The sequence below is a fragment of the Senegalia massiliensis genome (assembly GCF_009911265.1).
Taxonomy (GTDB): domain Bacteria; phylum Bacillota; class Clostridia; order Tissierellales; family SIT17; genus Anaeromonas; species Anaeromonas massiliensis_A.
Window position 1 is genome coordinate 1 of record NZ_QXXA01000013.1, and the last position, 57,671, is coordinate 57,671.

General features: G+C 25.4%; 70 protein-coding genes. 36 read left to right on the plus strand and 34 right to left on the minus strand.

The window, feature by feature from the left end; translation table 11 throughout:
* The first annotated feature begins 164 nt into the window (after window positions 1–164).
* From D3Z33_RS11895 to D3Z33_RS12025, 27 genes are all read left to right on the plus strand, one after another.
* The gene (locus D3Z33_RS11895; protein WP_160197989.1) at window positions 165–1,100 is read left to right on the plus strand and encodes a DNA-methyltransferase; all 936 of its coding nucleotides are present in this window, start codon (window positions 165–167) and stop codon (window positions 1,098–1,100) included.
* A 69-nt stretch (window positions 1,101–1,169) separates the two neighbouring features.
* Window positions 1,170–2,048 (plus strand): ArdC family protein, encoded by an 879-nt coding sequence (locus tag D3Z33_RS11900; RefSeq protein ID WP_243153504.1) that lies wholly within the window; start codon window positions 1,170–1,172, stop codon window positions 2,046–2,048.
* Window positions 2,049–2,255: 207 nt separating this feature from the next.
* Window positions 2,256–2,810, plus strand: coding sequence for a hypothetical protein (locus D3Z33_RS11905; RefSeq protein WP_160197991.1), 555 nt, complete (start codon window positions 2,256–2,258; stop codon window positions 2,808–2,810).
* Window positions 2,811–3,108: 298 nt separating this feature from the next.
* Entirely contained in the window at window positions 3,109–3,336 is a 228-nt protein-coding gene (locus tag D3Z33_RS11910) for a hypothetical protein (RefSeq protein WP_160197992.1), read from the plus strand.
* Window positions 3,337–3,446: 110 nt separating this feature from the next.
* The gene (locus tag D3Z33_RS11915; RefSeq protein ID WP_160197993.1) at window positions 3,447–3,707 is read left to right on the plus strand and encodes a hypothetical protein; all 261 of its coding nucleotides are present in this window, start codon (window positions 3,447–3,449) and stop codon (window positions 3,705–3,707) included.
* Between the two features lie 90 nt (window positions 3,708–3,797).
* Window positions 3,798–4,907 carry a DNA polymerase III subunit beta gene (gene dnaN, locus D3Z33_RS11920; RefSeq protein ID WP_160197994.1) on the plus strand — a complete coding sequence of 370 codons (1,110 nt, stop codon included), beginning with the start codon at window positions 3,798–3,800 and terminating at the stop codon, window positions 4,905–4,907.
* Between the two features lie 289 nt (window positions 4,908–5,196).
* Entirely contained in the window at window positions 5,197–5,607 is a 411-nt protein-coding gene (locus D3Z33_RS11925; protein WP_160197995.1) for a hypothetical protein, read from the plus strand.
* 68 nt (window positions 5,608–5,675) lie between these two features.
* Window positions 5,676–5,837: a hypothetical protein gene (locus tag D3Z33_RS11930; protein ID WP_160197996.1), complete on the plus strand. Its 162-nt coding sequence runs from the start codon at window positions 5,676–5,678 to the stop codon at window positions 5,835–5,837.
* A 63-nt stretch (window positions 5,838–5,900) separates the two neighbouring features.
* Window positions 5,901–7,052, plus strand: coding sequence for a hypothetical protein (locus D3Z33_RS11935; RefSeq protein WP_160197997.1), 1,152 nt, complete (start codon window positions 5,901–5,903; stop codon window positions 7,050–7,052).
* 124 nt (window positions 7,053–7,176) lie between these two features.
* Window positions 7,177–10,848, plus strand: coding sequence for a helicase-related protein (locus tag D3Z33_RS11940; protein ID WP_160197998.1), 3,672 nt, complete (start codon window positions 7,177–7,179; stop codon window positions 10,846–10,848).
* 455 nt (window positions 10,849–11,303) lie between these two features.
* A complete protein-coding gene (locus D3Z33_RS11945) occupies window positions 11,304–13,067 on the plus strand; it encodes a hypothetical protein (protein WP_160197999.1) in 1,764 nt (587 codons plus the stop codon).
* A gap of 341 nt (window positions 13,068–13,408) precedes the next feature.
* Window positions 13,409–13,987, plus strand: a complete 579-nt coding sequence (locus D3Z33_RS11950; protein ID WP_160198000.1) for a hypothetical protein — start codon at window positions 13,409–13,411, stop codon at window positions 13,985–13,987.
* A gap of 49 nt (window positions 13,988–14,036) precedes the next feature.
* A complete protein-coding gene (locus tag D3Z33_RS11955) occupies window positions 14,037–14,315 on the plus strand; it encodes a hypothetical protein (RefSeq protein ID WP_160198001.1) in 279 nt (92 codons plus the stop codon).
* Window positions 14,316–14,545: 230 nt separating this feature from the next.
* Window positions 14,546–15,010 carry a hypothetical protein gene (locus D3Z33_RS11960; RefSeq protein WP_160198002.1) on the plus strand — a complete coding sequence of 155 codons (465 nt, stop codon included), beginning with the start codon at window positions 14,546–14,548 and terminating at the stop codon, window positions 15,008–15,010.
* Window positions 15,011–15,121: 111 nt separating this feature from the next.
* On the plus strand, window positions 15,122–15,709 hold the full coding sequence (locus D3Z33_RS11965; protein WP_160198003.1) for a hypothetical protein: 588 nt from the start codon (window positions 15,122–15,124) through the stop codon (window positions 15,707–15,709).
* A gap of 607 nt (window positions 15,710–16,316) precedes the next feature.
* Window positions 16,317–17,357, plus strand: a complete 1,041-nt coding sequence (locus D3Z33_RS11970) for an SMODS domain-containing nucleotidyltransferase (RefSeq protein WP_160198004.1) — start codon at window positions 16,317–16,319, stop codon at window positions 17,355–17,357.
* Window positions 17,341–17,787, plus strand: a complete 447-nt coding sequence (locus D3Z33_RS11975; RefSeq protein WP_201750525.1) for a hypothetical protein — start codon at window positions 17,341–17,343, stop codon at window positions 17,785–17,787. Before D3Z33_RS11970 ends, D3Z33_RS11975 begins: the two co-directional genes overlap by 17 nt.
* A 29-nt stretch (window positions 17,788–17,816) precedes the next feature.
* Window positions 17,817–18,809, plus strand: a complete 993-nt coding sequence (locus D3Z33_RS11980; protein ID WP_160198005.1) for a CBASS cGAMP-activated phospholipase — start codon at window positions 17,817–17,819, stop codon at window positions 18,807–18,809.
* Window positions 18,810–19,257: 448 nt separating this feature from the next.
* Window positions 19,258–20,613, plus strand: a complete 1,356-nt coding sequence (locus tag D3Z33_RS11985; RefSeq protein WP_160198006.1) for a toprim domain-containing protein — start codon at window positions 19,258–19,260, stop codon at window positions 20,611–20,613.
* A 70-nt stretch (window positions 20,614–20,683) separates the two neighbouring features.
* Window positions 20,684–21,040 (plus strand): hypothetical protein, encoded by a 357-nt coding sequence (locus D3Z33_RS11990; RefSeq protein WP_160198007.1) that lies wholly within the window; start codon window positions 20,684–20,686, stop codon window positions 21,038–21,040.
* A gap of 21 nt (window positions 21,041–21,061) precedes the next feature.
* Entirely contained in the window at window positions 21,062–21,535 is a 474-nt protein-coding gene (locus D3Z33_RS11995) for a hypothetical protein (protein ID WP_160198008.1), read from the plus strand.
* 105 nt (window positions 21,536–21,640) lie between these two features.
* Entirely contained in the window at window positions 21,641–22,432 is a 792-nt protein-coding gene (locus D3Z33_RS12000) for a hypothetical protein (protein ID WP_160198009.1), read from the plus strand.
* Window positions 22,433–22,568: 136 nt separating this feature from the next.
* On the plus strand, window positions 22,569–23,006 hold the full coding sequence (locus D3Z33_RS12005; protein WP_160198010.1) for a hypothetical protein: 438 nt from the start codon (window positions 22,569–22,571) through the stop codon (window positions 23,004–23,006).
* A 208-nt stretch (window positions 23,007–23,214) separates the two neighbouring features.
* Window positions 23,215–23,451: a hypothetical protein gene (locus D3Z33_RS12010; RefSeq protein WP_160198011.1), complete on the plus strand. Its 237-nt coding sequence runs from the start codon at window positions 23,215–23,217 to the stop codon at window positions 23,449–23,451.
* Window positions 23,452–23,646: 195 nt separating this feature from the next.
* Window positions 23,647–25,548 carry a hypothetical protein gene (locus D3Z33_RS12015; RefSeq protein ID WP_160198012.1) on the plus strand — a complete coding sequence of 634 codons (1,902 nt, stop codon included), beginning with the start codon at window positions 23,647–23,649 and terminating at the stop codon, window positions 25,546–25,548.
* A 51-nt stretch (window positions 25,549–25,599) separates the two neighbouring features.
* Window positions 25,600–26,136 (plus strand): hypothetical protein, encoded by a 537-nt coding sequence (locus tag D3Z33_RS12020; RefSeq protein ID WP_160198013.1) that lies wholly within the window; start codon window positions 25,600–25,602, stop codon window positions 26,134–26,136.
* Entirely contained in the window at window positions 26,137–26,637 is a 501-nt protein-coding gene (locus tag D3Z33_RS12025) for a hypothetical protein (protein ID WP_160198014.1), read from the plus strand.
* Window positions 26,638–26,728: 91 nt separating this feature from the next.
* On the opposite strand, the gene D3Z33_RS12030 is transcribed toward D3Z33_RS12025, so the two are convergent.
* Complete coding sequence (locus D3Z33_RS12030; protein ID WP_160198015.1) at window positions 26,729–27,163, minus strand: hypothetical protein; 435 nt, start codon at window positions 27,161–27,163, stop codon at window positions 26,729–26,731.
* A gap of 1,090 nt (window positions 27,164–28,253) precedes the next feature.
* Window positions 28,254–29,069 carry a hypothetical protein gene (locus D3Z33_RS12035; protein ID WP_160198016.1) on the minus strand — a complete coding sequence of 272 codons (816 nt, stop codon included), beginning with the start codon at window positions 29,067–29,069 and terminating at the stop codon, window positions 28,254–28,256.
* A gap of 202 nt (window positions 29,070–29,271) precedes the next feature.
* Between D3Z33_RS12035 and D3Z33_RS12040 the strand changes: the two genes are divergently transcribed.
* The 5 genes from D3Z33_RS12040 (at window position 29,272) to D3Z33_RS12060 (ending at window position 33,066) form a co-directional block, all read left to right on the plus strand.
* Entirely contained in the window at window positions 29,272–29,637 is a 366-nt protein-coding gene (locus D3Z33_RS12040; protein WP_160198017.1) for a hypothetical protein, read from the plus strand.
* 21 nt (window positions 29,638–29,658) lie between these two features.
* Entirely contained in the window at window positions 29,659–29,925 is a 267-nt protein-coding gene (locus tag D3Z33_RS12045) for a hypothetical protein (RefSeq protein WP_160198018.1), read from the plus strand.
* A gap of 89 nt (window positions 29,926–30,014) precedes the next feature.
* Window positions 30,015–32,435: a type IA DNA topoisomerase gene (locus D3Z33_RS12050; protein WP_160198019.1), complete on the plus strand. Its 2,421-nt coding sequence runs from the start codon at window positions 30,015–30,017 to the stop codon at window positions 32,433–32,435.
* A gap of 21 nt (window positions 32,436–32,456) precedes the next feature.
* Entirely contained in the window at window positions 32,457–32,756 is a 300-nt protein-coding gene (locus D3Z33_RS12055) for a hypothetical protein (RefSeq protein ID WP_160198020.1), read from the plus strand.
* Window positions 32,734–33,066 carry a hypothetical protein gene (locus D3Z33_RS12060; protein WP_160198021.1) on the plus strand — a complete coding sequence of 111 codons (333 nt, stop codon included), beginning with the start codon at window positions 32,734–32,736 and terminating at the stop codon, window positions 33,064–33,066. The genes D3Z33_RS12055 and D3Z33_RS12060 overlap by 23 nt, the downstream gene beginning before the upstream one ends.
* A gap of 22 nt (window positions 33,067–33,088) precedes the next feature.
* Here D3Z33_RS12060 and D3Z33_RS12065 read toward each other — a convergent pair whose 3' ends face one another.
* From D3Z33_RS12065 to D3Z33_RS12155, 20 genes are all read right to left on the minus strand, one after another.
* Window positions 33,089–33,331 carry a hypothetical protein gene (locus D3Z33_RS12065; protein WP_160198022.1) on the minus strand — a complete coding sequence of 81 codons (243 nt, stop codon included), beginning with the start codon at window positions 33,329–33,331 and terminating at the stop codon, window positions 33,089–33,091.
* Window positions 33,332–33,382: 51 nt separating this feature from the next.
* Window positions 33,383–34,462, minus strand: coding sequence for a tyrosine-type recombinase/integrase (locus tag D3Z33_RS12070; RefSeq protein WP_160198023.1), 1,080 nt, complete (start codon window positions 34,460–34,462; stop codon window positions 33,383–33,385).
* 27 nt (window positions 34,463–34,489) lie between these two features.
* The gene (locus D3Z33_RS16570) at window positions 34,490–34,666 is read right to left on the minus strand and encodes a hypothetical protein (RefSeq protein ID WP_207708353.1); all 177 of its coding nucleotides are present in this window, start codon (window positions 34,664–34,666) and stop codon (window positions 34,490–34,492) included.
* Between the two features lie 96 nt (window positions 34,667–34,762).
* Window positions 34,763–34,930: a hypothetical protein gene (locus D3Z33_RS12075; protein ID WP_160198024.1), complete on the minus strand. Its 168-nt coding sequence runs from the start codon at window positions 34,928–34,930 to the stop codon at window positions 34,763–34,765.
* A 356-nt stretch (window positions 34,931–35,286) separates the two neighbouring features.
* Entirely contained in the window at window positions 35,287–35,736 is a 450-nt protein-coding gene (locus D3Z33_RS12080) for a hypothetical protein (RefSeq protein WP_160198025.1), read from the minus strand.
* 309 nt (window positions 35,737–36,045) lie between these two features.
* Window positions 36,046–36,189 carry a hypothetical protein gene (locus D3Z33_RS12085; RefSeq protein WP_160198026.1) on the minus strand — a complete coding sequence of 48 codons (144 nt, stop codon included), beginning with the start codon at window positions 36,187–36,189 and terminating at the stop codon, window positions 36,046–36,048.
* A gap of 240 nt (window positions 36,190–36,429) precedes the next feature.
* Window positions 36,430–36,849, minus strand: coding sequence for a hypothetical protein (locus D3Z33_RS12090; RefSeq protein WP_160198027.1), 420 nt, complete (start codon window positions 36,847–36,849; stop codon window positions 36,430–36,432).
* A 38-nt stretch (window positions 36,850–36,887) separates the two neighbouring features.
* A complete protein-coding gene (locus D3Z33_RS12095; RefSeq protein ID WP_160198028.1) occupies window positions 36,888–37,172 on the minus strand; it encodes a hypothetical protein in 285 nt (94 codons plus the stop codon).
* Window positions 37,173–37,201: 29 nt separating this feature from the next.
* Window positions 37,202–38,026, minus strand: coding sequence for a thermonuclease family protein (locus D3Z33_RS12100; RefSeq protein ID WP_160198029.1), 825 nt, complete (start codon window positions 38,024–38,026; stop codon window positions 37,202–37,204).
* A 48-nt stretch (window positions 38,027–38,074) separates the two neighbouring features.
* Window positions 38,075–38,500 (minus strand): hypothetical protein, encoded by a 426-nt coding sequence (locus tag D3Z33_RS12105; protein WP_160198030.1) that lies wholly within the window; start codon window positions 38,498–38,500, stop codon window positions 38,075–38,077.
* Window positions 38,494–39,156 carry a hypothetical protein gene (locus tag D3Z33_RS12110; RefSeq protein WP_160198031.1) on the minus strand — a complete coding sequence of 221 codons (663 nt, stop codon included), beginning with the start codon at window positions 39,154–39,156 and terminating at the stop codon, window positions 38,494–38,496. The genes D3Z33_RS12105 and D3Z33_RS12110 overlap by 7 nt, the downstream gene beginning before the upstream one ends.
* A 21-nt stretch (window positions 39,157–39,177) precedes the next feature.
* Window positions 39,178–39,405, minus strand: a complete 228-nt coding sequence (locus tag D3Z33_RS12115; RefSeq protein WP_160198032.1) for a hypothetical protein — start codon at window positions 39,403–39,405, stop codon at window positions 39,178–39,180.
* A gap of 642 nt (window positions 39,406–40,047) precedes the next feature.
* Window positions 40,048–40,794, minus strand: coding sequence for a DUF6710 family protein (locus tag D3Z33_RS12120; RefSeq protein ID WP_160198033.1), 747 nt, complete (start codon window positions 40,792–40,794; stop codon window positions 40,048–40,050).
* Between the two features lie 127 nt (window positions 40,795–40,921).
* Window positions 40,922–41,158, minus strand: coding sequence for a hypothetical protein (locus D3Z33_RS12125; RefSeq protein WP_160198034.1), 237 nt, complete (start codon window positions 41,156–41,158; stop codon window positions 40,922–40,924).
* Window positions 41,159–41,185: 27 nt separating this feature from the next.
* Entirely contained in the window at window positions 41,186–41,362 is a 177-nt protein-coding gene (locus tag D3Z33_RS12130) for a hypothetical protein (protein ID WP_160198035.1), read from the minus strand.
* 50 nt (window positions 41,363–41,412) lie between these two features.
* Window positions 41,413–41,778, minus strand: coding sequence for a hypothetical protein (locus D3Z33_RS12135; RefSeq protein ID WP_160198036.1), 366 nt, complete (start codon window positions 41,776–41,778; stop codon window positions 41,413–41,415).
* A 32-nt stretch (window positions 41,779–41,810) separates the two neighbouring features.
* On the minus strand, window positions 41,811–42,467 hold the full coding sequence (locus D3Z33_RS16550; protein WP_201750526.1) for a helix-turn-helix domain-containing protein: 657 nt from the start codon (window positions 42,465–42,467) through the stop codon (window positions 41,811–41,813).
* A 142-nt stretch (window positions 42,468–42,609) separates the two neighbouring features.
* Complete coding sequence (locus D3Z33_RS12145) at window positions 42,610–43,200, minus strand: helix-turn-helix domain-containing protein (protein ID WP_160198037.1); 591 nt, start codon at window positions 43,198–43,200, stop codon at window positions 42,610–42,612.
* Window positions 43,201–43,266: 66 nt separating this feature from the next.
* On the minus strand, window positions 43,267–43,662 hold the full coding sequence (locus D3Z33_RS12150) for a hypothetical protein (protein ID WP_160198038.1): 396 nt from the start codon (window positions 43,660–43,662) through the stop codon (window positions 43,267–43,269).
* Window positions 43,649–44,251, minus strand: a complete 603-nt coding sequence (locus D3Z33_RS12155) for a hypothetical protein (protein WP_160198039.1) — start codon at window positions 44,249–44,251, stop codon at window positions 43,649–43,651. The genes D3Z33_RS12150 and D3Z33_RS12155 overlap by 14 nt, the downstream gene beginning before the upstream one ends.
* 220 nt (window positions 44,252–44,471) lie before the next feature.
* Between D3Z33_RS12155 and D3Z33_RS12160 the strand changes: the two genes are divergently transcribed.
* From D3Z33_RS12160 to D3Z33_RS12175, 4 genes are read left to right on the plus strand one after another with little or no spacing between them, the layout of a single operon-like run.
* Window positions 44,472–44,684, plus strand: a complete 213-nt coding sequence (locus D3Z33_RS12160) for a hypothetical protein (RefSeq protein ID WP_160198040.1) — start codon at window positions 44,472–44,474, stop codon at window positions 44,682–44,684.
* A gap of 18 nt (window positions 44,685–44,702) precedes the next feature.
* Complete coding sequence (locus tag D3Z33_RS12165; protein WP_160198041.1) at window positions 44,703–44,876, plus strand: hypothetical protein; 174 nt, start codon at window positions 44,703–44,705, stop codon at window positions 44,874–44,876.
* Between the two features lie 56 nt (window positions 44,877–44,932).
* Window positions 44,933–45,313: a hypothetical protein gene (locus tag D3Z33_RS12170; protein WP_160198042.1), complete on the plus strand. Its 381-nt coding sequence runs from the start codon at window positions 44,933–44,935 to the stop codon at window positions 45,311–45,313.
* 18 nt (window positions 45,314–45,331) lie between these two features.
* Window positions 45,332–46,267, plus strand: coding sequence for a tyrosine-type recombinase/integrase (locus D3Z33_RS12175; RefSeq protein WP_160198043.1), 936 nt, complete (start codon window positions 45,332–45,334; stop codon window positions 46,265–46,267).
* A 52-nt stretch (window positions 46,268–46,319) separates the two neighbouring features.
* Here the strand turns inward: D3Z33_RS12175 and D3Z33_RS12180 are convergent, their stop codons facing one another.
* The 12 genes from D3Z33_RS12180 to D3Z33_RS12230 all read right to left on the minus strand — a co-directional run bounded on the left by D3Z33_RS12180 (window position 46,320) and on the right by D3Z33_RS12230 (window position 57,665).
* Window positions 46,320–46,583 (minus strand): hypothetical protein, encoded by a 264-nt coding sequence (locus D3Z33_RS12180; protein WP_160198044.1) that lies wholly within the window; start codon window positions 46,581–46,583, stop codon window positions 46,320–46,322.
* A gap of 9 nt (window positions 46,584–46,592) precedes the next feature.
* Window positions 46,593–47,840, minus strand: a complete 1,248-nt coding sequence (locus D3Z33_RS12185) for a DNA polymerase thumb domain-containing protein (protein WP_160198045.1) — start codon at window positions 47,838–47,840, stop codon at window positions 46,593–46,595.
* A gap of 126 nt (window positions 47,841–47,966) precedes the next feature.
* Complete coding sequence (locus tag D3Z33_RS12190) at window positions 47,967–49,556, minus strand: hypothetical protein (RefSeq protein WP_160198046.1); 1,590 nt, start codon at window positions 49,554–49,556, stop codon at window positions 47,967–47,969.
* Between the two features lie 247 nt (window positions 49,557–49,803).
* Window positions 49,804–50,403, minus strand: coding sequence for a prepilin peptidase (locus tag D3Z33_RS12195; protein WP_160198047.1), 600 nt, complete (start codon window positions 50,401–50,403; stop codon window positions 49,804–49,806).
* Between the two features lie 33 nt (window positions 50,404–50,436).
* Window positions 50,437–50,559: a hypothetical protein gene (locus D3Z33_RS16975; protein ID WP_279279086.1), complete on the minus strand. Its 123-nt coding sequence runs from the start codon at window positions 50,557–50,559 to the stop codon at window positions 50,437–50,439.
* A gap of 65 nt (window positions 50,560–50,624) precedes the next feature.
* Window positions 50,625–51,263: a metal-dependent hydrolase gene (locus tag D3Z33_RS12200; protein ID WP_160198048.1), complete on the minus strand. Its 639-nt coding sequence runs from the start codon at window positions 51,261–51,263 to the stop codon at window positions 50,625–50,627.
* A 181-nt stretch (window positions 51,264–51,444) separates the two neighbouring features.
* Window positions 51,445–55,005 (minus strand): hypothetical protein, encoded by a 3,561-nt coding sequence (locus D3Z33_RS12205; protein WP_160198049.1) that lies wholly within the window; start codon window positions 55,003–55,005, stop codon window positions 51,445–51,447.
* A gap of 53 nt (window positions 55,006–55,058) precedes the next feature.
* Window positions 55,059–56,126 carry a G5 domain-containing protein gene (locus D3Z33_RS12210; protein WP_160198050.1) on the minus strand — a complete coding sequence of 356 codons (1,068 nt, stop codon included), beginning with the start codon at window positions 56,124–56,126 and terminating at the stop codon, window positions 55,059–55,061.
* Window positions 56,127–56,266: 140 nt separating this feature from the next.
* A complete protein-coding gene (locus D3Z33_RS12215; RefSeq protein ID WP_160198051.1) occupies window positions 56,267–56,791 on the minus strand; it encodes a hypothetical protein in 525 nt (174 codons plus the stop codon).
* Window positions 56,788–57,240, minus strand: coding sequence for a hypothetical protein (locus D3Z33_RS12220; RefSeq protein WP_160198052.1), 453 nt, complete (start codon window positions 57,238–57,240; stop codon window positions 56,788–56,790). Before D3Z33_RS12220 ends, D3Z33_RS12215 begins: the two co-directional genes overlap by 4 nt.
* Window positions 57,241–57,256: 16 nt before the next feature.
* Entirely contained in the window at window positions 57,257–57,430 is a 174-nt protein-coding gene (locus tag D3Z33_RS12225; RefSeq protein WP_160198053.1) for a hypothetical protein, read from the minus strand.
* A gap of 19 nt (window positions 57,431–57,449) precedes the next feature.
* Window positions 57,450–57,665 (minus strand): hypothetical protein, encoded by a 216-nt coding sequence (locus D3Z33_RS12230; RefSeq protein WP_160198054.1) that lies wholly within the window; start codon window positions 57,663–57,665, stop codon window positions 57,450–57,452.
* Window positions 57,666–57,671 lie beyond the last annotated feature (6 nt).

Sequence of the window (57,671 nt, forward strand, 5' to 3'; positions counted from 1 at the left end):
AAATAGCAATTTTTCAACTCTTTAGAGATATTTTTATATCTTTCAAAGGGTTTTTTTATTGCTAATTTATCAAATGATATAACAATTTAAAAATTGAAAGGGGAACTTTTAAAATGAATCAAATTAAATTTGAAGATATTTTGGTAAACACCAAAGTATGTGAAATGATTAGCAGAAAAAAATCTAGGTCTTTAACTAAGAAGATTTACGAAGTTGCAAATGCGAAAAGTGGTCCATTCAAAATGAGACATTTATACTCTGAACTTGAAGGAGAAAAGAAACACTCAATTAGAGCAAGAGTTTATGAAAAACTTGGTATCTTATTTAAAAAAATCGCTAGAGATACATATGTAACTATTACTGAAAAAGGTAATGCTTGTATGGTTATTGAAGGTGATGGACTAGACTTATCTAATATCAAAGATAGCAGTATAGATACTGTATACTTTGACCCTCCTTGGAATGATAATAAATCTAATAAGGGTGGAAATCGTAATTTTGCAACATATGAAACTGTTGATCTTAACATTTCTTTCTGGAAGGAAGTATCAAGAGTAGTTAAAGATAATCATTTTGTTATTGTAAATATGCCTTTTGAAAATGCGAATAACTATAAAATGATTTATAAATGGAAAATACAAGCGGAGGAATGTGGTTTACAGTATTACGCAAAAGTTCCTTGGGTGAAAGGAAACTTTACTGCGAATACAGGAAGAAATTCTAAAAATAAAGAAGAGCTAGTTTTCTTTACTAAAGGTAAAGCAAGAAAACTAAGGATAGACGCTAAAAAAAGTAAACTTACAGGTAAAGAACATTTTATGCGAGGTGCTGCAGGGATGTTACCAACTTGTTTTAATATTCAACCTCCAACCAGAAAGAATAGGATACATCCTTCTGAAAAGCCTGTATCTTTACATGCAGAAGTTTTGAAGTATGTAATGAAGAAAGGCGAAGTAGTACTAGATATGTTCGCAGGAAGTGGCAATTTAGGCATTACTTGTTTAGAAGAAGGATATAACTGTATTCTGATAGAAAAGGCAAAAAAATATGTAGATTTAATGAAAGAAAATCTGCACTTAGAGTCCTTTGCTACTGTTTAACAAATAGAAACAAAAAAATAGTTTATCAAATGTAAAAAAGTAACTTTAAAAATGGAAGGTGTGTTTAACTTGGCTAAGAAGAATGTATATGATTATGTAACAGAAAGAATAATAAAACAATTAGAAGAAGGTACTATACCTTGGCAAAAACCTTGGAAGGGTGGTCTCCCAATTAATTATATTAGTAGAAAACCATATAGAGGTATTAATTTGACGTTATTGCCATATTCAGGAGAATACTTGACTTTTAAACAAGCTAAAAAGCTTGGTGCAACACTTAAAGAAGGAGAAAGCAAGAATTGGCATATGGTAACTTTCTTTAAATTCAATGACTATAAGAAAGAAGTAGTTAATAAAAAAGGAGAAAAGGAAATCAAAATTAAAACCTACCCTATACTAAGATATTATAAGGTATATCATATTGATAGTTTTGATGGACTTGAAAGTAAATTGGATGTATCAGAACATGATCCGATAGAATCTGCTGAAGAAATATTAAACAGATATTCGGAAGTACCTATTTATCATAAGGATAATAGAGCTTATTATCAACCCAAAAATGATGTTATTAATGTACCTAAAAAAGAATTATTTGAAACAATAGAAGAATACTACAGTACTGCTTTTCATGAAATGGTACATAGTACAGGACATGAAGAAAGATTGGATAGATTTACTAACACAGACCAATTTCAATTTGGCTCCGAATCTTATTCATTTGAGGAACTAGTAGCTGAATTAGGTTCATCTATGCTATGTGGAATAGCAGGAATTGAAGATGTAACTATTGATAACTCTGCATCATACATTAAAGGGTGGTTATCTAAGCTAAAAAATGATAAACATCTAATTGTTAAAGCATCATCACAGGCACAAAAAGCTTGTGATTATATACAGAATTTATCTAGTCAACAAAATATAAAAGAAGTTAATGAAAATGTAGCATAGATACAGTTGGTTACTGTTTTACTAATAATAATATGATATGAACGGATAAATATTAGTATTATTAAAGGATATGCTTAAAACAACTCTTATACCTTTAAAGGTATAAGAGTTGTTTTTTTATGCTCTGTATATATTGTTTGCAATATCTAGATTAATTGTTAGTAATATGAAATATATGATATAATATATATAGAGAGAGGTGATATTATGGATAAAGAAAAAATAGATATAATACAAGAAAAATTACAAATTAGTAATATAGATAATATAAAAAAGACTAAGCAATACAATAAAATGAAGAAAATTATGGTTAATGAATTTATATTATTTATACCTATTATTTTTATTTTACTTTTCTATTTTAAAATAGAACCTTTATTAGTAGGTTGGATATTAATAATTAATATTGCAGTATTTAATTTTATAGAATTAAAAGAGAGATACTACTCAGTGGGAAATATGTTGAATAAGAATTTTAGTTATAATAATATACAAAGCAAATTATTATCTACCAATAAAAAAGATATAAATTTAGAAAAGAAAGTTAAACGACTTAAAATAGAAAAGAGTATATTTATAATATTCTATATTTTATTTTCTCTACTTTCTATATCAATATTTATTGCTGCTATAACAAATGAAGTTAATATATATATGATTAGTTTTAGTATATGGTTAATAGCACTGAATGTTTTCCACTATAAAAATGTGAGAAGAAGATTAAAACACTATGAAGTTTTAACTATTTTAAAAAATAAATAAATTATACTTGCAAGAGTTAATACTAAACTGATATAATTAATATATACAACAAATAAATACAAAAAAACCGAGCATATATTTGTATCGGTGGCATTTATCAAATTTAATAATAGGTTAGATTATCTATTATTACACGTTTTAAAAATGAAATAGCAATTTTTCAACTCTTTAGAGATATTTTTATATCTTTCAAAGGGTTTTTTTATTGCTAATTTATCAAATGAGGGAGGGCAGTATGAAAAAGTTTTAAGGGTTTATTAATTGAACGATTTGTTTTTTAAAAAGGAGGATTTGACAAATGGACAAGAAAAAAAGGGATAGTTTAGATGACACTATTGAAAAATTAGAGAGGATCAAGATTTTATATAGTGTTGTAAGAGTACCAATTTATATACTAGTAGTAGTATTATTACTTTCTAGTATATTCACTAATAACAGGCTACATTTATTTATGTTATTAACTATTGTTGGTTTGGATTTTGTGATTAAAAACAGAATCAAAATATTTAAAACCCTTACATACTAATTTACCCTGCTTGGGAGGAAATATTATAAACTCCCAAGTGATGAGTTTATATATTCCTCTATTAGTAGTGGTTAGATTAGAATACACCACCATTCAAAGGGGGAATTTATATGGCTCAAATTATCCAATTATTTGATATTATTTCAAAATGGTTTGTAAGTCATGGAGCTACTATAACAATATGGGGCAGTATTGGTATTTTATTTTTATCAATGATTGCATATATGGCTTGGCATTTTCTTAGTGAAATTTTCAAAGCTTTAGGAAATGTTTCAAAACATTATGGTAGAAAAAGTAGCAATTTTATTTATCGGGTTTTTAAAGTGGATAATCCAGATTATAATGACGATGAAGATAATGGCCAAACCTAGTTTTTCAAATTTAGAAGGAGAATATTGTTTCTCCTTCTATTAATTTTTCAAATGTAAGAATAAAATTTAAAAATGAAAGGTGTGTTTTACATGAAAATCATAGTAAGTCAAAAGGAATTAGCAAAAGGAATAAAATCAGTAGCAAGAGGGGTAAGTGCTAAAACATCTCTACCAATATTACAAGGGATAAAGATTGTTGCTAAGTCAGATTATTTGTTTTTGACAGGAACAAATTTAGATTTAACAATAGAAACTAAAATTTCTTGTGAAATTATTAAAGAAGGTGGTTGTGTTTTAGATGCAAAAATGCTATCAAGTATTATATCAAAATTACCTTCTGATGATATTACTATTTCAGTAGAAGATGGAAATGCTATAATAACAAACTCAACTTCAAAGTTTGAGTTATTAACAGAAAATGTTATGGAATTTCCAGAGCCTAACATAGCAACTGATGGTAATGAAATAGAGATAGAAACTGACATCTTACTGGAATGCATAAGGAAAGTTTTCTCTGCTATTTCTGATGATAATACTAGACCAATTCTTACAGGGGCAAAAGTAGAAATTGAAAATAATACTTTAACTTTTGTTGCATTAGATGGGTATAGACTTGCATATAAATCTGCTATAGTTAATTATGATGGCACTTTAGATGCAGTAATACCTAAAGCAGTACTAAATGAAATCAATAGAATATTAACTACTTCTAAAGATATAGAAGATACTCATGTTACAATATCTAGTAATCTAGCAACTTTCAGATTAGAGAACACAAGAATATCAACTAGACTTTTAGAAGGACAATTTATTGATTATAAACAGTTATTAAAAGATACTGCAAAGACAGTTGTTACTGTTAATGTTAACGAATTAAAAAATTCTATTGAAAGAGCAACAATATTAGGTAAGAACACTGCAAACAATTTAGTTAAATTAAGTTTCGCAGATGGAAAAGTTACTATTAAATCTAATTCTGAGATTGGAAAATCAGTTGAAGAGTTAGAAACTGAAAAATTTGTAGGTGAAGATACAATTATAGCTTTTAATTCTATGTATTTATTAGATGGAATTAAAGGTATAAATTCCAATGAAGTTAAACTATATATAGATTCAAGCGTTCAACCTATGATAATGAGAGAGAGTGAAGATGAAAAATCTTCTATTTACCTAGTATTACCTGTAAGATTAAATAATTAAAAAAAGACTTACTTCTATCTCAATAGAAGTAAGTCTTTTTAACTAATTAACATTATAAAATTCACCAATTTATTATGTATTAATATTATATCTATTGTGTCATAGCTTATATAATGTTATAATTAATGTATACAACAAATAAATACAAAAAAACCGATCATATATTTGGTCGGTGGCATTTATCAAATTTAATAATAGGTTAGATTATCTATTATTACCGTTTTAAAAATGAAATAGCAATTTTTCAACTCTTTAGAGATATTTTTATATCTTTCAAGGAGTTTTTTTATTGCTAAATTTATCAAATGAAAGGTGTGTTTTAAAAATGACAACTATATTAAAGGGAACTAGTAGAAAGAGAAAGGTAAAAGGCAATTTTAGATTCAGAACTTTTATTACTATAAGTGTTTTATTTATAGGATTATTAATAGTTAATAAAGGTACTTTCACATTATTTCAACAGAAAGATTATGAAGAAACTGCTGAAATAATGGCTAATTTTATGGTTGCTGAATATGAAAGACAATCAGAAAATGGAAAAGTAGACATGAATAAAATTGTTTCAATGGCTGAAAAGCTAGATGATACAAATTCTCTTTCTGTAAACTATTCAGATAGCTCATATATGGATAGAGTTACTATAACTTTTTCTCTTGATGGTGGAAAAACTATCAAGTATAAAGATTTAAAACTAAACTAGTTTCTAATTAATAGAGAGAATAAATATTTATTCTCTCTTAGTTTTTCAAATTTAAGGAGGTTTTAAAAATGGCAAAAATATTTGGATGTATACCTTATTCCAATTTTAAAGAAAAGGTACAAATAACAAAAAATATGAATGAAAAGCATAATAATAAAGTTAAGTTTCAATTTGAAGATAATTTTATTTACTATGAGTTTTTCTTAAAAAGTGCTTTAGAAATAATTTAGACACAAATTTATTAGTTTATTAAATGATTAGAGAATTTTTCAAATGTGAGAGGGGATTTTAAAATGACAATAGGAAATATTACTAACAAATTTCATAGGACAAAGTATAATGATGCAAAGTATGGTTTTTATCCAACACCATCTGAGATAGTTGAAAAGGAAATGCAACTAATTTCATTTATAGGGGTATCCAAAGATACACCGATACCTATGTGCGATTTCTCTGGAGGTATAGGAGAACAATTATATACAATGCATAATTACTTATCAGAAAAAGAAGGTTTAACTCCTGTATCTTATTTTAATGAGTTACATAGTGAAAGATACCAACAAGCTAGAATTAATTATAGTGGAGTTGATAATTTCCATATGTGTAGCTCTGATCTATTTAGGCTTAAATGTAGACATAAGAGTGGTAAAAGATATGACTCTAGCGTTATGAGTATTATTAGAAACAATAGTCCATATGGGGAAACTGTCCAATATGGTCAAAAGGTTAGATTAGAAGAAATCTTCTTTGTAGAGAATGATAGATACTTAGTACCTAATGGAATACACATTATTGAATTCCCAACTACAACACTTATTAATAATATTAATCTTTTAAGAAGAATCACTTATAGATATAAAGATATTAATATCTTTAGACTACCAAGACACATTATGAAGAAAAAACATAATGCACAAGTTCAACAAATAGTCTTATTTGGGGTTAAGAAGAAGAAAAACTCTAATGATAAAGAACTAGCACAACAGTTACATGAACAATTAAAGCTAGGGAAGATCAAAGATATTACAGAGATTAATGAGCCGATATATTTCTTATCTGATGAAATAGTTAAGAAGGCTAAAGAGGTAACTGTATATAGAGATGGGACAGTAAACGATATTACACTCACCAATGGTCTTAATAATGAATTAGATAGTCTTTTAAAGAAAGATAAAGACACAGATTTATTAAATAAGAATATACAAGCTGATAAGGAAAGTATTGGGATAATAGAAAAGAAGATAGGTCATAGAGCATTAGACTTAGCTTCTGGAAAATTTAATGATGTGCAAGGAAATGTACTGATCTATGGTTATTCTGGAAAAAGAATAGATACAAAAGTTGAAATGGATGAAGATACTGAAATTACAACTGAAACTGAGGTTATTGTATCTGGAATAGAAATAACTAATAAGAATGGAACAATCCTTAGAAAAGAAAGTTAATGAACAGTTTTTAATAGCTTATCAAATTAAACAAATAGAAATGAAAAAATTAGCTTATCAAATGTTTTATTAATATTGATTAATCAATTTAGGAAATTTCTCAAATGAAAGGTGTGTTTATTACATGAAAATTAAAAGAGTTATAAAGTGCATTGAAGGGTTAGTGGAGAGTGCTAAAGAAATACTTAGTCTAGAAAGCTATAATAGATACGAGAAATATAATCTAAGTATCATGAAAACTTGGCTAGAAGGACTTAGCAAACAAGGTTTCGAGCCTAAAGAAAGGTTTGAAGAATTACACAACACTATTGATGCATTATACAATAGTTCTAATAGTGCTATTTATGTATATGTCAAAGAGTTATATAATCCTGCAAGAGAGTTATTATCACTTCTTGAAGGGAAGGCAGAGGAATTAGAGCCTTATAAATTTCAAGAAATAAATGTAGATCATAATTACTATAAAGCTAAGACAGTACTATATGATGAAGATTCAGAAACAAATACAAAGACTATTAGATATATAATTGCTACATTCCTATCTGAACAACAAATGAAAGCTATGTTGTCTAATCTTCAAAAAGGCATGAAGAGAATTAAAATTGGAGACAATTGGAATGAAGTAGCACAAGCAGTTTCAAATGGATATCGTTGTCTATATCAACGTACCACTAGTGAGAATGTAGGTGATGGAGTCCATGCAATTATCTATAATGAAGATGAGAGAGTTATAAAAGTACACCAAGAAGATAATCCAGTAGATAGAGTGTATCAATTTATCGCAGCTAATTGTAAAACAGGGATTATTCCAAATTGGAAATCTTATTTTTATAACAAACTTACTGATGAAGGTTTACTAAGAGAGTGTAAGGGGTTTGATTATACAGGAAAAGCACCTAGTATTATTGTTTTATCAGAAGAAATTAATACTGAACTGATAATGCAATATAAAGAAGAAGGTCTTAGAAAAGGTTTAATCAAACTTGATGTAGAAGAAAATGTAGAATTAAGTGAAGATGCTACATTTTTTGAACTTGTTAATGATTATGTAATTCCTTATATTAAAGAGGAAAAAGTACATTATCAAGTAGGTGATCCTATTTCACCAATAATTTCTTCACCGATAGACTTTGGTAAAGGTAAGATAGGTAAACTATATCCTAAACAACAAATAACAGCTCAAGGTGGACTAAAGGCTATGAAAGATGGTAAACCTTTTATAATTCTTAGCGGGTCCATGGGTGTAGGAAAAACGTTGATTTCATCGAAGTTAGCCCTAGCACAGATATATGAAATGTATGGTAAATTTAATGGTAGGATAGCATTATTCTGTCAAGGAATTTTAATAAACAAATGGCAAAGAGAATTTTTACAAGCGTGTAAACCATTAAGAATTAAACCTAGATTCATTAGACTAGATAGCTTAGAAAATGTGAAAAAACTTGATAAAGAGCCTAAAGGTTTAGAAGTTTTATTAATATCAAGAGATAAGTCAAAAAGAAGTTATTTAGAGGAAATGGCAACTAATGAAAGGTTTAATAAAAATAGCCTTATGAAAATTACTAATTTCAAAGAAAAAGTAGTTGCTAAACATGAAGATAATAAAGTAGTATTTGTTAATAGCAATGAATTACCGATACATTTAATGAAAATTGCAGGGAGAAGAATAGAAAAGGAAACACAAAAGCCTACTATCCTTTATAAAAAGCAATTAGACAATGAAGGTAATATTATAAGTTATAAGATAGTTACACCTTCTAAAACCCTTAAAAATACTTTTACAACTAATAACTATAAGTCTTATGATTTCGAATTGAACTCTGTTGAGTTTACTAATTTCAATAATCATATTACTGAGAATTTAGAAGTATTGATTGATGAAAGTGAGTATAAAATTCATAGACAAACTTCATTTGATAATGGTCTTGTATGTCCTAGTTGTGGTGGATATATATATCAGAATCCTCAAAACTTATTCCATGAAGAAAAATATACTAAGCACATAAGAAGAAAGAAAAAGGATAAATCATCATCTTTCCTAAAGTGTAATCACTATGTTAAAGCTGATGGAACAACTCTTATGGACTTTGAGATAAAAGGCATTAGAGAAGGTGAAATATCAGTTGCATTTGTGGATGATACTGAAACTATCACATACTTAGATGCTGAAAATAATCCAATAGAGGGTAGTGAGTTATTGGATGTTAAAGCAAACAAATATACAGGAATATATATAATCAATGTTAAAAAGTGTAATCAAAAATTATGGTCAGCTGTTGATAAAAAAGGTTATAGAACAGTAAATACCTTAGCAATGACTAAAAGAAAATTCAAGTCAAAGTTTATAGATTTTGCAATAGTTGATGAATTTCATCAGTTTTCAGCACAAAGTAATCAAGGTTATACTTATGGCTTATTAGCAAATCAGAGCAAGTATATGATTAATTTATCTGGTACTATTAGTTCTGGTACTGCATCAAGTCTATTTTATCTACTTTATAGATTGTATCCTCAAAAAATGAAGAAACTTGGATATGAATATTCAGAAGTAGGTAAGTTCATTGATCATTATGGGAGACGTGAGAAGAAAACAAAAATTAGAACAGAACACCAATACAATAAAAGTGGAAAAGGTTATAAATCGTCACCTTCGGTTAAAGAGAAGGCAGGTATTTCACCACTTTTATATACTAATTTACTTAGTGATGTAATGATAGCAAGAACAATAGAAGATATGCAATTACCAATGCCAAAACTAAAGTATTACAAACATGAAATTGAAATGAGTAGCGAAATCAAAAATGGTTATGATAATCTAAAGCAACAATTAATTGACTTTATGAAAGAGAATAAGCATTTGCCACTTGGAGGAAGTTACTTACACAGTTTACTAAGCTACCCAGATTTACCTCAACAATCTCCTATATATTGGAACAAAACTGATATGCTAGTAGCAACCCCAGAGCATATTGACTTAAAGGATAAAATTTTACCAAAAGAGCAGAAACTTATTGATACAATAAATCGTGAAATAAGTGAAGGTAGAAAGGTACTAGTATATATGGAATATACAGGAGAGAAGGGAATTAGTAAAAGAGTTATTAATATACTTAGAGACCAAGGGATAAAAGCAATTGAAATGAAGTCTAACGGAAAAGGAAAAGTTAAAACTGAAGAAAGAGAAGAATGGATTGAGCAAAAATCTAGAGAAGGATACCAATGTATTCTAACTAATCCAAAACTAGTTGAAGTAGGATTAAATATAATTGACTACCCAAGTATTTACTATTATGAGTGTCCTCTTGGAAATGTTAAACTGCTGAGACAAAGTGAACGTAGAGCGTGGAGAACCAACCAAAAGCAAGAATGTCGCATTTACTACTCTTACTATTCAGAGACATTACAAGAAGATTTACTTAAATTAATAGGGGGTAAGAAGAAAGCATCACTTGCACTTGAAGGAGTATTCTCAGAAGATTTACTCTCAAATATGGGTGATGTTGATGATGGAGGAAGTGAAGCTTTGTTTAAAGTCCTTAAAGGTAAAATAACAATGAAAGAAGATGATTTAGAAGGCTTTGGTTTTTCTGATGAATCTGACCTTGAAAACATTATTAAATCAACTCAAACTATTAACGATAATGCAAATAACTTTAATACAAATATTCATTCTAATGATAGTCGTACACAAATAGATCTGTTTACAATAACAGAAGAAGAATTAACTACTATCAATAAGAAAGAAAAAAAGAAGAAAAATATTGGAGAAGGTCAATTAAGACTTTTTGCAATGTAATCTTCTCTATTGTAGATAACCTTAAAATCGGTTATCTACAATAGTTTTTACATATTATAAAAAAATATTCATTAATTTTAAGGAAGGTGTAAGATGAAAACAATTGCATTAGGTTTTCTTGCTATTAGTATTTTAGTGTTTTTAAGTATGAATATAGAAGTTAAAAATAAAGAATAAAATAATAACTAATTATGAATAATTAATATTTTCTTTATTTTTGTAGAAATATGCTATATAATTTTATTAAGAAAAGCAAATAAAAAAGGAAAAGTTGTCACCGACCAAAGTTCAACTTCTCCCTCTAGGATAATAGCAAAATACTATTTTCTATTTTATATGATTTTATAATATATATATTACCATATAAATATATATATATTCAACTATTTTTAAATATATAATCATTAATTTAGTTATTATCCTACTTGCTTAACAAATGAGTAAAGGGGATTTTTATGTATAAAGAATTAACAATAGATGATGATAGAATTAATGAATATATAGAACATCAACTAAGATTTCTAAAAAAAGTATATACTTTTTTAGATAATAATAACTTTAATGAGAGTTGTTTAGAACTACGACCTATATCTAGATTAAAAAATAAGTACTTTAGGTCATTAAATCTTTGGAGATTTGACGATAAAGCAATAAATAAGTACAGAGATTATATTAAAACAATAAATGGTACTCCTACATGTATATATTACTCTGGTTATTCACTTAATTATGAAAAAGTAGTATTAAAAGAAAATGGAAAAGCATATGAAAAAGGAAAAATAAATAAAGAGAACAGCATGATAACTCAAATTTTACCAATGGATTTTGATGATTTATCTTTAGAAGAATTCGAAAAAGAAATTAGCAGATTGACTAATCTAGGCATTGAAACAATTAATATTTTTTCTGGTAATGGTTTTCAATCTATAGTATTACTTAATAGACCTTCTAATGATAAAGATTTATATAGAAAGTTTACTCACTTATTATTAGATAAAGGCTTTAATGTAGATCCTAAAATTACAGATTGCTCAAGAATTTTGCGTATGCCCTATACCTTCAACTGTAAAGAATATGATTATAAAAAATACAGCATAGAAAATCCAACAGGAAAAGCTACTACAATTTATCAAGATACTGATAAAAGATATAACGTAAAAGATATATTTGAAAAAATAGCTTCATTGCCGAATAGTAATACATATAAAGATGCTTTAGGAACAAATAACAGTCACAATAAGCCAATAGAAATGATAAATAAATCTAATACACCTAGTACAAGTTCTAAGCCTATTAAAACTAAAAATAATGATTTTATAGAATTTAAAAATATAAATGAGATGTACCCTATAATAGATTATTATAGTTTACCAAATGCTATCCAAAATGTATTAATTGAGACACCTAAGAATTACAGAAACTCTGTTTTGTTATTTATAGTACCATTTTTTAGAAATAAAATTGGTTTAGATTTAGATTCTATAGTAGAGATAATGAAAGTTTGGAATTTAAATTGTAAACCTAGTCAAGATGAAAATTTTGTCATAAGTGAAGTAAAAAGAGTATTTAGCTATGGATATAAAGGTGTAGGAAAATGGAGTACTGAATTAGCAACTAAATTTGGTTATATCGAATTTGAAGAATATAAACTTGCTGATCATATTATAATACCAAATGTATTATTCGAAAACTATAATAATTTACATCAAACTGCAATTAAAATATTCTTTATGATGAAATTATTTGAGGACAGGGAAGATATTAAAGAGTGGGATATAGAATTAATAGCTAAAGTATCAAAAGTTAGTGAGTGGACAGTTAGAAGATATATTAAACAATTAATTGATTTTAAATTAGTAGATAAAAAAAGAGGTAATAAAAAGCTTAAGTTGAAAAATAAATATTATATATCAATATTTTGGGACAAAAAGCTAGGTTTTACTACTATCAATCCTTATACAATTCAATCAATGATATACAGTGAATTAGATAAATTAAATGATAATGAAATAAAAGTGTATACATATATTTATTATAAATTAAGAGGTAATAATAATAATAAATATTTTGCAAGTCAGAAAGTAATAGGCGATATGATAAATATGGATAGGTCAACAGTTTCAGACATAACAAAAAGACTCCACAAAAAAAGAAGGATAATAAAAAAAACATATAAAAATAATAATATTCCACACACAAATTACTTTTTAAGAGGATAGCAATATAACTTTGCTATCTTTTTTGTAGTTTTATTATTGGCAATCCTCAAATACCCAACAAACGTTCTCTAATTACATATTTTGTTAAATTGGCAATTCTCAAATACCCTTTTTCTATTATTGGCAATCCTCAAATACCCCCTGAATGGTATTTATTTCAAATTGGCAATCCTCAACACTATATATATAACAGAGTGAGAGAGAGGGGAGGGATATATTTGTATAATATTTATGAAGATTATCGACACAACATTTATATTGTGTTATAATTTGTTTGAGATATAATATTACACAAGTAAAAAAAGTAATTATAAAGTAAGTATAGGGGGATAAATATTGAGGTGCCTTGGAAAAAGAAAGAAATATTTTTAGAGTATAACAAAACAATAGATGAATTAAATAATATGAGTAATGAACAATTATATAAAAGAATGAGAAACATAAAAAAATATAATTCAGATTATAGTTTTATGAATACAATTATAATAGGGATAATCTTAGCTGCTTATCCTATATGGTTGGAAATAATTGATGAAGTATTAAGGTCTGAGAGTGATGGAAAAATACATATTAATTTATTTAACATAGTGTGTTTTATTATAATGATAGTTATTTTTGCAATTTTTACTTATGCAATAAAATCCTTAATACTTGATTTCGTTAGAAATAGAAACTTGGAAAATAATATAAAAAGAGAGATCGAATACGAAATAATTAAAGAAAAATTAAAAACTGATAGCAAGGATATGATGAACAATAAAAATGATAAAGTAGATAATAATTATAAACGATTTTATAAAAAAAATAAAATTGTATATGTCAAGAGAAAAAAGTCACCTAAAAAAAGAAGGTCAAAAAAATATCATAGAGAAAATTATATGACTAGAACTAAAAGAAGAGAAAACAGTCATCCAAACTAAATCAAAATAAACCATATATTAAAATAAAAGAAAAGAGGTTAATTAGAAAATGAAAATATCATTAAGAGGTTTAATTGTTAACATAATTCTATTTGGAATTTTAATTTTTTCAGCGTATTATTTATTGAATGATTACTCAACTAAAAATAAAGAAATAGTAGAAAATGCACATAATGAAATTCTTAATACAATATATGAATCTGATGATATAAAAATTATTAATTATAAATTATATATTGAGAAAAAAGATGAAATAATTAAAAAAGGACAAAGTAATACTAATGATTTTATAGATTTATTGATTCCGATGAAGGTGAAAGTAGAATAATATATGAAATAGTTGATATGGGGATATTTTCAAAAAAGGAGAAATTAATATTGAGAGAAATATTAATCAGAAGAGATTATTTTGGAATTAAATAAAGCAATATATAAAGGATTTACTTTATGTAATTTTACATAAAGTAAATCCTTTATATATAAATTAAATGATAATACTCCAAATTCAAAGTGTTTTTGTAATATCATTTAAATTTATTTAAAGTGGAGGATAAAATTTTGAAAAGAACTGTAGTTTACATAGTAATATTTTTTATAATTTGCATATTTATATTAAACATTTCAGAAATGACAGATATAGTAATAATTAAGTGGTATATTGAAGATTTGAAAGTTGAATTAAATAATAAGCTGAATAATAATAAAAAAATTAAATTAAAAGGTACAACCCTTTCCATATATTTATATGAAACAAAAATAGCTTTTGAATATGATGAAATATATTTTAATGAAATTTTAGAGAAATCTCAATCTAATTTATTTAAAAATAATAATTATATAATAAAAAAAGTAAATAATACATTAAAAATAGAAAAAAACAATCAAAATAATAAATTAACTACTATAGATACAATTAATAAAATAGAACAAATTTTATTAAAAAGAAAGATAATAACAAATATAATTACTATAATAATAGCTACTTTATTGTATATAGCATATAAAAAACAGTATAAAATATAAAACTTAAAGCAAGAACTATCAACAGATATTAACACAACATATATTATGTGCTATAATATAAATAGAATTTAAATATTAAATAAAGGAGGAAGGCCGAATAAGCCATATAAAATGACTACTATTAGAGCAGTAAATAAAAAAAATAAAAGTGATAATACTAATATTGAAGAATCTAAATACCAACAAAAGAAAAATGAAATCAATATAAGTGAACTTAAAAATAAAGTTAAAACTATTAATGACTATGTAGATAAAATAGATGAAATTATTAAACCAATTTATGATAAGGAAATATATAAATTAGATAAAATTATTAATGAAGTAAAAACAATGAAGGAATCAGCTAGAAAGAATAATATTAGAATGGATCAGAATAAACTAGAAATAATATTATTAGACTTAATATATGAGATAGGTGAGGTAAATGAAAGAATAGAAAGAAGAGCTTTAGATGTTGATATTGCAAATTCTTTTTATAATAGTAATCTTGATAGGGCGTTATTATATACAAATGAAAATAAAGAAAAAGAGAATTTAACAAATGCTAGTTTACAAAAAGCTTTTGCTAATAGAATTGTAGAAATAGACGAATATACTAAAATAGTAAAAAATAGAATATATAAAAAAATAGAAAGTAAACTCAGCTCTTCAGAAAAAATTTTTTATGGTATTAAGGCCATTTTAGGAAATAGGTATTAAATAGTAAAAAATGATTCAAAGTTTATCTTATATTGAAAAATAAAAAACAAGCATAAAATTCATTGGAGAAATAGAGTCAATGAATTTTATGAAAATACGTAGAAAATCATAACCCATGGTTAAAAAATATTTTTTAACCATGGGTTATATTATATATTAAATTAATTTGGAGTTATTTTATGGAAACTAAAGATAATTTAGCTAAATAGACTGTTAGCCTTATAAATCAAAAAAAATAAAGGATTATGAGCGTTGATGCTCTATCCTTTTTCATGATATAATATAATTTGGTAGAATGTCTATATTTGCCGAGAGGTATCTTTACAATATCATAACTGTTACCGCAGTCATAGTATTGTTCTCGACTATTACAATTCTTATAATTGTCATCTTTACTACATTTTATGCACGAAATTATAAAATAGTACCCAAAGAACGACTTATTTGCACTAGTAATATTGTATCACCAAAAGAAAGGCTTGTCCATACTTTAAGTGATATAATATTACTTTAAAAGTATAATTGAGTCTTAAGTCTTATTTTGAGTTAGTAATAGCTAGAACAATGTTAAAGATACCTTCCAAAAATTTAAGGAGGTATATGCAAAATGAAATTAAATGATTATTTTAAAGCATTTCATGGAAAAATTTCACTAAACTCTGGGAGAACACAGAGAATTAAAAATGCACACAAGATTTGGAAAGATTTACTAAAAAATGATGAAGAACTTAAGGATTATTATGAAAAGTTTTATTTACAAGGTTCATATGCAACTTCAACTGCAATAAAACCTATTAATGGTGGAGAATTTGATGTAGATACAATTCTAGTTCTTGATATTGATGAAAAAGAAGTGGGGATGAAACCTAAAGATGCACTTAAGTTTTTAGCAGACAGAATGAAAACTAATAAAAAATATAAGGATAAGATTAAAGTCAAAGACAGATGTGTTACAGTTGATTATAAAGATGATTTTCATATTGACATTGTACTTTCTAAGCCAACAGATAGTGAAGTTATTCTAATTCCTTGTAAGTCAGATAATGATTGGAAAGAAACAAATCCATATGGATTTAAAGAATGGTGTAAAACTATTAATTATAATACTAATGGTGAATTTTGTAGAATAGCTAAAATGATAAAATATTGGAGAGATACCAAGGTTGGTAAAGATACTGCGCCTAAATCAATTTTATTAACTACTATAATAGGGGAAAATATGGTAGGGAAGAACTCAGACGCAGAAAGTCTCGTAGAAACACTTGAGAATATAGTTGAAAATATTGATAATATTATCAATGAAGAAACAGATCAACCATACGTAGAAAATCCATCATTAGAGGGAGAAAATCTCGCTAGAGATTGGAATAGAGAAAAATTTGATATATTTAAGATAAAATTAGAAAAGTTTACAAAAGATTCTAGAGATGCTTTAGAAGAAAATGATGAAGATAAATCCATAGAAAAATGGCAAGACATCTTTGGTACTACATTTCCTTCTCAATTATCTGAAGGAGCTAGTATGGCAAAATCAATATCCGAAGGTACAGCCTACATTGATCATAGCGGTCACATTAATAGAAATATAGGTACAAAAATCCCTGAGCATAGGTTTTATGGAGAAGTTATTCATGAGACAAAAAGATAAGGAAAGGATATTTAAGAAACTAGACAAGTTATCAAAAAAAGTGCCATGGAGTAAACAGTTATTTTCCATGAAAAATAGGTTTCCTAATTTCGAGTTCCATAGTGTTAATACAACAAATAAACATTTCATAGGGGAGTTACAACCTACTAAGGACTCCCCTAAATATAGAGTTAAAATATTGTATCGAACTAATAAAAAACCTAAAGTATACGTTCTAGAGCCTGAAATATTAGATTCAGCTCCCCATAGATATTCGGATAATTCATTATGTCTTTATTATCCAGACGATTTATCCTTTGATCAATATAGTGTTATAGCTGATACTATTATCCCTTGGACTATAGAATGGTTATATTTCTATGAGATATGGTTAGAGGATAATGTTTGGTGGGGTAAAGAAGCTCCTCATTATATATATGAAGATAAGTAGAAAAGTAAATGAGTATAGGAGGAATTTATATGGCTTTAGTTTGGAAGGATATTAACAGTGCAGATGATATACTTACATGGAAACCAGAGAATAAAAAAAAATTTAAAGTATTAGCTATAGATGGCGGGGGAATTAAAGGTGTTTTTCCAGCCAAGTATTTACAAATGATAGAAAATAAAATAGGTGGGAATATATATGAACACTTTGATTTAATAGTAGGGACATCAACAGGTGGAATAATTGCATTAGCTCTGTCTATAGGAGTTTCTACATCGGAGATAGTTAAGTTATATAAGGACTTAGGTAAGAATATTTTTAAGTCAAGATTGGTAAATAGAGTAGCTCATCCAATAACTCATGCATTGTTAAAGAGTAAGTATGACAATAAAAATTTAACTGTAGCACTTAAAGATGTGTTTGGAGATAAAAAAATTAAGGATGCTAAGACCTTATTATGTATACCATCTATTGATTTTTATAGGGCTAAGCCAAAGGTATATAAAACACCTCATAGCCATTATCACTTAGATAGGAATTTAAAGATGTGGCAAGTTGCTCTAGCAACTTCTGCTGCTCCTACTTATTTTCCAGCTGCTATTGTCGATAAAGCAGCTGGTACTCCTGACTATATGATAGATGGTGGATTATGGGCGAATAATCCTAGTGTTATAGGTATTTGTGAAGCACTACACTTTGGTTGTAATCTAAAAGATATACAACTTTTGTCCATAGGTACAGGACACTGTGTTTATAAAGGAAAGAAAGAAAAAGCACTAAAAAGTGGATTTTTAAGTTGGGGTACAGGACTTGTAGATTTTACTATGAATGCTCAAAACTATGGAAACAATGCTATGGCAATGTATCTATTACCAGAAGAAAACTTCGACCGAATAGATTTTGAAACAGGTGATAAAATAAATTTAGATTCTGTAGATGATAAATCTATTGAAATTCTTATGAAAGAAGCAGAGAGAGCATATGGAAAAACTTGTCCCGACATAGAAAATAAATTTTTCATCTAATTTAAATATAGTAATATACCTCTCTTATATAAGAGAGGTATATTACTATATTTTTATATATGATATATTACTACTTTTAGTTATTGATAAAAGAACATAATAAATATTAAGAATAGTTCAAATAAAAGTAGTATATGTATTGTTTTTGAATTACTGAAATGATATAATTAACATATACAAAACAAATAAATACAAAAAACCGAGCATGTATTTGTATCGGTGGCATTTATCAAATTTAATAATAGATTAAATTATCTATTATAATAGCTTTTAAAAATGAAATAGCAATTTTTCAACTCTTTAGAGATATTTTTATATCTTTCAAAGAGTTTTTTTATTGCTAAATTTATCAAATGGTATAACAATTTTAAAAATAATAGGAGTTTAAGAACAGAGGAAAATATATTTTACAAATATATTCTTAAATTCTAATAGGAGGTTATCAAATATGGGAGTAACAAAATGTGCAGATGGAAGTGTATTCATACCAATTCGTTCTGGTGAATCTTGTCCTATATGTGGAAGTAGAAAAGGTAGATGTTCTAAATTTTATAATGATGAGGGAATATTAGTGTTTTATCGTTGCAAAAATCAACCAAGTGATAAACCTAATAATGGTTGGTACATACACACTATAAAAGACTTAGAAGGTATTAATCCTAATGACAGGAAAATAAACTCTATACCAAATATTACAGTAGGAGAAGAAATGTCTGAAGAACGATTAAATATAACTGATAGTGCATATCGTTACTTTAGAAGTTTATTAAAAAAATATGAAGGAAAATACCTAAATCAAAGAGATTTATCTGACCTTCATAAAAGAGGAGTTTCTGATGAGATAGTTGAAAGAATGAAACTATTTTCAATGCCTACATTAGTAATTAATTCTCAAAAAGAATTAGATAATTTTAAGTTAATGAAATCAAAAAAACTGTATACAAAACAAAAAAGATATACAGGAAAACCAATTAGGGTATTTGTAAGAAATTACTCTGATGGTGAAAATACTTATGATTGTCAGTATCAAACTGCAATAGCAAAAGACATGGAAAGGAAATTTGGAAATGAACTTTTGAAAGTTGCAGGATTCGCTAAAAGAAGTGGTGCAAATGGTGATTATATTACGTTTCAAAGTGCTAGATATAATGGCTTATTTAATCTAATAACTAAAATATTAACTGTTGCACTACTAACAAAGGATAGTAACTTGTTAAGACTTGCTTATTCAAACTTCTGGAGAGTAGAACAATTTAAACCTATAAAGGGGTATTTCATACCTTATATTAATCAAGAGGGGAAAATACAAGCAGTACAATATAGACTAACTATACCTATTCTTGATGATAAGTATAAACCAATGAGATACTTCTGGTATTCTTCTAAAAATGCAAGAAGTGGTAGTCCAATAGACTATTACATACCTTCAAAAATATTTACTAGATCTGATGGTAAAAAAAGAGAAGATATATTACTTGTTACAGAAGGTGCTTTAAAAGGGAAAATTGCTGCTGAAAGGCTAGGGTTTAAGACAGTTACAGAGGCAGGAGTTAGTAACTATCGAAATCTAATTGAAGATATTATTGAAATATCTAAATATGAAAAAATAAGGCATAAGATAATCTTAGCTTTAGATATGGATAAGTTTGAGAATGAAGAGGTAATGAAAGCAGAACAAAAAACTATGACATTACTTCATCAAGCAGGATATGAGGTTGCTATTGCTTTTTGGGATGGTAGAGTAGCAAAAGGCATTGATGATGCTCTTAAATTAAAGTTAAAAATTCAATTTAAGGCAGTTTAATTTGACAAATAGAAATAAAAAAATTTTTAAATGAATCAATAAAATTTAATAAATGAAAGGTGTGTTAATTATGTTGGAAATGGTAAAAAGTCAGTACCTAGAAGGTAGTTCAGTTACAGAAGATATTGATGTTGAATCTATTAATTTACAAAACAGTAAAAGAGACATTACAATAGATTTGCTAAAAGAAAAATTACTAAATAAAATTGCTGATGTAATTATCAATAGTGATATTGAAATAATAAGTAGTTTAGGTAATACAAAAATAGCAATTTTAGAATTATTAGATCTATATTCACTGGAAGAATTATTCTATTTTAAAAGAGGACTAGAGGAATATGAAACATTAGGTGAGTATATATCTGAAGATAATCTATTTTCTGTTAATGAAGTAAGTGGACAATTATCATTATTAATTAATTTATAAAATGAAAGGGGAATTTGAAAAATGAAAAATACACCTGCTAGATTTATTATGTTAGCTATTGAACAGTATATAAGAGCTTCTGATTATACATTAAAAGAAGTCTTATCATCAGAATTATTAAGAAAAGAAAGAGCATTAGCTAGTGCATTTGCTCTTAAAGAGTATTCAGTGATAGCTTTAAAAGAAAGTAATCTTTCTTATGAATATAAGGATGGAGATTTATCATTTTATCTACATGGAATGAAAGTATGCGATATAGATAGTGATAGCTTTAAGGCTATTGAAGTAAACTTCTCCAATGGCAAAAATAATGTTTATCAAGATAAAGAATTATCTATGAGAATTGAAAAATATTCAAATGATGACTTCATAAGTGAACAAAGAATTTATGCTTTTAATCTATTATGTGAATTACATAAAATAGAGAAAGGTATAGATAATTTAGGATTATCTGATAAGGATAGAACTGAAATAGAACAAATAAAAATAGCTTAATTTATATAATAAAAAGGAATTTTAAAAATGTATCATTATTTTTAAAATAAGGAGAATATAATATATTCTCCTTATTACTTTAACAAATTCAAGGAGTGGATATATATGATAGGGTGTTGTAATTCTTTTAAGGATTGCTCTGATGCAGGAGAATGTATTAAATTAAATAATCCATTATATGAAGAAGTTTATAAAGGTTGTCTTTATAAAAGTAATTTAGATATGGGTAAAAACTTTTATACAGACTATAATGAAAACAATAGAATTAAAGCAGAAGAATATCAAAAAAAACAATGCAGCAGAAAGGTTAAAAAGCCTTCTGAAACTCTACCAAAGATTAAAAAAGAGGTAGAGATAGTAGAAGATATTAAAAAGGAAGAAAATGCATTGGAGAAGTCTTTTAGAGATAAGTATAAGAGAGCATACTTAGTTATAAATGAAAGACAATTTTATATAGGAACAAGAGGTAGCTACAATGGTGCAACTTATGCTTTAGGTACTGAAGGTATAGAGAGGTTAATTCAAAACATTGGAGATCTACCAATTCATATAGATACAGAATATTTAGATGAAATGTATCAAGATGAAAATGGAACATTTGATGATAGAGCAGATTGGACACCTTATTTTAAAATAGGTCAACAACAATATAATCTCATGAATTCCAACTTATTAGGATTAAAAGAGTCTACTTGTAATATGATAGCTAATTATTTTGCAGATTTAGGTATAGAAGTTAATTCTGAATGTCCTAAAAATGGTAGGAATAATAGAGTTTTCAAACCTTCAAAACCAAAAAAGAGTAAGGATAAACAAAAACCTATTGTTGATACTATTAAACTTAGTGAAGATAAAAAGACTAAGAAAGCAAAAGTAGAACAACTATCATTATTTTAGTACCTACAACTTAACAAATAGAAACAAAAAAATATCAAATGAAAAATGTACTTTATAGCTTATAAAATTATAAATAGGTAATATTATATCTACAACCTGTTTAAGTGCTTTTAAAATTGAAAGGAGAGTTTTTAAAATGAAAAAATATGCTAATGATATTCAAGATATGTTAGAGGATACTATAACTAATTATGATGGAGAGGCAGAAGTATTGATAAGTGGTATATATGAAATACTTAGAAATGATAATAAACTAGCTGAAAAATTAGGTGATAATGAGGATTTATTAATCACAACGTTAAATATCATTAATGCTGAGTTGTATTTCAATTATTATACCGACATAAGAACATACTTAGATTTATCTGGCGAAATAGGTTATGATGATTGTCTTTGGGAGATTGATGAAGAAGAAGGCAATGAAATAGCACTTGAAAAAAGAGATTGGTTGCAAAATGTGCAATCAGAAGAAAAGGCTAAAGAAGTATTAAATAACGATGGTTGGTATTTATCTACTAATGGACTTGCAATAGGAATGATGGATAAAGAAGATTATGACCAATTAATAGCCTAATAAATATGAATTAAATATAATTACCCAAATAGAAACAAAAAATATAAATTTTATAAGTTGAGCCGATCTAATTAATTTTAGGTCGGCTTTTCCATTAGAAAAAAGAATAATAAATAGAATATTATCTAGTATTTATAGATAATATTCTATTTATACTAGATAATTTGTGATATAATTGATATAAAACTTATAGAAAGGAATATGAAAAATGAACGTTGCTAAAAAAGTACAAATAATACTAAAAGAACAGGGAAGAACTCAAAAATGGTTATATGAACAAATTATTAGTTTAGTAAAAATAGAAGAAGGAGAAAATCTACAGGTAACAGGTTATAAGAATTTTAATCGTAAAATGATAAAAGATAAATTAACTGCCCAAGAAATTATTTATATTATGAAAGTATTAGAGATAAATGTTATGTCATTTTTTAATTTAGAAGAATAGCAATATACATAAAAACAAGTATTAAAACTCTAAAAATCCATATATAATAGATAAAAATCTAGTATTACTAGATTTTCTGTGATATAATATACTTAAGTTAAAAAATGATTTTATGGAGGGTATATAATGAAGGATTAGTTATAACAGGTGCAATTATATATTCTTTACATAATTATAGATGAGAGGTGGATTAAAATGAATACTATAGATATATTGAACAAATGGGCTAAGTTTAGCAAATATGAGCCTAATAAGAATACTTGGAAAGCAGGAAGTAAACAATATGAGTTAGACAAAGATAATGAAGTTATTGCTACTATTATGAAATATGATAGTTCTAGTGTTTCAACTTGTTTATATGCCAAACATATTTTTAAAAAACATGTAAGTGATAAGAAATTTTCTATACTTGATATATTGAATAATAATTATAATATATCTGAAAACGTTAAAGAAATGTGGGAACTATTTAATTCAATAGAGATAATAGACTTTGAGAAAAATCTCTTAGAAGATATAAATACAAACATAGATAATATATCTAAGAATAGGGAAATAGGGGATATTAAATCTGAGATTGATATTGAAGATATAATGGATATATATGGTACTGTTATTGAAGATATAGATAGTTGTAACTATGAAGTCTATAATAAAGGTAAAAATGGAGAAGGCAATTTCGTTACCAATGATTTAATTTATATATTTAATAGTTTAAAGGAGTGTATCTTAACAATAGAAAATTCTAAGGATGGAATATATCTATGTTTTATTAATAATCATGAAACATTTAATTACTTTGCTTTAGTGGTTAAGGATGGAGAAAATATATACTCATTTAATGATAGACTAGATGAAAAATATCCTAATCAATATATGAAAAAGAGACTTCCAGGAAGAGATGCAAGTAGGGGCAAGATATTTTCATTATTCCCTTATGATAATGAAGAACTTTTCGAACTTGGTGGTGTTGATTATAAAGGATATTCTACTAACTATAAAATAAATAACAAGAATACAATGTCAATATTTCAATTAGGAAGAAATTATTATCTACCTATAGTAATATCTATGAGTATTATTAAGAATGCTTTTGTTGGTAAAGAGATAGAGGGGAATATAACGTATTTATTCAACTTAGCTATAAAAAGTTCTAATAATATGCTGATGGAAGCAACTAAAAACCAAATGGCAAAGAGCAGCGTATTAAATAATTATAAAGATGAGATATTTGAGGATTTTAATACAAAGGGCTTTTTAAAGGGTAATTATGGTTATATACTTAAAGATTATGGAAGAGAATCACAAAATACAAATCAGATATTAATTGACTTATATAGTGGAAATTATCAAGAAGATAAGATTAATTTTCATAACAAATTATCTAAAAATGAAATATTAAAAGTTACAGAAGGGGAATTGGTTGGAGATCAAGGAAAAATTAAGAGTATTCAATATTGGTTGGCTAGAAGAAATCTAGCTGAACATATAGAAAAGGAAATGGAGAATGAACTGAAAAAGTTCGGAGGAACAGAAGGATTAAATAGATGGTATCGTAAAAAAATAAAAGATAATATAGATAATTTATATAAAGCTATTGCTGAAGGAAAATGGATTGGTGAAGTATCAAAGATGCATGATATATGGGATATGAAATGGGAAAAATCAAATATTATGCAATTGATAGACCTATCTGCAGATAGTATTGATTTGCATGAAATGTGGCATTTAAGAACAGTAATAGGAGATAGTGATGAAAGAAATAATAGATATTGTCCAATAACAGGTTCAAAAGCAAGTATAGTTGCCATTCTCAGACCTCAGACTTGGGAAGATGTTGCTAAACTTATTGGAGTAGATAAAGATGAATTACCTAAACTTGTTAAGGGATGGAAGTATCATCAAGAATATATAGGTAATTCTATATTAGATATGATAGACCCAGTAGAAGAAATAAAGCATATACTAATGCCTAGATGTGAAAATAGTTTTAGCTTTAAAATAGCTATTTACTTATCTAAGAGAGGTTATGCTCAGATATGTAAGAAATATAATGAAGATGGTAATGTAAATAAATTTTGGATTAATGAGAATTAGAAGATAAGTTTAAAGGATATAAGTATAAATACACTTAAAGGAGTGATTAGTGTGAAAGATACGTTTAGAAAAGGTAGTTTAATTATTTGTTTTATTTTATTCATATTAATGTTGAATGGTTGTAGTCTAGAAAGAGATGTTACATCGAATGCTGTAGAAGGTATGTTAAGAAGTAATGCAAATACATTAGATTTTATAAGTACCAATGGTTATAATGGAGAGGATATTAGTAATGTTGAATATACTAAAGATGAAAATATCTATAAGGTAAGTTTCAATTTAAAGGATAATATTATGACTTCTAATTATGTTGATTTAAGTGAAACAAATAAAGAAGTAGGAGCAAGTGTTATTGCTCAACCAGATGCTGACATTAAAGATGTTATTAACTGTGCGGTATATAGTCACATGACAAGTTCACGAAAAGCAGAAGATCTACATAGTATTTTTGAAAGTTCAATTAAACAAGCTTTCAAAAATAAAGGACAAAAAATAGAAGTGCCTATAGAAATAGATTCAGAGCAAACAGAAATTTTCGTACAAGTTCTAGATGATAAAATTTATATAAAATCAAAGGTTGTAATATAGATGGAAAAAAGTAAAGTATTTAATAATTATAAAAATAATCAATTTGAGGATTTAAATGCAAAAGATTTTCCAAATTATAGCTATGGATATATATTTAAAGATTATGGAATAGAATTACAAAATAACAATCCGATATTATTTACATTATATAGTAGAGATTATGAAGAAAAAAAGATTAATCTTAACAAGCAATTGTCTAAAAACAAAAAAGATAGTAGGGGAGGTAAAGTTATGAAAAAAATAAAAAGTATTTTAAATTATACTTTTTATGAAAATGAAAAAATCTTTCCAGTTACTATAGGTAATATTTTAGGTTTAGGTATATTCTATATTATATTTGCTTTCTTCTGTGCTTATATTTTAAAGACAGGCGAATATCTTAAAGTATTTTCAATTGAAAATACTAAGTTAGTCGCTTTTATATTGATATTTTTAACTTTAACTATTTTAACTATTTTAAAAACTATACTTGTTGTTATTGAAGATGATCCAGATAAATAGTATTAATAGAATAAGAATAATAATGAATTATAATATATAGTGTTACAATAAGTAAAGAATAAAGTATTTAAATACTTTATTCTTTACTTATTTAAATAATATTTACTCCGAAGATTAATAATGATATAGATATTATTAGTATAAGACCATCAATATAATTAATTTTGATAAAGCTAAAGGGGAATAGAGGACATAATAATATATTGATTTTTTGTTGTTCCTGTATTTTATAACCTATTTTAGTACAAAAATTACCTATTAATTCACATTTACATAAACTATCTATCTCTAAATTTTCAATTTTATTAATTTCTTGTCTGGAAATATCACTTCTATATTCATTAGATAATAATAGTAATTCCTCTTTTATTTCTGAGCAAATATTTATCAGTTCCTCTTTTTCATTTTTTGAAGAATTTATATTCTTTCTATTGTTTATGAAGTTACCTACATCAATAATTGTACTTATACGAAATGCTCTATCTCTTTCACTAAGATATCTGTTAATTAAAGCTTTAAATTTCATTAAAATACTCCTTTATGCTATTTTAAATATATTTATATACTCTAAAAAGTAAAAGTCCAAATAGGCTAGAATTCAATTATATTATAAGACCATTTAAAGTTCTATTAAGTAATAAAAATTAGTAATACAATCCTATAATAATAAAAGATAATAGAAAGTGATCACTTTCTATTATCTTTTATTATTAATTGCTCTTATTTTTAAAAGTATGTAAATTATCTACTCGAATGTGCCACATTTTTTTGTTCTTTTGTATAGTTTGGAATGTTATTTTTAAGAGTTTTAATAAGTAGTTTAATATTCTATTCAATATTCCTATAACATTACCCTCACTTTTAGCAATTATTTTACTCAAGTCATTATCCATATTTTCAATAAAAATAGTATATTAATATTATATATCATAAATATAAAAAAGATATGCGATATATTATTATATAAAAATCAGTTAACTTATTTCACCATATTTTTTCAGATTATAATTTTAATTTTTTTGAAACTATGTAAAAAAACTTTGTTCATCATTTTTTTGAAATTCCAAAAGTTATTTGTTCTCGAAAAGAAAGTATAAAAAATATTTTTTTCTTTTTTTCTTCTTTTTATTTATTTTTTTATTTTCTTTTTTCTTTTTTTTGATTAATATTAATTTTAATTTATTTTGAAAAAAAGATGGAAGGGGAGAAGAAAATAAATATGATTTTTAATTATATTATACATCGCATATCTTTTTTATATTTATGATATTACTTATACATGTTTTTTTGTTTTTATCTGTGATTAAAATTCTTAACTTATTGATATATCATACTTTAATTAAATAAAAGACTGGCTTTTAAAGGGGTGGGGATAGCTGTGTTATTTACCTTTATTATAGTTCATAACTATTTAATAGTATCATAGCTCTAATTCTATTTATTATTGCTTTATATGTTAATTTAATCGTTTTTAAGCATAAAAAAATAGAGTAATCCCTTTATTTTAAAAATTGATTTAAGAATACTCTATTTATAAAATTATATACTTTTTGCATTTGATAAATTAAATTAATTTTTGAAACTTAATATATTTATTATAACATACATTAAAATTATTATATATATTCTACTTTATCATAAGTACTTACTAATGTGCTATCATAAAATATACTTGCTAATTCTTCAGCTTTATTACTATCATTTATATATTCTTTTGATTCTAACTTTTCATATAGTTTTATATCATTTTTTTCTATATATGAAAATATTTTAGAAAAGTTTTCTCTATAGCAATGTCTTACATGATCTTCTGAGTTATCATAAGGTACCTTATGATCTGTTACTTCTAATATCTTATTTCTTATCTCTACTAATTGTTTTTTTCTTTCTTTTATATCATCAGTATTTTCTAGCATTAGTCCATACATCTCATAATGTTTGTTATTATTATCTATAATAGGTTGCTTATATTTAACTTTAAATATATTAATTCTTTTATTATAATTTATAGCCTTTGAACACTTAGAATAAATATATAATGGACTTATTATATATTTATTATCTTCATTTATTAACCTATCTGATAATTCAAATTCAATAGTTTCTCCTTCAGATGTTTTTAATATTATTTTTTTCTTATCTCTATCTATAGTAAAACTATTTAATTCTTTATAGTTCTCTACAAATTGAACAGGTGTCTTTATTATTGTTCTATTATCTATATTTTTATCTAAGTTAATGCTGTGTTCTAATCCTAAGCTATTAAGTTTACATATTAAGTCTTTTATTTTCTTATCAGCTTGTTCATAACTTAGCTTCATATTACTTTCTATATCAATTTGATAAGTTGTTTTAATATTTTTATTATAGTTATGTAAGTATCTTTTTAGTTGTTCTATATATATTAATTGCTTTCTCTTAGCTTTCTTCATTAAATTACTCCTTCCTGATGTTTTAATATTATCCTTAAAGTTTATTCTATCATTATTTTATCACAATATATATATTGTGTCTACATTGTTAGGATATGATAAATCAAATTAACCCGCAATAGGTTTGACCACACAATATAAGTGTTGTATAATATATAATATAAGATTGTAAAATAACTTTAAAATAACAGGAGGGAAAATCATGAATAGAAACTATAAAACTAGAGAAGATAATAGAGTTTTCATCACAACTCAAAATGTTATACATACTAAACATAGTTTGAAAAGGTGGAATGAATCAGGAAGATTAGACAATTATCCTAATTTTAATAGTATCACTGATGCAAATAATTATATAAAAAATATTTTTAGGAGTAAGAAAATAAGACATCTATATAAAAATTTTTACTTATTAGATAATGATATAGTAGCAGTTTTAGATGTAAAAAAAGACAAAGTAACTGTAATTACCTATTATGGAAGTCGTACTAAAACTCCTTCTTTATATAATCTGAGGTATTACATTAAAAATAAACATAAATATGGAAATATATTATTAAGTGCATAAATTAGTGAAAGGAGTTATTTAATGCAATACAATACAAATGAAGAAGTACATAGGTTAAATGAACGTGAAATAGTTCTATTAAAAACATATAAAAGTCATTTCACTAATAACTATAATCTTTTACATCCAAATAGTAAAAGAGGATTAAAAAACTATTTCACTAAGAATATAAACTATATGAATGAGGTTATTAATAGAGGGATTTCAAGAGTTCCTTTCAGAACTTATTTACAAGGAGTTAAAGCTGGAGTTGATTATTTGAAAATATTCGATAAAATACAGATTTAAATAATTATAAATGATTCATATTACGATAAAGTAATCAGATTTAATTAGTTATTGTAGTATGAATCATTTATAATTTAGGAGGAGATAAAATGAGATTATTTATAGCAGAAAAGTCAAGTGTTGCATTAAACTTGGCAAGAACATTAAATTGTGAGAAAAAAAATGGATATTATGAAGGTAATGGCAATGTTATTACTTATGCTAGAGGTCATTTACTAGAATTAAAAGATAGTGTAGACTATGATCCATCTATGGAGGTATGGTCTTTAGATAAATTTCCTTTTATACCAGAAAAATATATGTATAAAATCAAAACTGATAGAAAGAGTAAAAAAGTTGACTTGTGGTGTAAAAAGCAAATAGGTATAATAAAAAAACTAATTAATAGAGATGATGTTATAGAAGTAGTTAATGCATTTGATTATGATAGGGAAGGATCACTTATATTTTTCCTTTTAAATGCTTTCTTAGGCAACAAAAAGAAAACATATAGAATGACTCTTAACGAGTGGACCCCAGATGCAATTAGATCTAATATAAGTACTATGAAACTTAATTCTAATTATAGAAATCAAGAAATAGCAGGTTTATGTAGACAACAAGCTGATTGGACTCTAGGTATTAATTTTACTTCAGTATCTACTTTGAAATATACAAAAGGTAGAGGTAAATATCCACTAAGTATTGGTAGAGTAATACTTCCTACTTTAAAATTAATCCATGATAGAGATATGGAGATAAATAATTTTGTATCAAAAGATTATTATGAATTGAAATCTACTTTTACTACAGATAAAGGTAACTATGATGGAACATTATTTATTGATAATAATACTAAATTTAACGATAAGAGAATTTTAGAAAATATTAAAAATAAAATTACAGGTAAAAGTGCTTTTATTAAAGATAAAAAGATAGAAACTTCTAATAAAAATTCTCCTTCATTATTTAACTTAAATGACCTTCAAGGTTATATTACATCTAAATATAATGGTTGGACAGCAGATAAGGTTGCACGTATTGCTCAATCACTTTATGAGGGAAATGGTAAGGGAGGATATATTTCTTATACCAGAACTAAATCTAGACATCTAGAAAGCAATCCGGAGTTTATAAATAAAACCGAAAAGGTATTAGAAATATTAAAAGGAAATTCTCCATATAAAAATGATATTAAGTTTCATAATAAAAAAACAGTATTTGATAGTTCGAAAGTTGATGGTCATGGTGCTATTATACCTACTTATATAATACCTAAAGAGTTAAATAGTGATGAAATGCTTATTTATAATGAAATAAAAAATAGATTTTTATCACAATTTATGCCACCCGCTAAATATGAAAATACTAAGATAATAACACAAATTAAAGATACTGATGTATTATTTAAAACAACAGGCAGAATTTTAATCTCTGAAGGTTGGCTCAAATTATTTGATAAAGATGTTCAAGAAGATATGTTACCACAAATAGATAATGGAGAGAATGTAAATGTAGACAAGCTTAATATTCTAACTAAGCAAACAAAACCTCCAAGACACTATACTACAAAGACTCTATTTGAAACTATGGAGAATTGCGGTAAAAAGGTTGATTCAAACGCAGAAAATGATAGTATGTTATCTAATGTATTAAGTGGTTATGAGATAGGTACACAGCCTACAAGAGCATCAACATTGTCTAAAATGAATGATATAGGATATGTAAAAATGAAGGGTAAAAATATACTTATTACTGATATAGGGATAAATTTAATTAATCTTTTCCCTGTGAAAGAATTAATGGATGTAGATTTTACAGGAAAGTTAGAAAAAACATTATCTGATATTGAAAAAGGTAAATTTACCAAAAAACAATTTATGGGAATAATAAAGAATTTAACTATAAAAGGAGTTAATCAAATAAAACAATCAGAAGGTGTAGTAATTGATTTTGCTAATGAAATGACTAAAAATAGTGTAGGTAGTTGTCCTGCTTGTTCAAAGCCTATTGTAGAAAGTAAAAAAGGTTATGGGTGCAGTGGGTGGAAAGAAGGTTGTACCTTTGTTATATGGAAGAAAAATGCCTTTCTATCTAAATTTGGTATAACTACTATAACTAAAAAGAATGCTGCAGCTCTTATTGAAAATAAAGATGGTGTCATATTTGGTATTAAAGGTATTAATATAAAAACAAAAGTTATTAAAAAAAATGATAAGTATGAGCTTGAGTTTGATGTAGAAAAAAAGCAAATTCAAAGTTTAGGTAAATGTCCAGAATGTAATAAAAATGTTGTTGAAAATACAAAAGCTTATACTTGTGAAGATAGAAATTGCAATTTTGTTATCTTTAAAAATGACAAATTTTTAGCTAAATTTAGTAAAAAACCAACTAAAACTATGGTTAAAAGTTTATTAAATAAAAATGAATTTCACATGAAAAATTTAAAAGGGGAAAAAGGAGATTTTGAGTGTGTTCTTAAACTTAAAAAGAACGGAAAATATTGGGGGTATGAAATGAATTATAAATAATGCAACAAAAGAGGTGATTAAATGAATGATCTTATACTATTTCACGATAAATTTGGTATATGTTATTTTATTGGCTTTGTAACAAACAAACTAATTGTAAAGTTTGATGACAAAAGTCAAAAAATATTACCAATTGATGAGTTTTCTGCATACTCAATAGAAAGAGAAATAATAGTTCATTATTCAGAGTACGCAAGTAAAAATTATAAGCAAAAAAATATATTGAAAAATAAAGTTATAAATATAAACAAAAAAATTAATAAAGTAAAAAAGGCAGATACAGATAGGGGAAACTATTATGTCATTAAAAAGAAAAATTAAAGATATTTCTAATATTATATTAGGAAGAGATGCATATATAAAACCAAAATATATACTTGATTTCACAAGTGAAGATAATAAAATGAAAAGGGTATTATATTCATTTTCTATTCATATTAAATATCCTTACAAAGTTAGTTCTATGCTTGATATTCCAATTGAAAATTCTCAACTCTTATATAGTAATTTATTGAAATCAAAAGGAAATGTAGAATTTCAACTAGGTGATAATGTTTGCTATAAAACTATTCTAATTCCTAAATGGGCAACTAATCTTATATTAAGAGAAATTCATGGATATCTATTATAAAAAATAAGCTACAAGTTATTATTTATTTAATAACTTGTAGCTTATTTTTTGTGCCTAAACTTATTATTTCATCTACTCTTTTATTTGTTAGAGTAATGCTATATACATTCTCTCTGCCATAGTTTCTGTACATCATTAAGATATTATAAACTAACTTTTCTTCGATATTAAAATAAAAGGCAATTTCTTTATAGTCTAATACCTCATTTTTTGCTATTTTTCTTATAATGTTTGTTCTTTTATTTGGGTATTTACTATTAAACATCTAATCATCCTTACTAAAGTTCAAATTGCTAATTTTTTTCTGCATATTTTTCTATATATTTTTATTATATGTGAAATTTTTTGTTGCTTTCTTTATTGTTTCTTCATTAAGGTCCGCATAAAATCTTCTTGCAGTTTCTATACTAGAATGTCCTAATTGCTGTGCTACTAATTCTATACTTCCATTTTCTATGTTTAATAAATGAGTAGCGAATGTTCTTCTTAGTGTATGAGGAGTTATATCAATTTGAATATTAGCACGTGTTTTATACTTCTTTAATAAGTTTCTAATTGACTCTTGATTAATTCTTTTTTTATGAAGTGATAAAAATAAAGCATTTTTATATTCTTCTGACACTCCTTTTATATTGTTTCTAAAGTCAATATACTCTTTTAAAAAGGGGAGGGCAGCATCTGGAATGAATAACATATCTTGATTTCCACTTTTTCTTATTACTATCATTTTTTCATCGTGTATACTAATATCAGATATATCTAATTGAATTAATTCACTTACTCTTATTCCTGTTAAACCTAATAATAAAACTATACATAGATCTCTTAATTTAACTTTTTTATGGTACTTTAATAAAGTATCATTTTTTATATTTTTATCAAATTGTATTGTATTTATTAATAAGTTAATTTCTTTATTGTTTAGCCTATCTCTTATTTCTTTTTTTTGTTTTATTTGTATTTCTATATGTTTAGTAATATCATCAATGTCATATCTTCTTGACAAGTATTTATATAACTTATGTATACTTGCAAGTTTTCTAGCTTTTCCTACTCTAGTATTAGAGAAATGCTTTTCTATTTTTTTACCTGTTTTAGTTATATATATCTTTTTATAGCCATTAAGATAGTCTAAAAATCCCCATATATCATTTTCATTTAGGTATCTACTTCCTAAATCATCAGGCCTGAACTCATTTATTTCTTTATATTTATAAAATTGAGGAAGTGTTAATAAATACTCTAAATAAATATTATAATCAATTAAATATGCAATTTGAGTATTTATCCCATACTTTTCTTGCATTATCATAATATAATTCACAATAAATTCTGGCATTATTTTTAATTTTTTTGTTCGCTTTTTATGCAGCTTAATTTCAATATCTTTTTTCATAATAATAATCCTTTCGATTAATATATGCTATATATAGTTAATACTAATTATTATAACAGATATTAATAAGGGGATAAATAATACACTCGAAAAAATAATAAGGCTTTGTTTCTCAATAGGAGAGAGTATATCAGCTGATTCATATAATCCATTTATCTTCTTTCTATTTTTTATTTTCTTTATACCTTTTAAAAAATCATTCATATTATAACTCCTAACATTTTTTGTTATCTAACTTCTTACATAAATTAAACTTTTTGGGTAAATATGGTTTTAATAAATAAGTTTATCATCTTAAATCTATTTATTGTACATATAAAGCTTATAAGGTAGCATATGGCTTGTATTAGATTGTTCAGCTAAACTAGTGACATATACTAATAAACCTATAAGTATAACTGCTAATATTATTACTAAATAATTTTCATGCTTTTTTGATAACTTAAAATTGCTGATCAACTTATTCATATATATTCTCCTTTAAAATAGTATATTTAATACCTTTAATAACAATATATAACGTGTTATATTTGTGTTTTATGATTGTATATAATTATTATATCATATAAATATCTTCAATTCTACAAACTTATTTGGTAAACTTACGTTTACCAAATAAGTTTGTACTAGTTAATTTACTTTTTTAAATCACTTCCCTATATAATTTTTGGCTAAGTAATAAATAAAGCTAAATCTTATAATTATAAGATTTAGCTTTATTTATTACTTAAATGATTCTCTAGTATGTTTTCAATATCATTAATCTGGAATTAGAAATATAAAAGAAAAATTTAAAAATAAGAGCATATAATATCAATATATAATTATTTGTCTTTCATTTCTTCTAAATTTTTTTCCAATACATCTGATTGTTTTTTTTTCAGTTGTTCAAGTTCATTTAAACTTTTGTCTAATCCTTCATCACCTTTTTCCTGCATCTCATCAAGCATATTATCAATTTGTTCCCCCTGTTCTTCATCTATTTCTAAAGTTGTTCTCTCAGGAGAATAATTGCTAGTTACTTGATAGATACCTATTATTATAAATATTCCTATTGCAGTTACTAAAAAACTAATTAACATGATAGTAAATAATTTCTGAAGAGGTGTCTTTCCTTTTAATATATTTTTGAAGAATTTAAATATCCCTTTAAAAGCAACGAAAAATATAAATCCACCAATAGCTCCTTCGTTATTATAGCTATCAATAATGATAATTTCTTTTTCTTTTTTATTAGTACCTATATTACTCCCTCCCCAATAATTAATTTTCACTAAATATATATATTGTTATTGTAAAATAAAGAAAAATAATAATCTTACATATGATGTAAAAATTATTATTTTTCTTTATTTATATTAACTTTTAAACTCATAAATTTATATGATTTTTCAAAATTTTTACCTCTAATACAACATAAAGCAACAAACCAGATACATATATTAAGTAAAATCAAAAATATAGTTAAGATTTTTTTCATCTCCCTGTTTATTTTTTTGTGTTTATAGGGTATAATATTAATACAGAAGTCGTTGGACTTAAAAGTTAATATTTCTTGTGGAACAAAAGTGAGTAGCCGTCAACTACTTACTTTTTTTTGTGTCTATTTCTATTTCTATAGATTTTATTGTAATTTTAATGGTTATAGGATTCTTAGCATTAGAAACTATATACAATCCTATCAATCCAGAGATAACTAGGAAAACATTAAATATACTACTTTCCACTTACTCACCTCTTTTCATTAGTTTATTCAAATAACCCAACGACTTCTGATGATTGAGGTGAGTAATATTAACTTAACAAACTAATGTTCTTGCTATATTAATTATATCATTTTTTGGTAAATGTATCTAGCATATTTACAAAAATCAATAATTTATTTTATATATTCTCAGATATATTTTATAGTTACCTCGCTATAACTTCCATTTTTTTAATGCCTCCTTTATTAGTTTTATAGGTTATTAATTTTCTAAAGTATAACTTAAACCTTTAGCTATCAATTCATTTAAAATATCATTCTGAGTTTTATCTGGATATTTTATTCTTAGATTTTCTAATAAATGAGTGTTTTTTAAATTTAAAGTTATTAATACTTTCTTACCTTCTTTTTCTTTTATAATACAAAATTCATCATTATAGGTCATATCTATTATATAATCTAAGTTATCAGTATTATTTACTTCTTTTATCCCTACTTTTAATTCATTTATAAAATTATTATTTATGTTTAAATATGTTTCCTTTTTAATTTTTAACTCCTTGAAATCTATATCTATTATTTGATTTTCCATATCTACATATAATTCTATTTTTTTATTAGTCTTTTTTATACTTTGAATTATTTTTACATTTTCTTTTGTCAGCTTTAATACACTTTTCATATAATCAACCTTTATCTATTAATTTAATTCTTCTTATATTAAATTGGTTTTCTTTTAAAACATTTATCTATATTACTAACTATCTGCTCTATGTAGTTTCTATCAATTTGCATATTCAAGTCTACACTATTATTATTGTAACTGCTATTGAAAGGTAAGTAGCTACTTAAACATTTGCTGCAAGTTTTAACTATTTTTATGTTTCTATTTGTATCTTTTATAATAACCTCATTTCCACAACTACATATAACTTCATTTTCTTTATTTCCTTTATTTAGTCTTACTACTTCATTTGTATTAACTAATACCACTCTTCTTTTCATTTATAATACCTCCTATTCAACTTGATATATTACTCTAATCCCCAAAGTCCTTTATTTAATGTTCTGGCCTGTGTTTCAAGTCCTTTAAATACTAAAGAATACTTGCTATTCGGTTGTATAGTCATAACATTAGCAAAACCTTCCTTAACTAATATCGCATTGACCATTGTTTCTTTCATATTTAAGTTATTTGGCTTATCTAACCAAATATATCTAAGTAATCTATCATATTTATCTCTGTTTTCTATATCTTTAGTCATGTATATTGTTTTACCTGCAGGTAACAATTCTTTAGTAAAATTACTAGACTCTATCCCATAAGGCTCTGGATCATTAATATTTGCACCTACACTCTCAGGTGTGTTCATTCCAACCATTCTTACCCTTTCTTCAGTTCCATTCTTATCAACTATTAAAGTATCTCCATCAATTACTCTTATTACCTTTACTGTTTCATAATTATTAGATACTGTTATTTTTTTTATTTCATTTGTAATATTTTTAGAGTTATCAACTAACTTTTCTTTAGTTTCTTCAGATAAAGAGTTTATTCCTTCTTCTATACCATCTTTTACTTTATCAGAAGTTTCGCTTATACCTTCCTTAATTCCATCTTTAAGACTATCAGAAGTATCTTTTATTCCTTCTTCTATATTATCTTTTATAGTATCTAAACTATTAGTTTTATCATTACTTACATTTTCTTCTTTTATTTCTGATGTTTTTTCTCCACTTTCACTAAATACATTTTTAAAATCCTCTAGTTGACTATTTTCAGTAGTTTCTGTATCGCAACCTATAGCAGTAATTCCTATAATTAAAATCAATAGTAAAATTATTATTTTTATCTTCATACGTTTACCCCCTTAATCTTCTCTAACCATTTAGTTTTTTTCTAATTATTACTCAAAACCTATTCCTAAAGTTTCTTCATACCATATTTTACGTAACAAACCTTCTCCTTCTTTTAGGCTAAAAACAAAAAAGTATCTATATTCTTTATCTTTAAGGATTTTTTCTATTTTATTTATAGTTGGCACTTTCCTTATTATGCTAAGAAGGTCTATTTCTACTCCACTATCTAAATTTATAACTTTATTATTTAATGTAATCTTATAATTATGTTTTTTAAGTATACCAATTAACTCTTTCCTATCTAAATACTCTAAGTATCCGTTAATAAGAGTTTCTTCTGAGTTAAATTTTGTGTGTATATCTTTAGAGGTCAAATGTCTTTCTATTTCATTGATTATCACTTGGAAATTTTCTTGAAACTTTTTATCCTTTTTTTGGTTTAAAAGTTCTTCCCTTTCTTTTTTGCTCAACATATTATCCCCTCTTTTCCTGTTTCTAAATCTTCATATACATATCCTAGTTTATTATCATCAGTAATGATATAAGTCATTATAGTACCTTCCTTTACATCTTCTAATATGTCATATTTAGGTTTCAATTTATTTTCTTTAATAAGAAATTCTATCGCTTTCTTTTTTTCAAAATATAATGTTCTATGAGAAGTATAGCTATTAGGACACAATTCTTTTTCAGAATAACTTTCTCCTAAATAACCTTTTTTCTGCCAGTTAGTTATTGTATTATAATGTAAACTATCACCATTTACATGATAAATAAGTTCTTTTATTCCTTCTAAACTGATATATTTATTTATAGTTTCTTGTTCCTGAATTATAGAGTATGCCTTTTTATACTTTTGTTCAAATAATTTCTCTAATTTGATAAGTTCAGACCTAATTTTAATCATATCAATAAAGATCTGTGTTCCTTTTTCAGTATCTAAGAATGATTTGATTTGTCCTACAATACTATGTACTTCCTCTTCTTTAGCATTTTCCCACTTGATTAGTTCTGTATTATATTTATATAGAAACATTATATCTTGTTCTATTTCAGAAGGATCTTCACTAATAGAAGGTAATTCTTTAAGTAATTTTTTTAATAAATTGATTTTAACTTCTTCTTTCAAAATTTAACCTCCATATAATTATTAATCTATTTTATTGTATTTTTTATTAATAAATATAAAAGTAATCATTATAATCAATGCACCTATAAATCTCCTATCACTACTAATAATGGCCAACAATAATATATAAATAGTTCCAGTAACCATCAAATAATATTGTGATTTATATTTCTTTTTAATTAATGCTAATATCATAGCTGAAAGTATTAATAATCCAATTAAAACTATCAAATATCCAATTATAATCATTTATATAAATCACTCCATAGAAAATATAAATTTTCAACTTCTATAATTAAGGTATTGACTAATCCATAAAAATTGACCTTCTAAATTCCATTCTAAGACACTTAAATAACATACACTATGCAATAGTACCTCTTAATAGAATAAAAAAATACTTTTGGTAGATTTTATTTACTAATAAAACTCTTATTTAAATTTTACATTTCTTTTTAAACACTAATAATATAATAATGTGTTTAGTTAGTCTCTTATATATATTATATCATATACATAACAATATATCCATTGTGTTTTACGAATATAGTGCTTATTTATTATTATACAATATTATTCCTATATATAATATTGTATAATAATCATATATAACAAGAGTAAAGTACATATTATTATATATTAATATATTATTTATATTTCTAGTATAAACCATTTATATCACACCAAAACATATATTTTTACTTTTTCGATAATATAGTGATAATTTCCGTTATCACTATATTACTATATAACTTTTCTTTTTTTATATGTTTTTATCATTTAAGTTCACCATATTAGGCTTATGTAAACTACTAACCCAAAAAAATAAAAGTTATAGTATGATTTCACAACTATAACTTTTATTGGTCTATTTAACGAAATATTAAATGATTATACTTTATTACTGTAATCAACAATATTTTTGTAACATATATTTTTTTCTATCATTATTCTCCCTATTTCAAATATAGCTGCAAATTCAACATTTTGCACTTTACTAATTATTTCATTATCTTCAATTCTTATAAAGTATTTTCCATCACATTTAACGTATTTATAAATATCAGAAATATCACTTATTTTTTTAGGAATTATTTTCCCTTCCCCTTGAATTATTCCAGTAAGTATTGAATGATTACCACCCTCTACCCAAAATATTCCCATAGGTAACCACAGATGTAATCTATGATTCTTATCTTCTTTCCAAAAATCAAATAATCTATTTTCACCTATTCTTGATAAAGATTGTAAGAGTCTATCCCTATTCCAAACCCAAGGCAATATTAGATCACTATTTAAATTAGCATTTATATCAGCTGTAGTTTTTATCTCATTTAATAAATTATAGGCAATTTCACCTTTTTTATTTACTTCTGATACAATAGAAAATAGAAATTCTTCTGTATCAATTCTAGGCAAACTTTTAGGATTATTTTTTATAATATATGCCCCATAATCAATAGGTATATTTGCACCTAATAGTTTTATTAGATTAAATATAGGATGAACTTGTGGCCCTGTTCCATTATGGTCATAATTTTCTACTTCATTTTTTGATATTAATTCTTTTGCAAATTCTATGATATTATTAAATTGTTTTTTCTTTATTTTTCCCTGACTTAAATTATTAGTAAACATGTTCCTCACCACTTTCTATATATTCTTTTCTGAATTTTTTATTATTTATGTTAACTTGTGGAGATTTATTTTATTATTAGTATAATTAATTCCTTTGCCAACTTCACATATATATTATCTAAACCCATTATTCTTGATTGTATAGAGAGTTTTCTGGACCATTATTTATTCTTTCTATTTTGTTACTTCCTTTTTGGAAGAATTTATGCGATAAAGAAACTTTCGGAGTGGAAATGTATTGTTTGAATGTACCTTTATAACCATTATCAACCATATATTTGTATTCTTTTTTAGCTTTAATAATTCCCCATAATAACAATACTAGAAACAATATTATAGGAGACAGCACTAATAGAGTATCCATGTATTTTTCCTCCTCTTAATTATATATTTACTTTTGCAAAGTAACTATCCCTACCCCTATATGTCCAATATATTTACATTTAAAACAAATATTAAATTTAGGACTATCTTCTCTTTCTTCATCAGATAATTTATATGTTCTATTACCACAATTAGGACAGTGTGATTTTTCTTGTTTTGCAGCTTTAAAATATGATTTATTCATTATTTAAGTGACTCCCTTCTACTAATTTTAAATCTTTACAGTTGTTACAATTAAAAATTCCACAATACTTTATATTTTAATTTTGTTTCTATAATAGTTACTAACTTTAATTCTTCATTATTACCAAAGATTATTTGCTCGTCATTCTCTAATAACATTTTATAATAATTAATTTCATCTTTATATAGTTCTTTTAATATTGGTATCTTTTTATATTTTTGTACATTCTTTTGTAATTCATATTCTATTTTTTCTATTTCTTTTGTTAAATAACTTTTTGTATTCAAACCTATTTCTTTATTAAGTAGTTCACTCATTATATTTGCATATTCCTTTATTTTTGCTCTTTCATAGAAAACCTTTGCTATCATTAAGAGAACAGTTGCTACTAGTATAGTTAAAACTATAGATTTCATATAAACAACTCCTTATATTAACTTTTTCAATTTTATCTTCTACTAAAATTTCCATTAAGGTAATCTGGTGATACATCAAAATATATAGCAATTTTCTTTAGTATATTATAGGTAGGTGCTTTTCTCTCATTCTCATATAGTATTAAATTTAATACTGATATATCTAATTCTGTAGACAACTCCTTATGGGTTAAACAGTTTCCCTCTCTTAATAACTTTAATCTATTACCTATTGTTTTAACTTTTTTAGAACGAAATTTGATATTATAATATGTAACACTTATTATAGATAAAATTATAACCATAGGTGCAAAAAATGATAGTGGATTATCAAAGTTACCTACCTTAGTTTGTTTCAAATAAGCTATTTTCAAATAGGTAAAACCTATCAAATACATTAAGAATAATTTAAAACGTATGTCTTTACTTAATAGTGTAAGATCTAAAGATAAAAATGTTAATCCTAACAAAGTTATTCCATAGATAAGTTCTTTTTCAATAGTGTTAAACATTGGTAGTAGAATATATACAATAGATAGTAAAGATATTAATATAAATGGAACTAACTTAATTTCATAACCATATATTACTGTAGTCAGATTAAATTGTTTATATAGTATTTTGATTATTACCAATGGTATTATTCCACTTAATATAGTTATTACTGAACTAAATATTAAATCTTCCATTTTATTTCCCCCTTTATTCTTTCTATCTCTAAGCATCTTTATTTCTAATCTATAATTTCACATCTAAAGCATAAATTTCATAATAAAAGTCTAATCATTCCTTTTAGTGGTAAATTTAATAGCACTCCTTTATGCATATTTATTATCTTCTATCAAAATTACCTACTAAATAATCTGGAGTAACTTGAAAATATTTTGAAATAGAAACTAAAGTTTTATAATCTGCTTTTTTACAGTTCTTTTCATATAACCTTAATTCTGAACAAGCAATTTTTAACTCTTTAGCCAACTCATCTAATGTCATTTGTTTTTCTAACCTTAACTCTCTTAATCTACCTATAATCTCAGGATTATTTTCTCTAGTTTGTTCCTCAATTCTATACGCTAGATTAGAAATTACATTTATTACTATTACAATATAACTTAAAATATCAAGTATAGAATATATAAAATTAGGATGTATTTCCCAACTTAAAAATATAGTATCTATAGTAAAAAAGAACATAAATATTAAGATATTAAAAAGATGTGTGAACTCAAATAAATCATAAAAACTTAAACTTTTAATATCTTTATATAAATATAATATTGCAAACATAAACAATGGATATTTAAAACCTTCATACTTAATCGTAAAACTAGGTATAGTAATAAATCCAAGTATCATAACTAATGTTAATATCATAAATGGTGTTTTATTAATTTTATCGATTTCATTTTCTTTAATGTTCATAATATATTCTCCTCACTATTAGGCTATTGTTTATCATTTATCCTTTCAGTTTAATAAGTAATGTTATTATTTATTTTTTTCAAATAACCTTCCTATATGAATATTTTTAACGCCCATATAAGTACTTAACAATAGTATTGCTATAGTAATTATTGGCGAAATATTAAAGAAAAACATATCTGCTCTTTTAAATCTAATTATACTCTCTACTATTAAATTAGAAAAAGGTACTCCCATAGTAAATATACAAGCTATAATTAAATATTTTTTATTACAGCTATGTCTAACTAGTATATAGCTACTAATTATCAAACTTACTACATACAATACTATAAATAAAATACTTAATTCCCTATTTTGATTATATTTTGTTACATATATACCGATTAAATTTATTATCGAATGTAAAAATCCTATAAAAATGTATATAATTATTATTGCCTTTAATTTATTGTTTTTCATAATATTGAACTCCTTTTCTATTTTTTTTAGAATGTATTGAAAGAAGATAATTAATTATATAACTTCTTATTTCATTTGTCTTAAATTTTTTACTTATAATAAATATATTTTTATATGTTAAATCACCATCAAATTTGCTATTTTGCTTTATAAGTTCTTTTCTTATTTGGTCTTCAATTCTATCTAATACATTTCTATCATAAATAGTGCTATATATTTGTATATTACTAATTCGTAAATTTTCATTGTTATGTATTTCAACTATTTCTGTACTTAAATTAATATCTAATTCATATTCCTTAGATTGAAACATTAACTTCTTAATTAGCTGATATATATCATCAAACAAATCTTTATCAATTCTTTTATCACCATTACATACAAAGCACTCCCTGTTTTCTTTTTTAAATATACCTTCGCCTTCACAAGCAAAACATTTATATGTAGATATGTGTTTTTCTATTATCAAGATCTTTTTTTCATTATCATAATCAATTATTACATTATCGTATGGGTTTATATTTAGTCTGTTTCTTATTAGTTTAGGTATAGTAAAACTTCTATTAGATACTTTTATTACTTTATACATTATATCACTCTCTTTTCTGCTAATATGTAATTATCGCCCCCTTTATTATAACAGATGTTATCAGTAAAATTGTTGAATTATAAGATTTACTATGGTAAACTATAGTTAACTTTATAATTATTATATCACAACGTATATATTGTGTAAATAACAATTATAAAGTTGTTTATACTTTGTAAAATAGGAGGAAGGTGATTCTATCAATAGTAATTCTTCTCAAATGAATTTATTTGGTATTTCTAAAGAGAACGCTAAAAAAGTAAAAAATAAAGTATTACCAAAAAATATAAGATTAAAAGATAAGCAACTTTGGTGTCCTTACTGTTCTTGTCCAGTAATATTTCAGAAAGATAAAAATTTAGGTACAAAAAGATGCCCCCTCTGTTCTATATCTATTAGGGATTATTGGGTAAAAAAAGTTAATAAACTATAATGAAAGGAAGTAATATTAATGCCATTAGTTAATGCTGCTTTTAAAGTAGATAGCAGAATTAAATCTAATTTAAAAGATATAGCTTATGAAAAAAAAATGAGTTATGCTGAGTTATGCAGATTCATTTTAAGAGAATATGAAAATAAACATAGCTCTAAAAAAAATATTAATAGTAATTATGAAAAAGAGTAATTTAAATATTACTTTTTAAATTTAATTATTCTACTTTAAAAAATGGAGGTCCTATAATGAAGGAGAACGATATATTAAAAAAGGATTATTTATATGCATATCTATATAATAACGATGGACATCACACACCGAAACTAAAGATTAAAAACGATATACCTACAATATCAAGTCTTATAGTAAAAACAAGTAACTGTCCAAAGATAGTTATTACTGATAGTAACGATAACTTCATATTAGATACTATTAACGGATATATAGATATGTGTCCAAATATAGATTATTTAGAAAGTTATCTATTACCTACACTTATACCACTTCAATTAGGTGAAAAAGATATAGAAAATATTAATATATTAGATTGGGGTGTAGATGAGTATAGAAACATAGATTCTATTATGAAACCTTATATATATGAGAATTTTGATGTTAGTTTTTGATAGTTAGGAGGTCAACATATGAGTATAATTAAATATAATAATAATAGTTCTATTCAAGAGTATCTAACAGGGGATAAATCAATTACGAATGATACTGTACTTATTAAAATGTTTCTAAGAAACCAGAGGTCTAAGAATACAGTTAGATCATATGCTAAATCTATTAAACTATTTATAGATTATATTAATAAACCACTTTCTAATGTTACAGTAAAAGATATAATGGACTTTATGGATAAACTTGAAAAGAAAGAAAAATCTACTCAGAATAATCGAATAAGTGGATTAAGTTCCTTATATAACTTTGGTTGTAAATTAGGTTACTTAAAGTATAATCCCTTTACTGTTATTAATAAGCCTACTGTAAATAAGAATAAGTCTACTAATAAATTCCTTGCTAAAGAGGAACTAAATAGACTTTGGGAAGTATTAAGGGAAAAGAAAAGAAATGCAGTTATAGGTAGTATTTTTATTACTACTGGAGTAAGAGTAAGTGAATTATGTAATATTAAATGTAAACACTTTTATAAAGATATGGATAGTAATGTTGGTATTCATATTATAGATGGCAAAGGTAACAAAGACAGGGATATTAAAGTTAGACAAGATGTATTAGCATACATTAAGGATTATAGAGATAGTATTAATAAGGATTTTAACATACCAAATGATGATGAAAGTTATTTAATTACTACTAGAAATGGAAATAGAGTAAATGAAAACTACATCAGATGGATAATAGATAATGCAAGTAAAAAAGCAGGAATTGAGAAGAAAATCAGTCCTCATTGGTTAAGACATACTTCTGCATCAATGAGTTTGAATAATAACTGTGATATTGTTAAGGTTACAGAAAATTTTGGGTGGAGTTCCCTAAAAGTAGCTAAAGGCTATTTGCATAACTTAGATAAATTAAAAGATTCTTCAGTAGATTATGTTGATATAGATTTATAATAATAAGATACCTACATTAAAAATATATTTTTAATGTAGGTATCTTATTATATCACTTCTTAAATAAAAGCCATTTACAAGTTTCAACCTCATATTTTAACTCAAATAGAGTCAGTGTATTATTAATTATAGATTGACAAGTGAATATTATCATTTTATTTCCTGCTAATTTTTCTAGCTTTCTATTTATTATTTTATCTACCTTTATGACTATATGATTTTGTTCTTCACCTTCTATTCTAAGTCTTAAAGGTTGTGGTATGCCTTTAGAGGTAAAGTAACATATGACTTCTATATTCTTATTAATAACCTTCATAATACTAACCTACAATATACTACTCATAACAGGATAATCCCCATCGTGAGTACCACCTGTTAGTGGTTTTATATCACTACCTATAAAACAACCTCTAACAATAGCATTACTATCATATTTAGTACGAATACTATCTATAACTTTATCTAGTTTTTTCATTTTTTCATTGTTTCTATGTATCATATTTAATTGGATTATATCATTATCACTAAACTCTGAAACTCTTACCCCAATATGCCTTATGTTTTCGCCTTTCCACATTTCATTAAAAAGTTTCTTTGCATATTCATAGATTATATTTGTAGAATCAGTTGGAGTAAATATTTTTTGTTGATGAGAATATTTCACAAATTCACTTGTTTTTATACTAACACTTATAAGACTTGTTATGTATTTAGCATCTCTAAGTCTCATTCCTACAGTTTCACAAAGACTTAACAATACCATAAGAGCCTCATTTTTATTATCTATATCAAATGAAGTAGTAGTAGAGTTACCTATACCCTTTATATCTAATCTATTACTTTTTCTGACTTCTGAATCTTCAATGCCATTTGCATATCTATAGATCATCTCTCCATGACTTTTAAGTTTATACCTTAATACTTCTAAATCAAAATTTGCTAAATCACCTATAGTTTCTATCCCTAGATTATGTAGTTTATTTAATGTCCTTCTTCCAACCATAAACAATTCACCTACATCTAAATGCCACATTTTAGTTTTTATATCTTTTTTAAATATAGTAGTTACACCATCAGGTTTTTTCATGTCACTTGCCATCTTTGCTAGAAGCTTATTCTCTGATATCCCAACACTTACAGTAAAACCTAACTCTTTCTTTATCCTTTCTTTTATAATATAAGCTAGTTTAATAGGATTACCCCAAATATTTTCTGTTCCTGTAACGTCTAAAAAGGACTCATCAACACTATATCTTTGTACTTTCGGTGTGTATTCTCTAAATATAGTATTCATAGCATCACTACACTTAACATATAAACTATAATTTGGTGGTACTACTACTAAGTCTTTACATTTTTCAAATGCAGAATAAAGAGTTTCCCCTGTTTTAACACCACGTTCTTTAGCAGGAATAGATTTTGCTAATATAATGCCACTTCTATTTTTGGGATCACCACCAACTACTGATGGAATATTTCTTAAGTCAATGGTAGCTCCATGTTGTATTCTCCATACTGATTCCCATGACAAATATGCAGAATTTACATCTATATGAAAAATAATTCTCTTCATTACTATTCCTCCAATAAATATAATATATTATTTCAATACATTATATCGAACAAACGTTCTTTTGTAAAGAGATATTTTAGTTTTATCACTTATATATACAAAAAAATAAATCTTTTAAATAAAGATTTATTTTAAATAATTTATAATTTTATTTTTAAATGTTTTTAATCTAGGATTTATAATCTTATCTATAATCCCTTTTAATTTGTATAAACTTCTATTAGACTTTGTTTTTTTATCTTTTTGTTTGTTCTTTTGATTTATAAATATAATTACTATAATTAGAAAAGTACTTAACCAAATTAATATAGTTGTCCTTAAAGGATGTTCATTGAAATATTTAAACTTACCATTAAAGGTTACGTGCCTTAATACATTATATACTATGCTTTGTATTCCAGAAAAACTTAGTAAAACAGATAATATAGTTGAAAATAATAAAATTGTATTTTTGTAAGAACGTTCTTTTACTTCTTCTTCATTTTTCATATCTAATGCTAAATTAGAGCTGATAACTTTACATTTATCAACTAACCTTTTAGCCCCACAAAGAGAATAACTTCTTGTATAAAGATCTTTGGGACTCCCATCGTACCTAAATAATATTTCTTCATCAAATTGTAGAAGAATAAAATCTAATTCCTTCATAAATCTTGATAATTTTTCATGAGATAAATCTTTCATTTTACTCATATCATTTAATAATTTTTTAGCATAAAATTTTCTGATTAAATTTATTTCATAAAATAATAATATTTCATGATATGATTCATAAATATAGTCTTTTTTATCTGCAAAGATTTCATCTTTATCTATTTCTTTTAGTTCTTTACCTATTTCTTTATAATTATCAATTATCCTTTTATGTAAAATATAATCATTAAATAAGTGAACGGAAAGACTATTATTAACAATGAATAACTGACTTTTATTATTAAATGCTGCTTTTTCAAATAACTTATTTTTTATTTGTTTTTTTACTTTAAAATCTAAAATATCTTTATCTGAGTTTGTAAGATACTGATAAACTTTTTCAATATTTTGTTCCAAAAATTTATCAATACCATTGCCTTGAGTATCTCCATTTAAAATCCCTATGATATTTGATGTTTGAGTAAAATCTTCTTCATCTTGAATTTTGACTTGAGACACCTGTTCAATTAAATCTTTATAATATTTTTTCACTTCTTTGATACCAAGGTCTTTATTCTTTGATGATTTTAAAATTTCATATTTAAAATAATCTTCGAGTTTATATTTTGAAAGCTTTTTATAGAATTTTAATTCATAAAAATCAACATGTGTATCATTATCATCTATTTTAGTTAGTTTTTTTTCATTGTGGCCTATCATTACTTCAAGTGTCAATATTCCTACGTCATATATGGTTAGTATAACTATAGGCTCAATTATTTCAGACTTTATTTTCCCTAAAAAAGGAATTAGAAAAAATCTTTGTCTCTTGCTACTTAAAAAGTTATCTCTTATTTCTCTTCTCTCTTGATTCTCTATGTATTGGCTTATATATTCTGCTCTATCAAATAACAAATTTTCTGTAACGTAAACTTCTTTTATTATTTGTTTTATGTTAGAATCTGAAATTTGAACTTCTCTATATAAAGAATAATAGTCATCTAATTCAAAATTTTTTTCTATACTCTCAATTCTTTTTTCTTCTCTTTCACTAAAATTGCTAATAGTAAGATATAAATTCAAATCTGATTCTCTAGGAATTTTCTTTGTATATATATAATTTTTGTATGATAAATATTTAGAATATGCATTGTTTATAGAACCTTTATCATTTTTAGTATCAATAAAATGAGTGTAGATACGAGAGTTTTTTATACTATCTTTTAATTTATCATACTTTCTAGAATCAAAAGTAAATACAGAGTAGTATGTTGTTATTCTATGTATTATTCTAACCCCTCCTAATTAGTTAAATATATTTAGCTCTTTACTACATATAATAAATGATTAATGATATTGTCGCAAGACTAATATATGGTGCTAATGCTATACTTGACTTTAATCCTTTTATTCTTAGTATAATAAGCACTATACCAATTACAGATGCAAATATAAAGCTTAACATTATAATGTATAATATAGGATATATTCCAAATATTAAACCTAATGGTGCTATAAGTTTTATATCGCCACCACCTATGCCCCCATTAGATATAATAGCCAAAATAAAAAATAATCCTCCTGCAGTAAAAAAAGCTAGTATTCCATTATAGAAATCTTTAGTTATAATAATATTAAACAATCCTATTATAGCAACTGATATATTTAACCTATTTAATATAATTTCATATTGAAAATCTAATAAAGTAATTACTATCAGAACTTCTATTAACAAACTATACAATAAAAAATTATATCCAAAGCTATACTTGTAAAATAAATAGCAGTTTATTAAACCCACTATAATAGCAAATATAATTTTTAATACTTGATTAAATTTATAACCTATATTAGAAATATATTTTTGCATTAGTAATTGAACTATTCCACTTATCAAAAATATAATTGTGTATTCTTTTATATTATCCATAAGTTCACTCCTTTCTACTTATATCTCTTTAACTTACTCAACTTCCTTTATCAAAATACTATCTTTACCATACTTTTTAACCAATTTTTCATATTCCTTCTTTGCTTTTTCTTCATCAGATTTAGGAAACCAGTTAATTTTCATTTCACCAAACATATCTTTTCTCCATATCTCATAGATCACTATATATCACCTTCTTTTTTTATTTTTATTTGTGACAATCATTTTATAAAGTTGATAACACTTTCTATTAGATGTGGATTAGTAAATGCTATTGCCACGCCAATAAAACTTACTACTACAAATTTTTCAGCTATATTATTCCTGCTGCTAAAATATATTGGCATTCTAATACACCTTTTTAGAGGGAATAATGGTAAGCCATACGTGGTAAAACTATCCATTAGATAATGTCCTATGTATATTCCTACTATAAAAGCTATTCTATAGTTATATGAAACATCTAACATATATAGAGGGAGTATAAGTATAAGCCCACCTATTATTGGATTATGAAATATAGTCCTATGGTATTCTCTTTTTTGAAATCCACCAAATAAGCTAAATTGATATACTACCTTACTAGATATGGCAGATAATGTTATTATTGCTCCTAAGTACTTACAAAGGGTATTAGGCACTAATAACATTATCAAACCTATTAATATTTTTAAATAATTCCTATACTTTACACCTACAGGAAATAGCAGTTTGTTTATTGTTGAATGTTCTTCATCTATATCCACTATTATACTTCCAATTGTAGTAATTCCTATAGTTGTGATTAAATCACTACCTATTATTCCAGACAAAACATATCCTGTAGTAGCACCTATAATTGCATGACTAGTTCCTTTCATTTTTATCTCCACCTTATCTAAACTATTTTTCATACTCTCAAATAATATATTCAATGTTTAAATTAACCTTAAATATATTATAACACAACGTTTATATTGTGTAAAACAAGATATGGTAATATCAATAATTTGAAATAAAATAGTTAGTAAAAAAACTACTCTAAAATTAATTAGAGTAGTTTTAATTTGTTCTATTTATCTTTGTATCTTTTATTGCATTACCTTTAATCTTTAAGATTTCACCATCCCATAATTCATGAGAATTGTAGTTATATATTATACTATCTTTATAAGCAGTTATATCAGTTGATATCATAGAGCCTTCAGAAGTGTTTACATCAGAATAGTATTCTCCTTCCCATGTGGTCCATACTCCATCATCTTCTACAATTTTCATTTTAATATTTCCATCTGGAATAGAATTAATATCCATTTCTGCTATAACTTCTTGCGGATCTCCTATTGCATCTATTCTAAATGTTACATAATAACCTGCTTTATAATAAACAAATAAATCGTCTTTAGGTATAGGATAAATATATCCATAATCTTGATGATTAACCATATCAGTAATTCTATAGTTTTTTAGATATATCTCATAATTATTATACTCTCCATAAACATTATATCTACTTATACCGACATTATCGGTTGCTATAACATGAAGGTAATATCCCTCTCCATGTGAAGGCTTATTTATATTATTCCCTCCACTATGAGTAGTAAAATCTGTAAAATCAGTTTGCTTTGAACTTGTTTTTAGCCATTTATACTGTATTTTTTTTACTCCACTTCTATTATCACTAGCATTTAACTGTATTTCATCAGTTGGGAGTAAAATCCCTTCTGTCTGGCTTATGTGAATATCTGGTTTTGTGTTATCTATTCTTAAATTCATTCCTGTACTACCATACCCTAAATGATTATCTGCATAGTCTATATAGTAGTACTGCATATCATAGTCTTTTTCATTGTCAGTAGAATTTTCTTTAGTTTTAATTGTCCATTCTACCTCTCGATAACCACTAGACTCATATGTTTCTATTGCACTATCAAAATCTATATATAGACTTGTTTTAAAATAGTCATTATGAGTTGATGTATTAGACCAATTATGTTTACTTCTAGCATCTACACCATCAGCATATAATCTAGCATAAGATATCCATATACCACTATCCTTATCGTAACCTCTCAGTTTATATTTAATAGTATCATTAGGCTGTACCCAATAGTCATTACTATTTTTATATCTATGACCTGTAATAGAGTGTGATATATGTTCAGGTAGAGATTGATCTATTTCGTAAGTACCACTAGTTACAATATTACTAAGACCTACATTATCAATAACCTCTGCTTGTATTTTCCAAGTACCTTCTGATTCTAAAGAAATATTTGAAGTAGTATCTCCTATTATCCATGAACTCCAACTACCATAATTATTACCATCATCACTAGATAGTCTATATCTCCATTTCTGTACACCACTTCTACTATCCGATGGATTAAATGATATAGTCTGATTACTGTTTGTCCAATTCAAACTAGTAGGTGAATATGTTCCACTAGGTTTAGTGTTATCTACTTTTATAATTTTATTAGTATTTTCCCACTTATTATTATTTGCATAATCATAAGTGTAATAATCTACATTATCTTTATATAAGTATTTAACATTAGAATCTATATCTTGTGACGTATTAACATTAACATCAAATTCATATTCTTTTGCAGCTCCATTACCATCAATTACTCTACCACTTGGAATTGAAAAATCAGATGAATCTTTTACATATTCTGAGTAATTCCCCTCCCAATAAGTGTAAGCTCTATTTTTATGATTATTTAATGATAAATATGTTAATTTAAGTCCAGAACGGTCATCTTGACCTTTTACCCTTATTTTCAATTTATCAGATTGCCTTACCCAATAATTATTTTCATCTATGTATCGAGCACCTATTATTTCATCTGATAAATGATATGGTCTACTACCATCTACTCTTAAATTCATTCCTGTATCAGTATATCCAACATTATTACCTGCATTGTCTCTGTAATAATATTGGGCATCGTAATCTTTTTCATAATTAGAAGAGTAGTTTTTAGGTTTTATTGTCCACTCAATTTCTTTATGACTTCCACTCTCATATGTTTCATTTGCAGAAACAAACTCTAAATAATTACTTTTCATAAAGTGATTATTATGAGTGGAAGAATTATTCCAATCATGTTGACTTCGAGAGTCTACTCCCGATGAAGTAAATCTACCATAGCTATATCTTATTCCACTTAGACTATCATAACCTCTCATTTTATACTTAACTGATTCATTTGGTCTTATCCAATAGTCATTACCTTTTCTATACCTCTCTCCTGTAATACTATGACTATAATGTTCTGGAGAAGTTTTATCAATATAGTAATGACCACTATATAAACCTTTTGAGTTTCCTGCATTATCATAAACTGCAACGTAAATTCTATTTTTCCCTTCAGTAGATAATGTTATATTTTTACTAGTATCACCATTTATATAGCTACTATAGTTACCCCATGAGCCATTTTTATATACTTTATATCTCCATCTATAAACTCCACTACCTCCACTATCACTAGGGTTGAAATTTACAGTAAGATTACTATTTCTCCAACTAGAACTATTCGGTGAAAAAGTACCACCAGGATCAGTTTTATCTATTTTATAGTAACCACTTGTTTTAGAAGTAGAATGTCCAGAATAATCCTTTGCAGTACCTGTTATTCTCCAAATCCCTTCAGAATAGAATGTAACTTTTGTTCCATTGTTACCTCTTTTATAACCAGAATTATATCCAGATTTATAGTATCTATAACTTACATTATCAACACCATAATCATCACTTGCTCTAATAGTTACTGTAACATCCTGATTAGTCCAACCTTTACTGTTAGGTGAATACCATAAGTTAGGAGGATTATTATCGGTGCTATCAGTAACAACAGATATATCCATTCTATCAGCCATAGATTTTTTTGAATTGCTACTCCAAGGTGCTGACCCTCTCATTCCAGTATATCCATTTGAGCCTTGTTTTTTATCGACTGAAGTTAAACGAGGAACAGCATTATTGAACTTAATTGCATTACTATCATAAACATATGGAGGAGATTTATATCTACCATCAGTAAGATATAAATTACCGCTTATTGTTCCATTTGACCTTAAATAACCTTGATCTCTACCATCTAATTTAAGAACAAATACAGCATCAAATCTTATATCACCTAGTCCAACAGTATTTAATTCTGATTGTGTTATTTTTCCTGTGTCTACAAACTCTTTTTTTAATGTACTCATTAAACTATTTGAACCAGATTTCCACTTTAACCTCTTTAAAGTATAGATATATTTACCACTTATTTCTTCTTTCTCTATAAAGCCTTTATGTCCAAAAGGTATTATAGTCCATAATACCTTTCCATTATCTAATCTAACTCTTACTTGATATCCTTCTGTTCCCCATCTATAATATGCACTACTATCCATTATTCCTCTTGATACAAATTTTATTTCATCAGTAGATTTTACATAATAGGCTTTATCAGTACCAAGATAAGAGTTTGCCCAACTATAAAAATTTGTTGGATCATTATCTGATGACGAGTAACCATAAGAAGTATTCATGTATTGATGAGGTGATATAGTGGTAATTAACATCATAATAATAAATGTAATTATTATCTTTCTAAATTTCAATTAGTCACCCCCTTTCTATATTGTAGAGGTAAATTTAACTATAACATCACTCATTATCGTGATGTTATAGTTAAATTTAATCCACTAACTGTATATTTTTTAGTGTTATTATTCCAATACACTTGTATATTAGAATAATCTTTGCAATAATATAATCCTTTACTTCTTAATTGTTTCAAGATACTTGAGCGATTAGTTTGTGATGTAACTAATTTAACAGCACTCACATCAATTATGCTATAATCTTGAATTTCATTATCTATAAACAAGTGTGACTCTTTCCATTTCATACTATATAAATTATTTCTAACTGTACTAGTACTCATAGATCCATTTGATAACTTACTTAGGTAACTATTGAATGTAGGCACTTTTTCTTTGTTTAGTGTTTGATATTTCCCTTTCCCTACTGCGTATTGACTTTTTAAATAACTTTCCATTTGATAATCTCTACCACTAGGCTTATTTAACCCTGCTACTTTTGTACCTACACTTATAATTTTGTTTGCTGGATTTTTTGTTATCTCACTACTTATTCTACTTCTACTCGTTTCTTTTCCATCCTTATATGTAACTTTATATGTAATTGTTCTTAGTCCATTTCTTCCACTTTGTTTAATTACTTCTTTTCCTTTTTCAAGCGTTGAATCATTTTGTCTTATAGTTTTATAATAAATAGTTTCTGTCTTCGTAATTCTTTTAGTGGTTGTCTTAGGTGTTGAGTCACTTTTATCGGAGCTTTTCTTACTACTGTTTGTACCTTTACCACCACTTACTTTATTATTGTCATTTTTGCTATTAGCCACTTTCTTTTTATCTTTTTTATTATCGTCTATTTTATTAGTTTTATCTTTACTATCTTTACTATCTTTACTATCTTTACTATCTTTATCAGAATTCTTTTTATCAAAGTTATCATCTTTTCCTTTGGCATCTTCATCTTTTTCAGACTCTGTCTCATTCTTCTCACTTGCTTTTTCTTTTCCTATTTCCTTTTCAATAGCACTATCTTCACTTTTTTTTGTAGTTTCATCTTTCTTTTTCTTTTCTCCACATCCTGTTAACATAAATATTAATGTTATAAGCATAATACTTATAATAATTACTTTTTTATTTTTCAAGTTTTTCACTCCCCTTATTTTTTCTATACTTATATTATAACACAATATAAGTGTTGTGTCGACACTAATATTGTGTTATTTATAAACATATTATATCATATTTTAAATAATTAAAAACCTCTAATACAAGCATAAGTGTATTAGAGGTTTGACTTTAATTGACTGGAAGATAATTTATAAATTTTTAAAGTTTTTTTTCGAAACATTCCTTTAACTTTAAATTCTAATATAGCTACTGTTGTTGGATTTTGAATTTCTATTGTTCTATTCAATGTTGGTGAATAATAATCACTTTCTGTATTGTTTATTATTTCAAACTCTACTATATTAGGTTTTTCATAAATTATATTCTTTCTGATAGGTTCTAAAGTATCTTTATCTAAATTTAAATTATTAGCCAATATAGTTATAAAATTTTCTTCTCCCTTTACAGGATCTATCAAAAAATTCCCTCTTGCTAATTCTTCACCTTCTAAAACTGCTAATGAACTAGCTTTCACAGAATTATTAACTGCATTCTTGACTTTTTTTTCTTTTAATTTTAAATTAGCAGAATCAAATATAAAAGCAGTTAATCCTGTAAATATTACAATGAAAATAATAAGCCATAGATAAGCATTTCCTTTTTTCCCAGATAACATTTTTTTGTTTATATTTGTAATCACCACTTCTCACTCATTCCACTAGCTTTTTCACCTATCCAAAATTTACTTTCTGGTACAGCCATATTTAGAAGATAAAACTTATGTGGTTTCTTATAAATAACCTTTAATTCAATTTCATCTCCTCTACTTACATATGTACTATCATAGGAATCTCCTGCATATGTAGGAGTTATTATTATTTCTAAGTCACTAGAATTAAATCCTTGACTTTCTAATTCATCAACTAATTCTTGTTGTAGCGAATTATCAAATTGTCCCTGTACTAATGCTCTATCTAGTTTCTTATATGCTACATTTTCCATATCGTTTCTTTTCATAAAGTAACTTGCTCCGAAAATTAAATAGAGGATAAAATAAGTTATAAATGTTGAAATTAGAATAAATCCTAGTAATGTATATCCTTTTTTATTTTTAATTGTATTTTTAATTCTTTTTTTAAATTCACCCATTTTATCCTCTCCTTATTTATGGTGCTACATCTAAATTTTCTATAGTTGTACTTGCTTCTGTTCCTTTTTGTGTAATAGTATCTGCTAATGGTGGTAGTACGTTATAGCCAATTATTGCGACTACTGCCAAAATCATTAAAAATACTACATATCCATTACCTCTTTTTTCTTTCAATACCTTTTTTAACATTATTTTAATCTCCTTTTTATTAAGGTGTTACTTTTTTACCTTCTATTGCATCCATTGTATCTCCGACATTAGTATTTGCAGATTCTCCTTCTGCAGTAATTTTATCCATTGTAGGAGGCATTACTAAATAGCCAATTATTGCGACTACCGCTAAAATTATTAAAAATGCTACAAATCCATTACCCCTTTTTTCTTTCAATACCTTTTTTAACTTATCAACTAAATACTCTTTCATTTTACC

Coding starts and splice junctions, on each gene's coding strand:
- D3Z33_RS11895 (WP_160197989.1), top strand. CDS start 165: ATGATTAGCAGAAAAAAATCTAGGTCTTTAACTAAGAAGATTTACGAA.
- D3Z33_RS11905 (WP_160197991.1), top strand. CDS start 2,256: ATGGATAAAGAAAAAATAGATATAATACAAGAAAAATTACAAATTAGT.
- D3Z33_RS11910 (WP_160197992.1), top strand. CDS start 3,109: ATGGACAAGAAAAAAAGGGATAGTTTAGATGACACTATTGAAAAATTA.
- D3Z33_RS11915 (WP_160197993.1), top strand. CDS start 3,447: ATGGCTCAAATTATCCAATTATTTGATATTATTTCAAAATGGTTTGTA.
- dnaN (WP_160197994.1), top strand. CDS start 3,798: ATGAAAATCATAGTAAGTCAAAAGGAATTAGCAAAAGGAATAAAATCA.
- D3Z33_RS11930 (WP_160197996.1), top strand. CDS start 5,676: ATGGCAAAAATATTTGGATGTATACCTTATTCCAATTTTAAAGAAAAG.
- D3Z33_RS11935 (WP_160197997.1), top strand. CDS start 5,901: ATGACAATAGGAAATATTACTAACAAATTTCATAGGACAAAGTATAAT.
- D3Z33_RS11940 (WP_160197998.1), top strand. CDS start 7,177: ATGAAAATTAAAAGAGTTATAAAGTGCATTGAAGGGTTAGTGGAGAGT.
- D3Z33_RS11945 (WP_160197999.1), top strand. CDS start 11,304: ATGTATAAAGAATTAACAATAGATGATGATAGAATTAATGAATATATA.
- D3Z33_RS11955 (WP_160198001.1), top strand. CDS start 14,037: ATGAAAATATCATTAAGAGGTTTAATTGTTAACATAATTCTATTTGGA.
- D3Z33_RS11965 (WP_160198003.1), top strand. CDS start 15,122: ATGACTACTATTAGAGCAGTAAATAAAAAAAATAAAAGTGATAATACT.
- D3Z33_RS11970 (WP_160198004.1), top strand. CDS start 16,317: ATGAAATTAAATGATTATTTTAAAGCATTTCATGGAAAAATTTCACTA.
- D3Z33_RS11975 (WP_201750525.1), top strand. CDS start 17,341: ATGAGACAAAAAGATAAGGAAAGGATATTTAAGAAACTAGACAAGTTA.
- D3Z33_RS11980 (WP_160198005.1), top strand. CDS start 17,817: ATGGCTTTAGTTTGGAAGGATATTAACAGTGCAGATGATATACTTACA.
- D3Z33_RS11985 (WP_160198006.1), top strand. CDS start 19,258: ATGGGAGTAACAAAATGTGCAGATGGAAGTGTATTCATACCAATTCGT.
- D3Z33_RS11990 (WP_160198007.1), top strand. CDS start 20,684: ATGTTGGAAATGGTAAAAAGTCAGTACCTAGAAGGTAGTTCAGTTACA.
- D3Z33_RS11995 (WP_160198008.1), top strand. CDS start 21,062: ATGAAAAATACACCTGCTAGATTTATTATGTTAGCTATTGAACAGTAT.
- D3Z33_RS12000 (WP_160198009.1), top strand. CDS start 21,641: ATGATAGGGTGTTGTAATTCTTTTAAGGATTGCTCTGATGCAGGAGAA.
- D3Z33_RS12005 (WP_160198010.1), top strand. CDS start 22,569: ATGAAAAAATATGCTAATGATATTCAAGATATGTTAGAGGATACTATA.
- D3Z33_RS12010 (WP_160198011.1), top strand. CDS start 23,215: ATGAACGTTGCTAAAAAAGTACAAATAATACTAAAAGAACAGGGAAGA.
- D3Z33_RS12015 (WP_160198012.1), top strand. CDS start 23,647: ATGAATACTATAGATATATTGAACAAATGGGCTAAGTTTAGCAAATAT.
- D3Z33_RS12025 (WP_160198014.1), top strand. CDS start 26,137: ATGGAAAAAAGTAAAGTATTTAATAATTATAAAAATAATCAATTTGAG.
- D3Z33_RS12030 (WP_160198015.1), bottom strand. CDS start 27,163: ATGAAATTTAAAGCTTTAATTAACAGATATCTTAGTGAAAGAGATAGA.
- D3Z33_RS12035 (WP_160198016.1), bottom strand. CDS start 29,069: ATGAAGAAAGCTAAGAGAAAGCAATTAATATATATAGAACAACTAAAA.
- D3Z33_RS12040 (WP_160198017.1), top strand. CDS start 29,272: ATGAATAGAAACTATAAAACTAGAGAAGATAATAGAGTTTTCATCACA.
- D3Z33_RS12045 (WP_160198018.1), top strand. CDS start 29,659: ATGCAATACAATACAAATGAAGAAGTACATAGGTTAAATGAACGTGAA.
- D3Z33_RS12050 (WP_160198019.1), top strand. CDS start 30,015: ATGAGATTATTTATAGCAGAAAAGTCAAGTGTTGCATTAAACTTGGCA.
- D3Z33_RS12055 (WP_160198020.1), top strand. CDS start 32,457: ATGAATGATCTTATACTATTTCACGATAAATTTGGTATATGTTATTTT.
- D3Z33_RS12060 (WP_160198021.1), top strand. CDS start 32,734: ATGTCATTAAAAAGAAAAATTAAAGATATTTCTAATATTATATTAGGA.
- D3Z33_RS12065 (WP_160198022.1), bottom strand. CDS start 33,331: ATGTTTAATAGTAAATACCCAAATAAAAGAACAAACATTATAAGAAAA.
- D3Z33_RS12070 (WP_160198023.1), bottom strand. CDS start 34,462: ATGAAAAAAGATATTGAAATTAAGCTGCATAAAAAGCGAACAAAAAAA.
- D3Z33_RS16570 (WP_207708353.1), bottom strand. CDS start 34,666: ATGAATGATTTTTTAAAAGGTATAAAGAAAATAAAAAATAGAAAGAAG.
- D3Z33_RS12075 (WP_160198024.1), bottom strand. CDS start 34,930: ATGAATAAGTTGATCAGCAATTTTAAGTTATCAAAAAAGCATGAAAAT.
- D3Z33_RS12090 (WP_160198027.1), bottom strand. CDS start 36,849: ATGAAAAGTGTATTAAAGCTGACAAAAGAAAATGTAAAAATAATTCAA.
- D3Z33_RS12095 (WP_160198028.1), bottom strand. CDS start 37,172: ATGAAAAGAAGAGTGGTATTAGTTAATACAAATGAAGTAGTAAGACTA.
- D3Z33_RS12100 (WP_160198029.1), bottom strand. CDS start 38,026: ATGAAGATAAAAATAATAATTTTACTATTGATTTTAATTATAGGAATT.
- D3Z33_RS12105 (WP_160198030.1), bottom strand. CDS start 38,500: ATGTTGAGCAAAAAAGAAAGGGAAGAACTTTTAAACCAAAAAAAGGAT.
- D3Z33_RS12115 (WP_160198032.1), bottom strand. CDS start 39,405: ATGATTATAATTGGATATTTGATAGTTTTAATTGGATTATTAATACTT.
- D3Z33_RS12120 (WP_160198033.1), bottom strand. CDS start 40,794: ATGTTTACTAATAATTTAAGTCAGGGAAAAATAAAGAAAAAACAATTT.
- D3Z33_RS12125 (WP_160198034.1), bottom strand. CDS start 41,158: ATGGATACTCTATTAGTGCTGTCTCCTATAATATTGTTTCTAGTATTG.
- D3Z33_RS12130 (WP_160198035.1), bottom strand. CDS start 41,362: ATGAATAAATCATATTTTAAAGCTGCAAAACAAGAAAAATCACACTGT.
- D3Z33_RS12135 (WP_160198036.1), bottom strand. CDS start 41,778: ATGAAATCTATAGTTTTAACTATACTAGTAGCAACTGTTCTCTTAATG.
- D3Z33_RS16550 (WP_201750526.1), bottom strand. CDS start 42,467: ATGGAAGATTTAATATTTAGTTCAGTAATAACTATATTAAGTGGAATA.
- D3Z33_RS12145 (WP_160198037.1), bottom strand. CDS start 43,200: ATGAACATTAAAGAAAATGAAATCGATAAAATTAATAAAACACCATTT.
- D3Z33_RS12150 (WP_160198038.1), bottom strand. CDS start 43,662: ATGAAAAACAATAAATTAAAGGCAATAATAATTATATACATTTTTATA.
- D3Z33_RS12155 (WP_160198039.1), bottom strand. CDS start 44,251: ATGTATAAAGTAATAAAAGTATCTAATAGAAGTTTTACTATACCTAAA.
- D3Z33_RS12160 (WP_160198040.1), top strand. CDS start 44,472: ATGAATTTATTTGGTATTTCTAAAGAGAACGCTAAAAAAGTAAAAAAT.
- D3Z33_RS12165 (WP_160198041.1), top strand. CDS start 44,703: ATGCCATTAGTTAATGCTGCTTTTAAAGTAGATAGCAGAATTAAATCT.
- D3Z33_RS12170 (WP_160198042.1), top strand. CDS start 44,933: ATGAAGGAGAACGATATATTAAAAAAGGATTATTTATATGCATATCTA.
- D3Z33_RS12175 (WP_160198043.1), top strand. CDS start 45,332: ATGAGTATAATTAAATATAATAATAATAGTTCTATTCAAGAGTATCTA.
- D3Z33_RS12180 (WP_160198044.1), bottom strand. CDS start 46,583: ATGAAGGTTATTAATAAGAATATAGAAGTCATATGTTACTTTACCTCT.
- D3Z33_RS12185 (WP_160198045.1), bottom strand. CDS start 47,840: ATGAAGAGAATTATTTTTCATATAGATGTAAATTCTGCATATTTGTCA.
- D3Z33_RS12195 (WP_160198047.1), bottom strand. CDS start 50,403: ATGGATAATATAAAAGAATACACAATTATATTTTTGATAAGTGGAATA.
- D3Z33_RS16975 (WP_279279086.1), bottom strand. CDS start 50,559: ATGTTTGGTGAAATGAAAATTAACTGGTTTCCTAAATCTGATGAAGAA.
- D3Z33_RS12200 (WP_160198048.1), bottom strand. CDS start 51,263: ATGAAAGGAACTAGTCATGCAATTATAGGTGCTACTACAGGATATGTT.
- D3Z33_RS12220 (WP_160198052.1), bottom strand. CDS start 57,240: ATGGGTGAATTTAAAAAAAGAATTAAAAATACAATTAAAAATAAAAAA.
- D3Z33_RS12225 (WP_160198053.1), bottom strand. CDS start 57,430: ATGTTAAAAAAGGTATTGAAAGAAAAAAGAGGTAATGGATATGTAGTA.
- D3Z33_RS12230 (WP_160198054.1), bottom strand. CDS start 57,665: ATGAAAGAGTATTTAGTTGATAAGTTAAAAAAGGTATTGAAAGAAAAA.